Below are 57,671 nucleotides of genomic sequence, written 5' to 3'. Positions count from 1 at the left end.
GTCAGTGCCCCGAAACCTAAAAAAAGTGACGCAGACTCCGAAAACCCAAAGAAGCCAAAGAAGCCAAAGCCAGACATTCTGGCAGAGTTTGCGCAGTGTGTAGCGCAGTCTATCCATGGTCCGGATTTCACAATGATGGTCGCCTCCGGTATCAACCGATATGCGCCATCCGCTAGCGTGTCTTCCAATGCAACCTGGGGTGTGCGTATTGGCACAAAGCAGGGAGATCCAATCTCCTTCCACATCACAGATGAAAGCCAACCAGAAATATACGCACCGCTTCCAGTCAGTAACACGCTGATCTCTCGCAGTGCCTCGGTTTATCCCTATGCCGGACTGGATGATTTTGACGCAAGTACAGGAAAATTCACAGGTACTTCGGTTCAAAGCACCTTCTCAAATGTTGAGATGGACGTCTGGCTGAAACAGTACTTTGAATTTTTTGACGCGCTGCTGTCTCCCAAATACTCCTCCTCAATCCTGTTCATCGACAAACTCGCAGCCAATAAACCGAAAAGCATCTCCTGCACTGGTGAGAGCTCTGCAGTCGTCAGCGGCTTTATGGAGGCATTGACGGAGCAAAAGAAAAGCCTTGCGCAGATCACGGCACGCATGCTGGCACCCATCTATCAGGATGGCACCAGTACACGGCTAACCTCCGCACAAGAGACCTTCAAACAAACGCTGCTCAATGAACTTTCCAATCTCTACACAACACAGGCTGTCCTTTCGTTCGGAGCGGACATCACCGCCAACATTCCGCTAACAGGCGATGAAGAAACTCCGCAGCTTTACGGCAACATCAACCTGAACAGCGTGGCAGACTGCCCACCGGATGCACAGGAAGACGCGCAGGAGCCAACATCCGCTAAATCTCTTTCGAGCCTCTTCTCGCTCACGTCTGCCAAACTGAAATTGCAAGATGGCGCAGAGCAACCGCTCACCTTCCTGATTCAGGCCTCAGAAAAGCTGGGAGAGACAACGGAATGCCTCTCTCTGGATCTGAGCTACAAAGTCACGTCTCTCGAACATCAGATCAGCCCGGTTCAGGGCATAGCCGACTACAAAGCCTCAAGCTGGCTCTCTCCGATCCAGGCGGAAGGCACTCCGGTTCTTGAAAAGCTGCTTGGGTCTTTCAAAGTGCCCATCCTGCTGCGCAGTTTCCCGGAAACACCGCGCATGGTCTCTCAAGCTGGCCCTGCCTATGACACGAAGGCTAAGAAGCTCTCCCAGATCACCAAATGGAACTATGAATACACTTACGGCCTGAACTTCCATTACCTTCAGGACAAAGCTCATGGGCAAATCCAGTTCAACCTCAAAGACAAACCGCAAGGTGAACTCACCGATTTCATGGATGCCTTTGCCGAACTCGCGCAGTTCATCACCATCCAGAACAACCTCACCGCCACGTTGGATCAGTACCTTCCAATCATAAACGCTGGTAATCAGTCAGCCGATGCCATCGAAAAAGCGGCTCAGGCTCTGACGGTGATCATCAAGGTCAACGAAGACATAATCTGCAAAGCAAACGCCAGCAGCAGCCTTGCGATGCTTGCAGCAACTTCACAAAAAGAGGGCAGCGAAACAATCAGTTTTAGCATTCTGGAGGAAAATCAGGACTATAGCACTCCAGCGGAGCAAACATCACAGCGCTGGGTCGTCAAACTGATACTGGAAGATTGCAACCCTCCCGCAGGACTAACCGGAGACCCTGTGGTCGAAATTCCGGATTGGACAAGCCATCTGGACAGCAGTGCGTGTGTTGAGGGTAAGCAGACCTACACCTACTATTACACCCAGAAAACGAAGAGCAAGCAAACCTATCTGACACAGGATATTGCGCAGCCCTTGAGTGATCGTCAGGTGGTCATGCCGGGCATGCAGGTGCTCGCGCGGCAGGATGCATTGGCTTCTATGTACATGATCCGCAACAGCTATATCCACGGCAAAATCACAGATGGCTTTGTATTCAGAACGCCGACGGCCACCTTTAAAAACCCGTTCCACCCAACATTGTCCAGCTTTCAGCCACTCAACATTGCATACCTCGGCAACCCCACAAATGAGCCTTATCAGCGGAGCCTGAAGGAGCATCTGGAACATCTCTTCTACATGCTGTTTCATGGTGAGTATGCTGGCGACATTACGCTGCAGCTTAATATCGGTTACAGCTATCATCTTGCGCAAGGCCTCACAGAAGAGCCAATCGATCTGCCAATCGCTCTTCTGCCGCCAACCCCCGTCACTATCCAGAACAACGGCGAACCTAAGGGCGATATCCTTGAAAACCTTGCCAACTCAATCACGGCGTGGGCACAGGCGCATAAATCATCCTGCAATGCAGCTCAGCTGAACATTGCCATGAATATCATGTCCAATCTGACGGAAAACCCCATGCCCTTGCTCAACCTGCAAAACCTCTACCTGTGCACCGATGACATCATTCCACCTCTGCCATCTTATGAAAGCGAAACAGAAGGGGTGTAAGACACTCAGATAAATCCGGGAAAGGCGTGCCGATGCGCCACCGAATGTGTCATGCTGGCAAGAGTGATGATATCAAACACAGGTCGGTTGATACGCGCTTGCAGCTGATGCGCATATGGCGGCAGATCAGTGCATTCCAAAACCACGGCACCAATATCCGGTGATCGCTCAATCATGTCATCTGCCGCAGCAAACAGCTCTTCTGTCACCTTGCCAAGGTCCATCTGCGTGCGTTCGCCGCGTAAGATCACAGCAGAAAACTCAGGGGCATCATCCAGTCCCTGAACCACAATCGGCACATGGGCAGCACCCACACCTTCCAGATGCTTGTCTGTCAAAGAGGCAGCGGACGCGGTGATGACCCCAACGGGTGCATTGGTCATGTGGTAGGCAAGGGAAACCTGTATGAGCGAGGATACAAAAACCGGAACAGAAACGGCCGCTGCGATTTCCTTTTGAAAGATCGCCAGAAATCCGCAGGACCCGGTGATTGCATGTACGCCCTGATCTTCCAGCCGTTTAGCGGCGCTGAGGATCGGCTCAAGCAACTCAGGTGAGGGATCAGCCAGCAGTTTTTGTACCGTCAATCCATGCAGGATCTCATAGGTCGTTGTAAACGGCAGGCTCGACGGGTTCTTGATGTGGCCGGGAGGCTTGGGGAAATAGCTTTCCAGTGAAAGAACGCCGATTGAAACGCCGCAAATGTTCTGGCCACCAGGATGAATGGTCATGCGAAATCCTTTAGTACCGTGTCACGTGATAGGGGGTCATATTGATGTTGGGGGTGGTGCCGGTCACTAGATCGGCAACCAATCTTCCAGTTTTTGGGGCCATCATCAGGCCGTAATGACTGTGGCCAAACGCGCCAATCAAATCCGGAAATCCGTCAATTTCGCCAATGCAAGGCAAACTGTCGGGCAAGCTGGGACGTTGGCCGGACCATGTGCTGATGTCATCCATCCGCAAGTCAGGCAACAGCTTGCTTGCAAGCTCCACCAAACCATCCAGCCGTTTCTGATTGATTGGCGCATCAAGCCCGGCAAACTCAGCCGTTCCGGCAACCCGAATGGCGCTCTCCATGGTGGAGGCGACAAACTTCATGTCCATATCCATGATGGAATGCGTGAGGGCAACACCGGGATTGCTGAAAGACACATGGTAGCCACGCTCAGCCTCCATCGGTACCTTGACCCCAAGTGGTTTCAGCAGCTTGGCAGACCAGACGCCCATGGAAAGCACCAGTTTCGGTGCAAAATGCGCGCCTGTCTCCGTCACATATCTCCAGCCGCCGCCGTCTCTTGGTGTGATGGAGTGCACCTCTGCTTGCTCAATGGTTCCGCCCATCTGGCGTAGCTTGTCGGCAAGCACTTCACCGATTTTACCGGGAGAGACAGCCCGTGCCTGTCCCTTGATGAGAACGGCGGCCTCAAACTCATGGGTTAAAGCAGGTTCCAGATCTCGTAAGGCCGCAGCTCCAATCTCTTCAATCTCAGCCCCCACAGCACGGCGCATGGCATAATCCGGGCCATCCAGATCAATCTGGGAGGCATCCCGAAATGCATGCACATACCAGCTGTCTTGCAGTAGTCCTTCGTGCCCTGTGCCTGAAAGGTGATGGCGGTAAAGCTCAATGCAGTCATGATTGAGAGCATGCATGGCATCGCCAATCGGCTGAATGCGCTCCTGTCGTCCCTCATAGAGAAACCGCAGGCCCCATGTGGCCACGCGAGGCAGGTAACTGGGCTTGATCGTCACCGGACCTTGCGGATCCATCAGCCAGCCGGGCACCTTCTTCCAAAGACCCGGCATGGACTGCGGCACCACAGACCACGGTGAGATAATCCCCGCATTGCCAGTAGAGGTGGCCTGACCGGGAGCATCCCGGTCAACCATGTGCACGCGCAAGCCTTTCTCAGCCAGAGACAGAGCACAGCAAATGCCAACCAACCCCGCACCAAGCACAGTGACATCAGGTACTACAGCTTCTGTCATTGTGTCGCCGCCTGCAAGTTGCGTTGGCTGGAAACCTGCTGGAACAAGACAGGCGCGATGATGAGAATTGCGGCCAGATCAGACCCCAGACTTGGAGCAACCAGCATCAATCCGCCAATAGCCATCAGCACACGCCACAGACCGTTGAGCGGAGCCATGAAGTAACCGGAAACGGCTGTTGCAATAGCAAACACACCCAGCGCACAGGTCAGCGTGACCTGCAAGAAGGAGACGAGGGTGAAGTATTCCGGCAAAACAATCAGCATGGTTGGCGCATAGACGAACACCATCGGCACCATGAGTTTGCCAAGCCCTAAGGTAAAGGCACTCACACCAGTCCTGAACGGGTTCGCCCCTGCAATGCCCGCCGCAGCATAGGCCGAGGCGCAAACCGGCGGCGTAATCTCGGAGATAACACCATAATAAAGCACGAACATATGCGTTGCTAAAGCGGGCACACCCAGTTGTGCCAGCGCCGGTTGAGCCACCGCGACAAGCATGATGTAAAGCGCTGTTGTTGGTAGACCAGCCCCCATCAAAATACAGGCAATAGCGATCAGAACCAGAGACAGGAACTGCTGAATGGAGGTTTGCCCGAACACTTCCAAAGAGGTCCAGTCAAGCAGCGGAGCTAATGAGGCTGCCATATCCGCAGCGCCATTGGTGACCATAAAGCCAAGACGGAAGCCAACACCGGTCGTGTTGATCACACCGACCACGATGCCAACAGCAGCAGAGGCAGCGCCCACGGCCAGTGCGTATTGCACGCCCACATGGCAGCTGTCGAACAGGTCTTTAAAGCTTTGGCGTTCATTGCGATGCAAACAGCCCAGCAAGGTCAGCGCGCCAAGCACCCCGGCCATCGTTGGCGAAAATCCTTCGCCGGAATATGGCGAGGCCTTCCAGAAAATGAAACCCAGCAACGCAAGAGGCACAGCCAGAGACAGCGGCTTATCGATGGCACAAAAGCCAACAACAACACAAAGCGAAATGCCAATAAACGCAGCCATGTTAGGCGAGTAGCCAGAAAACAGCACTACGAGCAGTCCGATGAGTGGCAGCACGGTAAACCAGCCCTCACGCCAAACCTGCACAAACTGCGGGATCTGGTCCTTAGGGTAGGCTTCCAGCCCAAGGCGTTTTGCGGTGAAATGCACGATGGACATGACGCCGATATAGTGCATCAGAGCAGGCACAATCGCTGCAATCACGATGGTGGTGTAAGGCACTTCCAGATATTCAGCCATCAGGAAGCTCGCAGCCCCCATGATTGGCGGTGTTATCTGACCGCCCGCACTGGCCGCAGCTTCAACACCGCCCGCAAAGTGACCTGGATATCCAAGCTTCTTCATATTGGGAATGGTCAGCGAACCGGTGGAAACCGTGTTGGCGATGGAAGAGCCGGAGATAGTGCCGAAGAAAGCGGAGGAGACAACGGAAACCTTCGCAGGTCCGCCCGTATAACGTCCGGCTAGGATCATCGCATTATCAACGAAGAACTGCCCAAGTCCCATGCGCTGCGCCACAACACCAAACAGCACGAAGTGAAACACAACAGTTGAAACGACCCAGAGCGTAACGCCAAAAATGCCTTCAAACGGGAAGTACATGTTGTTGACGAACTGCCGCCAGTCCACGCCCGGATGCTTCAGGATTTGGATCGGAATATATGGCCCCAAAAGCGCATAGCCGATGAAGACCAGAATGATCAGCGGCAGCACGATACCAATGGTCCGGCGCGCGATCTCCAGCACTGTTAAAATGATGATAGTGCCGAAGAAGATATCCGGTCCGGCTGGGTTGCCTTGTCGCAAAGCCTGCTCAGAAACCTGAATGCCAAAAAGGTCAAATCCACGCCAGCTGAACCACAGATACAGCGACCCCATCATCGCCAGGATCATGATCACCCAGTCAAGCAGCGGCACATTACCAAAGCTCAGGAACTTACCGGGCGTATTGGCCAAGGCACGATCAGATTTGAGGAAGGGGAACGCCAGAAAAATGAAGAAATACAACCCGGCCAGATGGATGCCCATGTGAACATAATCAACCGGCGTGCCAAATCCGGCGGTCCAGAAGTGATAGAGCGCATAGGCAATGGTCGCCCAATAAACCACTTTTGTCAGGATTGGCCCGTTGTCACGGGTATGGAGAGCGGAGTCATACTTTTTCTCCAGCTCTTCCAGAGCCTTGTTATCAAGGTGCGATTGTAGGGGCATGGAACCCTCCCGGGTCTGGGGTGCGTCATGCGGTGGTAGGAGCGTGTTGGACGATCTCTTCTCAACACCAACAGCTGCGCAAGCAAAAGCATGCGGCAAGGCTGAACCACCGGTGGCGACAAAAGACAGCGGAAGAAAACTCCCGCTGCCGTTTTAAGTCAGACTGTGATTAATCGAGCAGGCCAACTTCTTTGTAGTAACGCTCAGCACCCGGGTGCAGCGGCACGCCAATTCCATCAATGCCATCAAGCGCACTCTTCATGGTGATGACCTTGCCTTTCGGATGTCCGTTATCCAGTAGTTTACGGGCGGTCTTGGACCAAAGCGCCTTGGTGATCTCGTAGACCAGTTCCTCATCAATATTAGCATTGGTCACAAACATGCCGCTCACTGCCACCGTGTTGGTGTCATGCGTTACGCCCGGATAAGTGCCAGCAGGGATGTTGGAAGGTATGTAGTAGGGAACAGTCTTGTTCGCCTGAGCAACTTCAGTCTCAGTGAAGGAATAAAGATCCATGCCCTTGGTGTTATCCAGCTGGATCATGGCAGCAACCGGGGTTCCCGCAGCATAAAAGTAAGCATCCAACTGACCATCAGCTGTCCGCTCCGCGCTTTGAGAGTTGTTGAGTTCAGCTTCATCAATATTGTCACGATTGACGCCGTGGTCACCAAGAATGAGCTCAACAGCAATCTGCGTTCCAGAACCTGCCTGCGCAATTCCAACTCGTTTGCCCTTCAGGTCCGCAAGGCTGTACAGCTCACCACCCTTTGGCAGTACAAGATGCAAGTCCTCAGGGTAAAGGTTTGCAATCACACGAAGGTCTGGTTTGGCATTGCCCTCATACTTGCCAGAGCCGTGATAGGCAAAATGAAGTGTCGCAGCACCGGTCAGGCCCGCTTCCATCTGGCCCGCCTGAATGGCGTTCACATTGTGCGCAGACGCGTTGGTTGACTGCGCGATCGCCACCAGATTTGGAACACCGCAGTTGCCGCCCTGATCACACGGACGAGAGCCTGGTGGGTTGGAAATTGCGTTGGCAATGATCCCGCCAATCGGGAAGTAGGTTCCGCCAGCACCACCTGTACCAATGCGGAAAAACTTGATGTCCTGCGCAACCGCTGCACCACTGATCATCGTGCAAGCAAGCGCAATCCCGGCGCATTTACTGAATAATCCCATGAGTATCCCCCCTCTATAAATTCAGATAAGCCCAATTCAAGGTGATAGGTATTTATAATTATTGGCCTCATGGTGGTTAGCCTTATTCATAAAAGCAAATTCGAAATATTATGGTTATGATAGATTTTGTTTATATATTGAGGTGCCCATGAACCTGCAGCAACTGGCGGTTTTCCGCGAAATTATGAAAACCGGATCGGTCAGCCGCGCTGCACGAAACCTGCATCGCACCCAGCCCGCCGTCAGCGCATCGCTCAAAGCACTGGAAGATGATTTGGGAATGCCGCTCTTTCTGCGTGAAGGCCGCCGACTGATTCCTGTCCCAGAATCCCATTATTTGCTCTCGGAGGCCTCAGGCATTCTGGATCGTTTGAAGACGGTTGAGCAGAACCTCAGCAACATGCGCGATCAGGTGCAAGGCTCGTTGAGTATCGTTGCCATGCCCGGTCCATCCTCCTATCTGCTGCCCGAGTTCATCAGCAACTTCATCGAGGACAAACCGCAGGTGAAGGTCACTCTGGCAACCCGCAGCTCACCGCAAATCCTCAACCTGATCGCCGCACAAAGCTTTGACATCGGCTTTTGTGATGCAGCTGTAGGTACGGAGCAGGATGTCTTGTCTCACAACACCACAATCCCATGCACCTGCCTGTGCGCTGTCCCGAAAACATCAGCACTGGCAAACAAGAAGGTGATCCACGCGAAGGATCTGGACGGTGTGCCCATGGGTGTGCTCCAGCCCAGTCACTCCACCTTTGAGGCTACCAAAGCCGCGTTCCAATCCAGTGATGCGCATTTTGATATCCGCATCGATACTCAATACTTCCTGCCGCTGTTCCATTTTGTCGAAGCCGGGCAGATCTGCGCAGTTGTCGATGCTTTGAGTGCGGTCAGCTATCAGCGCAGCCGCGGGGATGCCTCCAAAATCGTGTTCCTGCCCTTCGAACCGACAGTGCCCTTCGGCTACTCCATCCTCGTGCCGCACCAGCGTCCACTGTCCCGATTGGCAAGCTCATTCGTCTCCTCCTGGCAAAACTGGGTGGAACAAACCATCAATCAGTCAATCAGATAGCAAAGAGCAGCTACAGTTAGCGCTCCAACAAGGACCACGCAGGCAAACCGATCTACTTTGCCATCAAACACTCATATCGGCTGGAAGGGCGTAATGAACGAGGTTTGCCAGAAAGAAAACGAGACTGCAGAACGGGTCTATCACCAGCCTGTCTCTCCCTGGGCACTGGAAAATCTGCCCGGTGATCCCATGATGTGGATCCTGATCGTCAGCGAAATCCTCGTGTTTGGCGGAGCGCTGTGGGCCTTCGCCGGCAATGAGCTGCTCAATCCTGAGATCTACCGTGAGGCACGCACGCACCTCAATGTGCCTCTTGCCACGTTAAACACAATCATCCTGCTCACCTCAGGCTTGTTTGCTGCCATCGCGGTGCGCTTTGCCAAAATCAAAGAGATTGTGAAGACAAGATTGGCATTGCTGGGGGCAGGAAGTCTCGGCGTCGTGTTCATCGCGCTCAAGATTTTCGAGTACAAGGAAAAGCTTGCCCTTGGCCTCAATGTTGAGACCAACACATTCTATACGCTTTACTATCTGGTCACTGGGTTCCATTTGGCCCACGTGATCTTTGGCCTGATCATACTCGGCATCATTGCCCTGTGGCCCACCGAGGACAACATGGAATCGGGCACAGCCTTCTGGCATATGGTTGATCTGATCTGGGTGATCATTTTCCCCATTTTCTATCTCATGGGGCAGGGGCTATAATCATGGACACCAACAAAACGACCTCTAAGAGCATCCAGATGAACGATCTGCTCAAAGCCTGGGTGGTTCTGGTCGCGCTTACACTGCTCGGCTACGGCCTCAGCCTGTTCAGCAGCGAATTGCTTATCTATGTGGGCCCGCTGATCATCGCTGCGCTAATCCTGTTTAAGGCGCGGATCATCCTGACCCGATACCTTGGCCTGACCAGATGCCCTGCATGGCTCTCCATGCTCACCTCTATGATTTTCACTTTAACAATGATTTGTGCAGCCCTGCTCACCTACGGCTCAGCAGCGCTTACGCAATAAAGACCTGAACAAGACACCAAAAAGCAGAACCCCCTCACAAGGCCTGAAGCGCTGTGAGGGGTTTCCATTAAAGCATATCCCTGATGTGTGGGCCCCTACTATGGGAAAGGGATATACGTTTTTGAGGGATCAGCTCGGCAGGAACTCTCGGCCCCAACCGGTGCCAGCAATCCGCCGTTCAATCATGTCGTCCACCTGCTCATCGCTGTATCCAACACCGGCAAGCACTTCGCGTGTGGAATTGCCGTAAGCCTCAGTGCTAGGCAAGGCGCGGATAGCGGCTTCCTCTGGACGGATGGAATAATGGTCGATCAGCGTCACGCGGTGCCCACTTGGATGATCCTCATAAGTGGAGAACGCGTAACTGCCACGATCAATACCAACCGCACCATCAGCTGTACGGGTGTACGTGTCGCGCAGATGCTCGATGCCCAGAGGCTGAGCCGCTGCAATATCCGCTGCTCTCAACTTCTCACACCAGCTTTCTGCAGTGTCCTGTTCAAAGGCAACACGCAGGAACTCAGCAGTGTCATTGGCTTCTTCCACACCGCTCAAACCTTCAACCTGTGCAAGGTCAATAAGCTCGTGGTCTTCTGCATCCATAAAGATCCACCCATCAGAGGCTTTATAGAAGTGTGAGAGCGCGTGGTTGCCAAGGGCATCACGTCCGGATGCTTCATCAAACGGGGCACGGCCTTCATAATCAAACGCAAACTTGATCTGCGCCAGATTGGTCACCGCTGACAGCGAGGTCCGCGCACGGGAGGTCTCTCCGGTTTTGTGCTTGTGATAAAGCGACAACGCCATACCAAGACCAGCAGCAAAGCCACAGTTTACGTCAAGCGTACCAAGGTGCGCATGCTCTTCCGGTGTATCAACGCCGCCAAATCGGCTCATGATGCCGCTGTTGGCCTGAATGATGTCATCATAACCAATGTAGTTGGTCTTCGGTCCCGGCTTTGGTCCGCCAAGACAGTCCAGACGGCAGAACAGAACGCCTGGATTGATTGCCTGCAAACTGTCATGGTCAAGGCCTAGCGGCTTCATCTGACGGTCAGGGGCATTGATCACCACAAGGTCAACGGACTTCACCAGACGCTCAAAAGCCTCACGACCTTCGCCCGTAGTAATGTCCACCAGCGCACTTTTCTTGCCGATGTTGGTCTGGAACGTAAACAGCGTACCAATCAGCGGATCGTAAAGCGGCTTCACTGGATCCAGCTTGATCACCTCAGCGCCAAACCGACCAAGGAAGGCAGTGGAATGCGGACCCGCAATCACGTTGGTCAGATCCAGAATACGCAGATCATTGAGCCAGCCGTCTTTGTCTGCCGTTGGAGCTGTTGGGGCAGGCAAAGAGCCCGTGTCGCCAACGGCTTTAAGAGTTGCCAAAGCCTCTTCAAAGGTTACGTTCTCGCGGGGTTTCGGAGTGAGCAGGTAGTCTACAATCTCCTCAAACCACACGACAGGACCGGGCTGTTTCATCAGGCCGTATTCTGGGTCGTTCACTTCGACAATCAGACCGGACGTGTTGCAGTGCTCGCTGTTCACCCATTCCTGTGTGGTGCGATGTGGTGCGCCCGGAATCTGGCCTTCACCAAAGATAACGCCCCACTCATCAGAGGTTTTAGTGAGGAACACCTTCTTCATTTTCACGGAAATGATATCAGCCCACTTTTTCGGAAGCGGATAAACACCAATGGACGTTTCCCCGTCCCACTCAGCAATTGGCAGGTGCAGGTTGTTTACCTCCGGCAGACCTTCAGCAAGCAACTCCTCGTAAATACCGAGAGCCTGCAAGCAGCGGCGGGCGTGATTGCGGTGAGACGGGCAGACCGCATAGAAATAACGGCCATCTGCACACTCATAGGTCCGGTAGAACGGATCGAGGTATTCCTGCAGATCTTCATAGGAAAGATCCATCTCGATATCATTTTCACGGCGATGGGTAATCTCGTGCTCGCGCATCGTCATGTAGCGCTCTGGCATGCCTTCAATCACGACAGAATTGTAGGAGAGGCCTTCCATAAGAGCAGCTGCAATCGGCACTTCAATCGTATCACCACGGCCTGTCTTCTCACGGGCAAGCAGCGCCATCACAACAGAGCTGGCCGCCATTGTTGTGGCATAAGAAGAGCCCAGTGGAAGCGGTGAGAAGCTTGGGTTCAGACCCATAAGAACACGGTTAAAGCCCATGTCGGTAAACGCGCCTGATGTGGCGGCCACGATAGCTTCCGTTGCTTTCCATTCACGGCGCAGCTCATCATTGCTGGCAAATCCTGGGACTGAAAGTGTAACCAGCTCAGGGCGTTCAGCACGTAGCGCAGCAAAATCGACACCAAGGTCTTTCATCTTGCCAGGGCGGAAGCTTTCAAGCACCACGTCGGCTGCTGCAATCAGGTCAAACGCCTTTTGCAAGCCAGCTTCTGACTTCAGATCAAGCCGGATGCATTTCTTGTTCCGATTTAAAATCGCATTTGCCGGGTGATCCCACTGAGGCCCTTGAGGCGGATCGACGTGAATAACAGTTGCGCCCATATCCGCAAGGATCATAGCAACAGCTGGACCTGCAATCTGCTGACCGAAGTCAACAACTCTGACACCTTCAAGGGGAAGTCTTTTTTCCATGCAACATCATCCTCAGAAACCGCCCATCGGCAGTTCTCAGTTTATTCCAGACATAATTATGTCTTTGATTTCAGGTTGTTATGGGTGAAATGCTTCGCAGCAACGGTTCACTTCATTGGAAAAACAATAGGCAGGCACCTACGTAGAAACCAGCAATTTAAATTTCGGTGCAGGCATAAAAATTTTTGTAGCTCGTCTAATTCTGAACTGTTTGATTTTGCCTTTGCCAGACTGGTGGAAGCTGAAATTTCTTCCACCAAACCTGTTTTATGCCGTCTGTGCAGCGGGGGCAGTGTCCTGCCCAAAAGGGAGATTACCCCTCATGTATTACGTTCAACAGCCAGTTTCTGAAGGTGACAGCATGCGGGTGCTCAAGGCTTGTGTTGGAGTAAACCAGATAAAACGCTTCTTCCGTCGGAACGCGATTTTCCAGTGGAGCAACCAGCTGGCCGGACTTCAGTGCATTTTCCACAAGACTTGTTCTGCCCAAAGCAACGCCTTCTCCTAAAGCTGCCATTTCCAAAGCCGTGACAAGCGTATCAAACTGATAACTCTGCCTCAGTTCCACGTCACTGTGCTTGGTCTGCTTCAGCCAGTATCCCCAGCCTTCCTGATAGCCAATCACATGCAAAACACTATGATTTGCAAGGTCTTTAGGCGATTCAAGCGGTCCGTTTTCTTCCAGATAGCAAGGACTGCAAACCGGAAATAGCTCGTCTCGTGTCAGTCGGTCACATTGAACTGACGGCCATTTTCCCCGCCCGTAGCGCACTTCCAGATCGCAGTCACCGGAGGTTTCTTTGTTGTCCAACCAGATGTTGGAGGTGACACGCAGGTTGATCTTTGGGTGCAGCTTGCGAAACTCTTTCATACACGGGGCAAGCCAGCGCATGAAGAACACCATGTTGATCTTCACAGTCAGCAGATTGTTCTGCCCCTGACCGAAGATTTCCTCCGTTGCCGCCTTCAGGCGCTCCACGGATTCGTGGACTGCCGGCAAATACGCCGCCCCCGCATCTGTCAGCTCCAGGCCACGCGGCAATCGTTTAAACAGCACAGATCCCAACTGACACTCCAGGCCCTTAATCTGGTGACTGATCGCTGCCTGCGTAAGGTTGAGCTCTGTTGATGCATGCGTAAAGCTGAGATGACGCGCCGACGCTTCAAATGCCCTGAGCCAATTGAGCGGGGGTAAATTCTTCTTCATTAACTTCTCCCATTCGTATGGGTAGAATTTCATACTCTACGTAAAACTATTCATAAATATTTTTATACCATTGGGTCTTTTTTTGTTGATTGATAACAATTTAACCCTCCGGCAAAAATTCAACCTTCAATCAGGACAGCAAAAATAAAGCTTGAGGGGGACAAATGTATAATAACAGCAATACTGAAAGAAGGACGGGGGAGGGCCTGTTTACAGGTGTAAATCCTGTTATGGCTGTCGGGTCTACAGTACTCGTCATTGCGTTTGTTTTATTTACTGTAATGGTTCCTGAAACTGCTGGCTCACTTTACAATTCAGCCAAAGGTTTCATCGCAAATAATCTATCTTGGTACTATATTGGTCTGGTCAGTTTTTTCCTGTTTCTGGCTTTCGCGATGACCATGAGCCGTTACGGCAATATTCGCTTGGGCAAAGATGACGAAAAGCCGGAATACAGCTTCTTTTCCTGGTTCTCGATGCTCTTTGGGGCCGGCATCGGTATCGGGATTCTGTTCTGGAGTATCGCAGAGCCGATCTACCACTTCCAAAGTAATCCGTTTATCGCAGAAGGGCAGGAAAGCTCCGTAGAAGCCGCCCAAATTGCAATGCGGATCAGTATTTTCCATTGGGGTTTGCATGGTTGGGCACTGTTTGCACTCTCCGGTCTGGGACTAGCCTATTTCCACTATCGCAAGGGCCTGCCGCTGTCCGTTCGTTCAGGGCTCTATCCGATTTTTGGTGATAAGATTTATGGTCCAATCGGCCACGCTGCCGATCTGCTTGCAGTTTTCGGTACAGTCTTCGGTATTGCGACATCTCTTGGGTTGGGAGCCCAGCAGATGAATACCGGCCTGAACTACCTGTTCGGCTTTGAAGTCAGCATCACCAACAAGATCATCATCATTGCGGTCATTTCCGTACTGGCAACCATGTCCGTCCTGAGCGGCGTGAACAAGGGCATCAAAATCCTGAGTGAATTCAACATGCACCTCACCATGGTGATGCTTGTGTTCTTCCTCATTTTTGGCCCGACCGTTTACATTCTCGGGTCTTTCGCAACCAATCTGGGCGACTACCTGACCAACGCAATTCCGCTTGGCTTCTGGGTCGAAACTGATCCGAGCAACAGCTGGCAGGGTGGTTGGACCATCTTCTACTGGGGCTGGTGGATCGCATGGGCGCCATTTGTTGGCATCTTCATCGCACGCATCTCCAGAGGTCGTACAGTTAAAGAATTCCTGCTCGGCGTATTGCTGGCACCAACACTGCTCTCCACATTCTGGATCACCACCTTCGGCAACACCGCAATGTTCCTTGAACTGTTCGGCGCTGGCGGCGTGACGGAAGCGGTGAATGCGGACATCACCTCGGCTCTTTACACAACCATCGAACTGATGGATCTGGGCTCCACGCTCACCATCCTCGGCGCGGCGATGTGTACAGTTTTGCTGGTGACGTACTTTGTAACCTCTGCGGATTCCGCGACGCTCGTTATCTGCACCATCTTGTCCATGGGCGACGAGAACCCGGCCAACCGCTACCGCATCTTCTGGGGCCTTTCCATTGGCGCCGTGTCTGCGGTGCTGTTGTTCGCCGGTGGCTTGCGAGCCTTGCAAACAGCCTCGATCGTGGCGGCTCTGCCGTATTCCTTCGTGCTGATCCTGACCACGTGGGGATTGCTTAAATCACTCCACCTCGAGGTCTCAGAAATCATCTCCACCATAGATGACGAAGAGCATCCTTATTCAGCTGGCAATGCAGCCCCTGCTGCAGCTCCAGCCGAGTAAGGCGCTCTCACCCCGAACCATCTGGGATGTTCCCGGCATCCCAGATGGTGACAATAACCAAAGGTTCATTCTCATGACATCTCAGATCATTCTGCCGCGCATCATGCAAGTTGGTGCGGGAGCCGCCCTTCAATTGCCTGCAGTTCTGGCAAAAATCGGCTGCAAAAAGCCTCTCATCGTCACAGATCCCATGATGGTTCAGCTGGGATATTCCGAATCTATGCAGGAAAGCCTGAAGGCCGAGGGCATTGAAAGCGAAGTTTTTGCAGATACCTTGCCTGAACCAACCGTCGCCTCCATCCTTCCGGGTGTGGAAAAGGCGCGGGAAGACAGCTATGACTGCATCGTAGCGCTTGGCGGCGGCAGCCCGATCGACAGCGCAAAAGCCATTGCGATTCTGGCAAAGTTTGGTGGGGAAATGCGCGACTACCGCTTCCCACGAGACGTCACAGAGCAGGGCCTGCCGGTTATTGCGGTTCCAACAACTGCTGGCACCGGCACAGAAGTCACTCGTTTCACCATCATCACGGATGAAGAGCGCGGCGAAAAGATGCTGTGTGTCGGCATCGGCTTCATGCCTGTTGCCGCCCTGGTGGACTACAAACTCACCATGAGCCTGCCAGCACGCATCACCGCGGACACCGGCATTGATGCCATGACCCATGCGCTCGAAGCCTATGTCAGCAAAAAGGCAAATCCATACAGCGACAGTCAGGCACTGGCTGCCCTGAAGCTGATCGGCCCGAACCTGCGTGAAGTCTACCACACAGGCAACAACGAAAAAGCACGTGAAGAGATGATGCTCGGCTCAACCCTTGCAGGCGTTGCGTTCTCTAGCGCATCCGTGGCTCTGGTGCACGGCATGAGTCGCCCAATTGGCGCGTTCTTCCACGTGCCGCATGGCCTTTCCAACGCAATGCTTCTTCCAGATGTGACAGCCTTCTCAATTCCAGCTGCACCACAGCGTTATGCTGAAGCTGCACGTGCATTGGGTTTTGCATCCCAGCAGGATGATGATGCCATGGCCAACCGCAAGCTCCTGATTGAGCTGCGTGCGCTCAACGATGAACTCTCCGTGCCAACACCAGAAGAATTCGGTATTGATCGCAAGGAGTTCATGGATCGCTGCGAAACCATGGCAGAGCAGGCGCTTGCCTCAGGTTCTCCGGGCAACAACCCGGTCACGCCAACCATTGCTGAGATGATGGAAATCTATCAGGGCTTGTGGGATGCCCGCGGCTCCGACAGCGAGTCTGTTGCAGCTGAATAAACTGAAATTCCTACGCTCCCGAGAGGCCAGCTCACGTCCAATGCCGTGAGCTGGCTTTTTTATTGCGGCTCTGGCGAATTAAGCGCCAATCTCCAACACAAACCGGGCGCTAAAGTCACCTTCCCACCACATCGGAAAGTTGGTGCCCCACTTGTTGTTGTAGATGTTGAACCGAAGCCCCTGATCATAAGCAGGTGCTTTGTGCTGGAACGGCATAAACGGCAAATCAGCAGGGGCCACGAGCGGAGAATCCAGCGGAACAATGCGGATTGCCTGATCTGCTTGTGCTCTCGCCCCAAAGATCGCCTGCAACTGACCTCCGCTCATATCCGGCAGGTCATGGGCCTCCACCCAATATCCGGTCTTGTCGAACTGCCAGCGTGCCGCACCATCTGGCGCAAACCGCAGAAACCCAGCCTCGGGCATCCGATTGGCAATCTTACCATAAAGCCGCAGCGTGATCTCCAGCTTGTCGTTTGACCCATTCAGTGCCAGCTGAATGTTGGAGGTCGCGCCGGGAATATCCGAGGCCATCACATAGGAAAGAACGACGTGATCGTCGGCAACCGCAAGCCCTTCAAACTTCGGGCAATGGCTTTTTGACGTCGCAGTCCCTGCCTTATCCAGTCCCGGCTTGATGTGATCCAGAATGGCCCATTCTTCTTCGTGGGTCAGATAGGCATCCATATGCGCTTTGACATCGCTGGCATCATAGGTTTCATGGGCAAACGAAAGCAGATTGTCATCCAGCCCAAACAGGTCTTTCCCATCTGGTGTTGTAAGCCGCTTGATAGCACCGGTGTCACTATCAATCTCCATGGACCAACCACCAAACCCGGCCTCATCGATAATCTCAAACGGACCAGCATGCGGAAGAGGGCAGCACAGTTCTTTCAGCGCTGCCCTGGCAATCTTCTGATCACCCTTATCAAGCGCAGCAACGGCATCCTTACAATAAGCCCGCTGTTCAGCCCAGGACGCTTCAGCATACTGAAAACGCGGATCGTTTTGGCGTGCAGCGTCAAAATCCCCGCGATCCCACGCCTGTTCATTGCGTAGATAGGTTTTGATATCTACCCCGCACGTATGCTCAGCCACCATGGAAAGCTTGCGACCAAAGGAAAGCCGCTCCGGCGTGATTTTGTCGTCAGCAAAACGATCATAAACCCGCTGCAATGCCCGGTACTGTGCTGACTTTACAGGATCAGTCGCGCTGCCATGGATCCAGCTGTCGCCGATTTCCTGCGTTACAACGGGGAAGCTTTCCCGGTGAGGCCACAGCACCTCGGCAAACTCATCCAGCGTCGCTGCCTTGATCTGATAATCCGGATACTGCCGCTCCATCGCACGGTATACATTCACCGTCTGTCCGATGTTCTGCGGCCCGATATTGTCTTCCGTATGCGCAAAGCTCAGGCCATCAGAAACACCCGGAATAAACTGGGTCGCACCATAGGAGTTTTGATAGAGCACCAGAACCTCCTCACCGGAAGGGGCCTGCCAGCGGAACACATCCGGCAGTTTTGGTGTCGGAGAGGCGGTGTTGACCCCCAGATGCAAAAACTTGATGCCAGCTTTCGCCATCAGCGGCACAATACCAAGCGTATGTCCGGGAACATCCGTCATCTTTGCGGCAATAGTTTTCACCCCAAACCGCTCATCCAGTTCTTTGGAGTAGGAAAGGCCGGCCTCAAACAGGGCTGGTGACATCAGCTCAGAATGTGTCGTGAACGGCAATCCGTGCCAGCGGATCAAACCCTTCTCAATCGCAGCTTCCAGTCGCTTTGCTTCAGTAGCTGACGCCTCGTTCAGATAGTCCCAGATCAGCCATGCGCCCGTGGTCCAGCGAAATTTCGGGTCCTGCGGGTTTTCAAAATAGAAATGCTCCGCCGTATCAAGCGCTTGCGGCAAAAAATAGGAGTGATAACGCTGCCGGACCTTCTCCGCATGATCAGTGAAACCGATATCCAGATGGGTTTTGAAAATCAGGTGAATAGTATTTGGGGACATATTTCTTTGCTTCTTATGAGCCAACAGTACCGCGCACAATCAGGCGGGTCTGCAGTGTCTCGGTCATGGCTGGGGCATTGGGGTCTTTAAGGCGCCGCAAGATAAGCCGTACGAGAGCCCGGACACGATCTTCCAGATCAATTTTTACAGTGGTGAGGTTGTAGCTCAGCCATCCGGACTGAGCGATGTCATCAAAGCCAACCACTTTCACATTCTCAGGAACCCGCAGGCCCAGCTGAAAGCGCAGCGCATCAATCACACCAAATGCACCGACATCATTTGCAGAGAAGATGCCATCAACGCCTTCGCCAACCTTGAACAGGTCCAGCGTGGAGGCGAGGGCGGTCTCATAGGTATAGTCGCCCTGCAACACCAGCGGCTCTGGCAAGCCACGCTCTTTCATGATGCATTTGAACGCGCGCTCACGCTCTGTATTTGCAAGGGATGTGGTCGTACCACCAAGATAGGCAAAGTTCTTGCAGCCATAAGCCTGCATCAAAGCAACAGCCTGATCAATCCCGGTCTTCTGATCCACAATCAAGCGATCAAAGACGGATGTGGAGCCCGGCTGGTTTGGCAAACTGCCATCCTCCGAATAACTCACGTAAATCGGCACGGCACGGCCCAGCGAGTGGGTCAGTGTGTCAGGTGAAACGTTCTCGGCAAAAGCGATGATGCTGTCCAGGTTGAAGCCCTTCATATAGGTCAGCAACCGCTCATCCATGCTCTGGTCAGTGCGGGTCTTGAAGAGCAGCGTGGCAAACCCTTCCCCTTGCAGAGCAGTGGTCAGCGCGTCGATTTCCTGCGATTCCCATGGGCTGCACACATCCGGTACGATCACCCCCACCAGATGGGATCGGCGTGTCACCAGCGCGCGGCCCGCCATGTCTGGCGTGTAACCCAACTCCTTCGCGATCTTGAGAATCAGATCACGCTTTTCCTTCTTCAAAGAGGCATGTGGATTGAAAGCGCGTGAAACAGCGACTCGCGATACGCCTGCAAGTTTGGCAACTGTATCTGCCGTCGCGCGTTCGGGGCGTTTCGCCTCTTGGATGTTTGGATGCTCTGACACTCAAAACCACTCAATTTGTGAAAACGTGTTCACTATTAATGCCGTATATAACCCTAGGATGTCAATCGAACATTCTTTATGCACGACGAAAATATGACAGTTTTGTGCCGTTTCTGTAAAATATTTGCTGGCGTAATATTTTAGAATCCTCTTGATTTTCTCTTGAGTGTTGACGAATAATGAAAACGTGTTCATTTTAAATTCACTGATCGATTTCTCAAGATTAGTGACAAGGCACACCAACACAGGATGCCCTGGGGGGATAATTTAGATGAGTAAATTGCGTAGTTATGCATTGGGTCTTGCAGCTGCCACAGCATTGGCCGGGCCAGCAATGGCAACGGACGTCACCATCACTTGCCGTTGTGTGGAAGGCGGCGTGAACAGTGCAGCTGCTGTCTGGCTGAAAACAAGCGTCATTCCTGGTTTTGAAACCATGATGAAAGCCACAGGCAAAGACGTAAATGTGATTTTTAAAGAGTTTGCCGGAAAAGACGAGCAGCTGACACAGCAGCTTGCATTGGACTTTTCAACCGGCGCAGGCGCGGACGTATCATCGTTCGACGGCTTCCTTATTCCAAACTTCGTAGACGCAGGTCTGCTGAAGCCATTGGAAGAGGTTGCTGGCGCAGAGGTGAACCAGTGGGAAGGCTGGTCTCACATTTCTGATGGCTCCAAAGAGCTGATGTCCTACGGCGGCAAGGCCTACGGTATCGCGCTTGGCACAGACAGCCGCATGATCTTTGTGCGCAAAGACATCTTCGCACAGGCAGGCATTGACGCTGACACATGGCAGCCAACATCCTGGAAAGACGTTCTGGATGCAGCGCGCACCATCAAAAAAGCAATGCCTAAATCCGCTCCGCTTCAGCTAAATGCGGGCGTTTCCATGGGCGAAGCAACCACCATGCAGGGCTACTGGATGGCCATTCTCGGCACCGGCGAAGGCATGCTGGACGAGAACGGCAAGTGGATCGTTTCCTCACAAGGCATTCTCGATACACTGAACCTTTATAAGACCATCTACGTTGATGAAAAGCTTGGCGACAAACGCGCACAGCTGTTGGGTGATGGCCGTAACCGGACTTTCGCAAACTTCCGTGATGGCAAAACAGCCATGCTGGTTGAAGGCGACTGGTTCTACCGCTCAGTCACCAAGCCGGGCGCTGAATTTGAAGTCAAAGACCGTAACGTCAACATGACCTGGAAGAAGATGCCAGCTCAGGAGCCAGGCAAAGGTTTCCGTGGTCAGGACTTCGTGACCATGTCCGGTGGTACGGGTTTTGTGATCAATCCAAACTCCAAAGCTCCAAAAGAGTCCTGGGCGCTGTTGTCCTACATGAACTCCAAAGAGCAGCTGGATGCATTCCAGGCGATCAATCCGCGCGTTCGTATTCGTGATGATGTCTGGATTCCAAACTCTGACTTCCTGACAGAGACCTCTCAGACGCTTCTGCCACTGACCACAGCCCGTCCAAACAACGCCTACTACAACAAAGTATCTGTTGCAGTACAGCGTATGACAGAGGCAGTTGTCTCCGGCGAACAGACACCAGAACAGGCCATGGCGCAGTACAAGTCTGACGTCACCGCCATTGTTGGTGAAGAAAACACCGTAAGCAAATAAGGCTTACCCCAACTCCGGGGCAGGGCGCGCTCCTGTTGCGCGCCCTTATCCTCTCCCTGATCTTTCGATCCAGTAATCTCCCTTCTTGGGAAGGTGTATTTTGAAGAACTTCTCTTTGTTGTCTGTGCGCGCGGGAACGCTGTTTTTCTCGCCCGCTGCGGCTCTTGTCGGCGCATTTGTGATCGTCCCCTTCTTCTGGGTGATCTTTGTCTCCTTCACCAACAGAACTCTGCTTGGTAAAACAGCTCTCAACCCCGAGTTTGTCGGGTTTGATAATTACGTCGCCTTGTTCAACATGGAAACGTTCTTCACACGAGGCCAGTTTGGGTTCTCGCTCATTCTTACAATTCAGTTTGTGCTGCTCTCCGCTCTTATCGGGCAGGCACTGCTGGGCATGATCCTCGCATGGTTGCTGCAATCAACACCCAAATACGTGAAGGTCTTCTCTGAATCTGCCGTCATCGTGGCATGGATTCTGCCAGAAGTCGTGATCGGTTTCGCCTGGTTTGCCTTCCTTGATTACGACAACGGCACTTTGAATATGCTGACAACAGCACTCGGGCTGGAGCCGGGAGACTGGTTGCTGGACAATCCGTTCTGGGTGATCGTGTTCTTCAACACCTGGCGCGGTGCAGCGTTCTCCATGATGCTGTTCAACTCCGCGTTTGCCTCTCTTCCGCCAAGCTACTTTCAGGCCGCTGATGTTGCTGGCGCGACGTCTTTCCAAAAATTCAAAGACATCGCCTTGCCGCTTATCAAAGGGCACGTGGTGACAGATCTGATCCTCATCACCATGTGGACGTTCAACGTGTTTACCCCGTTCCTGCTGACGCAAGGCGGCCCGTCTTACCGCACTGAGCTGCTGTCCATCTACACGTATCGCGTCGCCTTTAAAGACTTTGAATTTGGCAAAGGGGCCGCCGTTGGTGTGGTCATCATGTTGATCAACCTTGCCTTTGCGCTGTTCTATCTGCGCATCGCAAAACAGAAACATAAGGGAGCGGAATAATGACCCTCTCATTCCAGCAAATTCTGTCCCGTATCAGCTTCTCTGTTCTTGCAGCCCTGATCGGCATCTGCTTTGCCTTGCCTCTGATCTGGTTTCTGTTTGCGCCCTTCAACGCGCGGGCAGAACTCGGACTGGAAATTCCAAGCCCGTTTACGCTGAAGAACTTCTTCACCGTATTTGAAAACACCTTCGCAATGCGCGGATTGCTGAACTCGTTCATCCAAAGCATTGGCGGTGTGGTTCTTGTTGGGTTTGCTGCAACCTTGGCAGCCTATGCTCTGTCACGCTCGGACATTCCCGGCAAAAAAAGCATCACATATCTGCTGCTGCTGTTCTCCTCCGTGGTGTCTGGCAGTGCGGCGATGGTTCCAATCTTCCTGATCGTCTCCAAGCTTGGCCTCATCGACACCCATATCGCTGTAATCCTCGTCTTCGCTGGCGGTCTGCTGCCAACAGCCATGTTCATCCTGCGCGACTTTATCGACGGCATTCCCAAGTCCTATGAGGAAAGCGCCATGGTCGCCGGAGCGTCCTCCATGCAGGCCTTCCGGGATGTGGCACTGCCAGTCATCCGTCCGGGGATCGTGGTCGTGGTGGTCTGGGCCTTCGTCAACATCTGGGGCAGCTTCCTGATCCCGTTCATTCTGCTGCGCTCTGACGAGTTGATGCCTGCCTCTGTGGCCATCTACTCCTTCTATTCAGAAGCTGGAACGCCAATCGTCACGCTGCTTGCAGCCTATGCGCTGATCTACTCGTTCCCTGTCATCTCTCTCTATCTGTTCGTAAACTGGAAGTTTGGTTTCCGGTTCTTCGGCGGCATTAAAGCATAATCGGAAGAACAAAAATGGCTTCTATCTCCTTTCAAAACGTCACCAAGTCTTTCGGCGATTTTAATGCAGTCTCCAATGCCAGCTTTGAGATCAACGACGGCGAGTTCATCTGTCTGTTGGGCCCGTCTGGCTGCGGAAAAACCACCAGTTTGCGCATGATCGCCGGGCTGGAAACGCCAACCAGTGGCCGCATTTACATCGGCGATAAAGATGTAACCGGCCTGCATCCGCGTGATCGCAAAATCTCCATGGTGTTTCAGGATTATGCACTCTATCCGCACATGAACATCAGCCAGAACATCTCTTATCCGTTAAAAGTACGCGGTGAGAATGAAGCCACCCGCGGCGAGCGGGCGCAGGAAGTCGCTGATGTTCTGAAGATCGGCCATTTGCTGGACCGTTTGCCAGCGCAGATCTCTGGCGGCCAGCAACAGCGCACGTCACTTGCCCGTGCACTGGTAAACCCCAGTCAGGTCTACTTGTTTGATGAGCCGCTCTCCAATCTGGATGCCAAGCTGCGTCTGGAAGCGCGCGGCTTTCTGCACCACTTGCAACACAGCATGGGCATGACCTCGGTTTACGTCACCCACGATCAGGCCGAAGCCATGGCGCTCGCCACCCGTGTTGCGGTCATGGATCAGGGTCGGATCGTTCAGTTCGCAACCCCAATGGAAATCTACCGCAAACCAGCCACCACCTTCGTAGCAAACTTTGTCGGCAACCCGCCCATGAACCTGTTGCCAGTGGAAGCGATGGTGGAAGACAACAGCCTGAAGGTGAAAGCTGATGGTCTGGAAGTTGTGGCCTTGCCGATGCATAAGTCCTTTGCAGAAGCCGTTGCCATCAACCCCAACATCACGCTGGGGGTCCGCCCGGAACATCTGCGTGCAACAGCTGAAGAAGAAAACGTGGTGCGCGGAAAACTGTTTGCCAATGAAAACATGGGCGCCGAGAAGCTCGTCACCATCGAGCGTCCGGATGCTGCCCGCTTCACAGCCCGCATCTTCACAGATGACGACATCATCCTGTCAGAAGATGTAGCTCTCGGCTTTTCCAGTCAGCATATCTCCTTGTTTGATGCAGACGGAAACAGATTGGCATTGGACAATGAGTGACACTCTGGACCACCTCAATTTGCAGCACCACACCACGAAGGCGGATCAGCTCAAAGATCCGTACTTCTATCTGGAATTTGAGGTGCCGGAAGGAACGACACGCTTTGACGTGTTGCTGAACTACCCCAAGGCCAAGGATTGTATCATCGATCTTGGATGCCTTGATCCCGAGATCACGCCGTTTCCGGCAATCTCGGGGTTTCGTGGCTGGAGCGGGGGCGCCCGCGACAGCTTCTTCATCGCGCTGGATGATGCCACTCCGGGCTATGTCCACGGACAGATCAAACCGGGCACATGGCAGATAATTCTGGGCCTTTATAAAGTGCCGGAAAATGGGGCGGATGTTGACCTCACCATCTCCTTCGATCAGGCCCCAAGAAAGCTTACGCCGCAGCCCGTGACACCCAATCCGGTGCGTCACGGAGCAGGGTGGTACAAGGGAGATCTGCACTGCCACACCTTCCACTCCGATGCGCGCGGTGCACCGGAGTTACTCCACGCCGCTGCAAAACAGGCAGGGCTGGATTTTCTGGCAATCGCGGACCACAACACCACCACCCAGCGCAGATATTTCCACCCGCATTCTTCACAGGATCTGGTCTTCGTAAGGGGCATGGAAGTCACAACCGCAGTCGGTCACGCCAATGTCTTCGGCATTGATGACTGGCTCGACTTCCGCATGACTAGGCCAGACCACGCCCACATCGTTGCCAAAGCGGCTCATGAGCGCGGCGGCCTGTTCTCCATCAATCACGACAAACCGCCGATTGACTGGACCTACGAGCTGCCAGAGACCGACTGTATGGAGGTCTGGCAATCCGCATGGCTCATGTACAACTGGGTGTCACTGGCACGCTACCAGAAACGCCTCAGTGAGGGGCATCAGATTTCGCTGATCGGTGGCAGCGACTACCATCAACCCGACCAACTGTTACCGGAAGGCCCGCTTGTGCTGGCTCGCCCGACGACAGTGCTCTGGCTGGATGAACTCAGCGAGCAAGCTGTTCTGAACGCCATGAAAGCAGGGCTCGGGTATGTGACCGAAGGGCCAGACGGCCCGCACCTGTCGCTCACCTCCGGTTTGGCGCGCATGGGGGATGAAGTGTCGGCAGGAAACACAGGTTTCTCCGTCCACGTCAAAGGCGCCAAAGGGGATGTGTTGCGCTGGGTGGATGCATCCGGCTTACGGAAAGAAGATGTTCTCATCAATGATGAACAGCAGATCTCCTTCAACCAGCCAGCTACAGGATTCCTGCGAACTGAGATCGTTGCGCGTGAAAACCACACCGGGCTGCTTGAAGAATTTTTAGGGGCGTTCAAAGGCAAAAAGCTTCCTTTGGGGCTCACTGAAGCAGACATACTGAAACAGCCCATTATCCGGGCTCTTTCCAATCCAATATACATAGTAACGGAATAGGACAGCACGGCATGTTGATCGGGAATGCACCGTGTTCATGGGGCGTCTGTTATCCAACAGGCAACGCATACACGCCAGAGGAGTATCTGGCAGAGGTCGCAAGCGCAGGCTACAAGGGGACTGAGCTTGGCCCTCTCGGCTACCTGCCAAGGGACACAGAGGCGCTCAAAGCCATGCTGATAAGGCACGATCTCACCCTGATCGGCGCAACCCACGTGCACACGTTCTCCCAGCCGGAAACCAGCGCCCGGTTTCATGAAGACATGCAAGCACAAGGTCAACTCCTGTCATCCCTTGGCGCTAAGCATCTGGTGGTGATGGATGAAAGCAACGTCTACCCATCAAACCAGCTCGGTGTGATGACACAGGCTGCACGCGCGCAAATGTATGAGGACCTCACAAAGGCCCATGCAATGCTTGCTGAAGTCTACGGTGTTGCGCTGAGTTTTCACCCCCACATCGGCACATGCGTTGAGCTGGAAGACCAGATCGACGATCTGCTGCAAAACACGCCGCTCAATCTGTGTCTTGATACAGGCCACCATGCGTTCTGGGGTCAGGACCCACTGGCGTATATGCAGCGCAAATGGGACCGCATCGACTACATGCATCTGAAAAACGTTGATCCAGCTGTACGCACGCGCGTTCTGTCTGGCGAACTCAGCGTTCCTGCGTCTCTGGCTGCAGGGGTCATGTGCCCACTTGCAGACGGAGCCGTTGATATTGCGGCGGTTATGGACGTCCTGCAGGCAAGGGACTTCCGGGGACCGGTTGTTGTTGAGCAGGATATTGCTGAAAACGCAAGTGAAACACCGCTGGAACTCGCCCGCCGCAACTTCTCCTTTATTGCAAAACTCGCTTAAGTCTGAGGAAGAACAATGTCACTGTCCGTCGGAATTATCGGCTTGGGCGAAGTCGCTCAGTTGATGCACCTGCCACTTCTTGCAGATGATGCCCGCTTTACCATCTCGGCCATCAGCGATGTCTCTAACGAACTTATGGAGTACATCGGCGACCGCTACGGTGTTGCAAAGCGGTATGCTGCAGCCTCAGACCTGATTGCGGACCGCTCGCTGGATGCAATCTTCATTCTGACACCGGATCACTTGCACGCAGATCTCCTGTCAGAGGCGATGAAAGCTGGCAGGCATGTCTTCATCGAAAAGCCGGTCTGCCTCAACAAACACCAGATCCCGCCATTGCTGGAAGAGCAAAAAAGCAGCAACAGCGTGGTGTTTGTCGGCTACATGCGCAGATATTCCCGCAGCTTCCTCGCTCTGAAGGACCGCATGCCGGATCTGGCAAACATCCGCCATGTCCGCATCCGTGATATCATCCGCGAAGCGCCATACTTCACCCGCCAGACCCGCCCCGTTGTCCGCGGTAGCGATGTCCCGCAGGAGATCATCACAAAAGGCCAGCAGCGCACCACAGCCATGCTTCGTGAGATCATGGGGGAGAACGCCAGCGAAGATCAGTTGCGCGCCTATCAGGTCCTGACCGGGCTGTCCTCACACAGCTTCTCCGCCATGCGTGATCTGCTCGGCATGCCAAAGGCGGTGAGCTACGCCAAGCAGCATGGTGGGGAAACGGTGATGGTCCTGTTTGATTATGGTCACTTCACCGCGCTGTACGAAGCTGTCATCTCTGACATTGCTGAATTCGATGCAGGCATCGAAGTTTTGACCCAGACGGAGCGGTACCATGTGACCTATGATACGCCGTACATTCGTAATCTACCGACACAACTTAGTATCACTCGTTCAACCGATGAACAGACCACCAAAGAGGTGATTGGTCCGTCCTATGAAGACCCGTTCCGGATTGAGTTGGACGCCTTCTATAAAGCTATAGTGGATGGAGAGTTTTACGAAACAACGCTAACCGACGCAGCAAACGACTTAGCCTTGTTTGCCGATGTTGGAGCAAAGTTTACAGATGTAAGCTGAAGGTTATTCTAGTTAAATCAGTGTATTAACAGGCATTCCTGAATCTCTTTCTCAAGAATGCCTGTGAGCTTTCAAACCGTTACAATCACATTTCAACGCAAACCAACGCAAGGCCAATTTCCGTTGTGTGCATTGCGTAATAACCATCGCATTTTGTGTATTTAAATCTTGCCTCAAATACAAATCCAGGCTGGATCTAAACTTACCTTAACTTAACCAAGTATCGGCAACGCAATATTCAGCGAAAGACTTGATTTTTCCCATATCCGAAGAGCGACAACGCATAATTATGCGCAGCGCGATTAAAGTGTGAAACAGCAGTTTCCCGAACTTCGGAGTTTCCAAATGCCTGAGAATAGCCTTCCTCCAGAGCACGAAAACTGGGCGCATGCAGTCTTAAAGACGATGAAGGTCAGGTTTGATCTGCCTGATGATGATGATCAGGTGCCGAACAGCGAAAATGGGCAAGGTAGCGAAACAGTCTCTGTTTCTCAGGCAGAACAACCCCCGCAAGACAAAGCCGAAGAACAGCAGGCTGTTCTGGATCTGGCAGAACGCAAGCGTATTCATCAAAAGGAATTATCTAAAGTAAGCAGGAACTTAAGGTCTCTTGCTAAAGCAGTACATATAGCTGGCAAGCGAACTGATGTTTTTATTGAAGACGTCACTCAAAGGGTGTTTGAAGATGCCAAGCAGTTGGCTGAAGCCAATGTAAAGCAAGCCAACGACATCATGAACAAGCCAGATAAAAAAGGCTTTGTTGACCTTGGTAAACTGCAGGCCTTCATGGACCGTGGAGAAGAATATCTCCGCGTGATGCAGTCCAACTTCAAGGAAGGCCAGGACATCACTCTCGATAGCATGAGGGGGATAGCAGCTGAAGCCAAGAAGAAACTGGATGATGTCCATAAGCAACGCGCCAGTATTGACACCTGGAACATTGATCTGTCTCGCTTTGACGGGGCTTACGAACAGGCTGCAGAAAACATTAGGGATCTGAACACGGCATTGAACAGCAACAGCATCTCTGTTGCCAAGCAAAGTCTACAAGCCGCATCTATCAATCTTGCGGTGTTGAAAGACCTGCTGAAGAAAACGCAAAAACACGCTGCAAACGCGAAAAAAGATATCGAGAACCGGGTTCAATCAACCGAAACAGCAGCTGCTGATCTGAGTACACGTAAATCCGAAATAGAGCATAATCCCAAAGACCTGGTAGAATTCGAGAAGCTTCATGAGGCGGTCGTAACTAACTGCAAGCAAGCAACATCTCTGGTCGCCGCAGGCAACGGCATTGAGGCCGAAAAAGCGGCAGAGAGCGCTGAAAACGGCTTCATCGAAATGCAGCAAGTTATGTTGCAAAGCATTGCGTCTTCTGAAGGGACACCTGAAGAGGACGATGATGACGAGAACGAAGTAAAACTGCTTGCTGGTGATGCGATTGAGCTGACAAAGAAGGCAGATGAGCTGGCCTCTCAGGAAGGGTTGGTGAGTGAGTACAACGGACTTTTGCCCGTCTTCAGGAAGGCGGATAAGTCTGCGCGTAGCGCCATTGCAGAGGCGCAATCTGACCTATTGAAAGGTGAAGTGCTGTCCGCAGAAGATAAGCTTGAAAAGGTCAAGCTTGACCTCACAGAGATGCACGAGATTGCCGTGGAGGCACAATCAGCTCTTGAGATTGCACAGGATCAGATCGCTTTACTGCAAAAACAAGCCGATATTTTGCTCTCCCGTCGCTCTGAATTTGTGAAATTTGCAGAGGTAGAGGAGAGAAAAGTCATTTACCTCAAAAGGTTCGATACTATTGCGGGCGAAGTTGAGTTCAACCTTAATCGCGCTGAAACAGCGGTGAAAAATGAAAACCTGAGCGAGGCCAATCAGGTCACCGCCAACGCTCAGACCTCCATTACAAACCTGCAAAACCATGTCGACAAATTGCAGTACTTCCAGGGGATCAGAACAGCCGCCACTCAGGAGGAAAATACCGAGCTCTTCATGCAGACATTGGACAGACTGCGAGAAAATATTGCCGAGTTCAATGATCGCAGCGATGTCTTCAAAGACAAAGAAGAAGAGGCAATTTTCGATAATCTATACGATAGAGCTGTCGAGTACTCTGATCAGGCGGAAAATCTCTTCAAACGTAAGAAATACGAAGACGCCGACGATGCAATCGATAACACCCAGATTGCTCTCAGCGGACTCGAAATCGCCTTGGAACGCGGCGCAAAAACAGCAGCCAAAGTTGCAGGCCTGAAGATTGAAGTGCAAGAGGCCTGGGGCAGAATTCAAGCCTATGAAAACGTTGCGAATGGCATTGTAAATGATGAACTTCGTGGGGAATTTCTCAGTTTTAGGATGATCGCCCAAGGATACGCCAAAGAAGCCTTCGATTACATCAGCCAAGGCCGCATCACAGACGCCAGAGGCGCGCTGGCAGACCTGAAGCAATCTATGGTCAATCTGGACGCTTTTGTCGCCAATCCGCCAAAACCAAAGCAACCGGAAAGCTATCAGGCAAGTACGGAAACAGCTGAAGTGGAAGAGGAAGCTCTAACTGTAGAGCAACTGGCGGAAAAAGAAGAGCAGGAAGAAATTGCACTATTCGTCAGAGAGTTAAAGCAGCTTCGCGTTGAGGTCGAACAGCTGAAAAACGCTATCAAAGAGGGGAATAAAGTTTGGGAACGTTTCTGTGAAGGAGACTACCTCAACCGGTTCCAGAACTCATTCCAACTGGCAAACGCCTCAATCGATGAAGCGATGGATTGGCTTACAGGCGCTGACCAAATGATGACACCTGGCCCACGGATGAAAGTCAATCAGGATCTATTCATCACGAGCATACGAGAGCCAATCACAGAGGCCAAAAAAGCCTACCGTGACATGGAAAATGCATTTGATGTCAGCAAGCAAATCGTGATGTCGCAGCTCAACGGCATCTCTGAAGGAGCCAAATACTACCTTGCCGCATTCGAAGATATTTACAAAGTACGTGAAAACTTGGGTGGCTGGGCGATTGATCTGTCCGCATTAGATGATGCCTATCTGACAGCAATGGACAACATTGCGGAACTCAAAATATCCTTAGAAAAACAAGATCTTGCAGCATCTCGAGAGGCTTTGGATCTGGCTGAAACACACCGGCAGAGCATGAGACAGGCGAGTGAGGCAGCGGAAAAAGCAGCACTAGACGAAGAACTTAAGGTCTTCACGTCATTTTCTGACTTGCTGACTGACTACATTAAACTGTCCGAACTTGTAGACACGGTTGCCAAATTTCCAGAGATTTTGAAAGTTTTTGAAAATGCAGATGCCACTGCGAGAGCTGGTCTGGATAAAGCTCATGAACTGGCAAAATCTGGAGAGGGAAAGGCCGCAGTACTGCAGTTTTCAGAAATCGAGAAAGCTATGGACGTCATGCTCGATGCTCTCGGTGACGCAGGTGTTGCAGCTGTGAGAGCAGAACTCGACGCACAAGCCCAGTACGATGCCGACATCACTGCCTTCAGAATTAAAAAAGACAATATTTATTCTGATGTTAGCAAACTACAAGACATTGTAATAGCTTCATACGATGAATGGTGGCCGTCCTGTCGTGACACCTATTTTGAAGGGACTTTCATTGAGGAATTTGATAAGGCACGATTGAATCTTACTGCTGCAACTGACTTAAATAACTCACAAGAGGACGGAGACCGTAAAGCCATCATTGCGGGCATGGAATCCGGGTTACAAGAGGCACTGGATGCCTTCAACGCGATGGACAATTTCCGCAAGCTCAGTGAGAACTTCACAGAGTCTCAGATGAGAGGATTGAGTCAACGGGCCGAAGGCTTCGAAAAGATTATCGACAACGTAAATGTGAGCCTTGATCAATATGCAGATTGGGGGTTGGATTTTACCGATTTCGAAACAAACTACAATAAAGCCAAAGGGTTGGTTGAGCAATTGAGGGAAGCCATTCAGAGAAAAAATTATCTGGACGGATTAGATCTCAATCATCAGCTTACCGATGCCGTGAAGGTGGTTGAAGCCGAGAAACAGCGTTATGCGAGCCTATTTGAAGAGGCAAAGGCGAGTTTCATAGAAGGCTTTGAAGTCTATCGGCAGCGCATTGCAGACGTTGTAAAACGTCGACCAGAACTCGAAAAAATCAAACATCTTACAACGGCTTTTGATGATGCTGAACGCTCAGCTCTCCAGGCGATAGATCGAGGCATTGCCTTGATTAAAAAAGGAGACCGCTTCGGTCCTGACAAGGAAAGTGAATACATACTCAGCCAGGAAGATCGCATGCTTGAACTGCTCCAGGAGGCAGTGCCACTTGCGAAAGATCCAGAAAAGCTCGCTGCCACGATAAAGGAGAGCCAGCAAAAACTTGCCGAGTTCGAGGCTCTGAAGAAAGACATTCAGGATGGCATGGACCGGGAAGTCTTTGAAGCAATGCAGGTGCGTGGTGCTGAACATGCAGCAGAGGCACAAAAGCTGATGGAGCAGGAAAACTTCGAAAAGGCCGAGTTTGAGCTATTTGCTCTGCGCGTTGTTAATGAAGCTCTGCAATCAAGACACGATTCCGGTGTAGCCATAGCAGATAAAATTCCTGAGCTGGAACAGGAAGTTGAGGATGTAACAACAGACCTTGCTGATCTTAATAAACTGAGCAACACGATCCAAAATGCCGACGACGCAGTAAACTACGGCAAGTATCACACCATCGGTATCCGAACGGCCTTTGAAGCAAAAGACTTTCTCCTCAAAGGCGAGATCAGACGTGCTCAGGCAGCGTTAAATACACTCCAGTACTACCTTGATAAAATGGAGGAACTTCTCGACAAACAGGGTACGAAAGGTCCTAAGCGCAGATCTGGTTCAGTGCAATCTAAATCAGAGGATCAACCTGAAGAAACACTCAAGCCATCAGAAGAGCTGGAGTTGGAACGTGAGGACAGCTTCGGCCCAACTGATGATGAAGAGCAAAAAGCCAACCTTCAAGATGCAATCGCGTCCACTGACCAGCTTCTGGAAACAGCCAAGGCAAATGTCAAAGACCTGTTGGATGCATCAGAAGCAGAGTATTACGGGATGATCCTCCAGAAAGCCGAAGAGCACGCCGCCGCCGCAAAAGACCACCTCGCGAATGCCAGATTAGACGACGGCGATGAAAGCATCGAATACCTCAAGGTTGCCTTGGACACTCTACATGATGCGCACCGCGTAGGTCTCGCAACCTCGCAACTTGCGCCAGGCTATGAAAAAGAGATCGATGAAATTGGCCAAAAACTCATCCTGCTCAATCTGAAACGCAACACGATTAGCGAAGCGAAGGCTCAGGCTGAGTTTGATAAGGTCCGCAACGAAGCGAGCGCATCAGTTTATCAGGTCGCACGCTTGCTCAACGACAAAAACATCCGCAAAGTTAAATACGAAATGGACACCCTGCGTGAAAAAGTCGGCAATCTGGAAAAAATTCTGAACAGCCACACCAGCAGACGCGCAAAACTGAAGAATCTGCTGAAGCGCAAGAAGTAGAATGTGTTTGCGAGCGATGAGGAGCACTCTAGTCCAGATAACAACACGCACTGCAAGTCTGAGTGGATCGACCTAGGTTACTGCCTTAGTGATTATCAGGTGGCAATACTCTTGCTTCGCTTATCAGGCAGTCGAGATCAGGAGAGGTCAGGCTTTGCAGAAAGGCTTCGAGGTCTTGTTTTTCAACTCCTGTGAGACCAAGCGGGCGGATGCGTGGGTCTTGACCACTCAGTTGTGATCCGCCTTGGTCGTAGAACTCAATAACCTGCGAAATCGTACTGAGATGGCCGTCGTGCATATAAGGCGGCGTTACTGTGAGGTTGCGCAGTGAAGGCGTGCGAAATCTCCATCTGTCAACTGGGTCCTCTGTTACCTCATAGCGTCCTAGATCGGCTTCGCGTTCAGCGCTGACAGATCGGATTTTTGAAAACTCCATCTGATGCACCACTCCGGGGGCAACTTGCACAGGAATGTTTGTCGGGGGATTTTGGCGCTTCTCTTCAAGCATCTGACCATATCCGGTGTCATGGAAAAGCTCATCCGTAAAGAGGGCGTAGTCATCTTTGATCAGATGGCAAGCACTGCAACCTGCTTTGCCGGTGAAAACCTGAAAACCACGCTTAACATCGGCACTAACAGCAGTATCATCACCACCAAAGTACCATTGATCAAATGGACTGTTCCCCGCAAGGACTGACCTCTGATACGCGCCAAGGGCCATCCCAATCCTGTCGAGAGACGCCTGAGCCTCGAAGGCATCCTCGAACATCTGCGCATAGTCCGCAAGCTCCCTCAAAAGAGCAACAACATGCCCTGCAGACGGATTTGCCATTTCATTTAGTGCAGTTAACGGACCGATAAACTGTGTCTCCAATGCATGATCCCGGCCATCGTGGAACAGGACATTCAGGTGGCCAACATTCAAAATGCTTGGTGAGTTTCGCTTAAGACTGCGCCCTTCAACTCCAATGGCTGTGCTCAGTTCCCAGTTGGTGAACCCTTGTTCTGGAACGTGGCACATGGCGCAAGACATTGTGCGATTGATCGACAAACGCCGATCGAAAAACAACTTCCGGCCCAACTCAATCTTCGCGACACTCGGCGGGTTGTCATGTGGATGGGGGACGGGCGGAAGTCCAAGCGGGGTAGAAAGGCTCCGCTTCAAAGCCACTGCAGACCAGTTTTCCGGGTCTGTTATGCAATGTGATTGTGCTTGTGCGTCATCTGCCCAACACATGAGACTGCCAATCAGGCATGTAAGAAACCACTGGCGCATTATGGCCTGCTTTCTTCCAGTAGAAGCGTCTCCACATCAGTGATCAGGAGCCTCGGGTCGATGGTTCCAAGTCCATAAACGTTGCGTACAACGCCTTCGCGATCAATCAGATACATTCGTAAAAGATGATTGATGACCTCCTGATCATTCGACCGATCAATGACTTGGCCAAAACCATCCAGAATAGGCTGCAGATCTGCCATGCCTGAACTCGTAAGCACGTGCCATTTCAGCTTTTGATCGGCATTCGCATCGATTTGAAGGGGGTATGAAAAGGAGTTGATGGCCTCAACCGTATCGCGGGCAGGGTCAAAGCTGATAGTGATCAGCTGAACGTCTTCTCGCAGTCTGGGCAGCTTTTCGCTGGCATCGTGAATTTCAAAGAGCGTCGACATGGCGATAGGACACCCATTCTCATCACCGCACATCAGATAGACAAAGCTCACCAGATTGATCTTGCCTCTGGTCAGCGCTGCAAGTGAATGTGTATTTCCATTTACATCCAGAACCTGTCCATCTGGCGCCGTCCTAAACCGGTTCAGTGTGTAAGAGCCCGGCTTGGGAGGATCAAACTGAAACTCTTCATGAGGGGTAAAGGCATCTGCAAATGGGCGAGTGGGAGCAGCTTGTCCGGCCATTAAGGTATACCAGAGTGCTGGAAGTGTTGCTGCAACACCACTGAAGACGAGGAGCTTTTTCAATACACGCATGCATCAGACCTAATGAGTTGGAAAAGCATGGGGCAACACGCGTGCTGCCCCAAAACGAGTTTGATCTAGCTGGTGTACAGCTCAGAACTGCCAAAACGCATGATGTGCGCACGGCCAAGGCCGAGCTTGTAAAAATCGATATCAAAGTCCTCAATCAGCTCTTTCCCATCCCAGGTGTATGCGCGCAGATATTGCACATCATCGTCACCCTTCTTGTCCCAGTTTGCCAGCAAGGAAGAGCTGAAGTAGACCCGTTTCCCATCCCAGCTCTGGCTGACCATGTTGACCTGACTGTCGATGGTTTTCTCATAAATTTGAAAGGGGTTATGCGGATCGGAAATATCAAAGAGCCGCGTCTTGCCATCCATGAAGCTGTTGACCCACAGTGTCTGATCATCAGCAGCTATGGAGATATCGACGGGAAGAGGAATGTCCGCTGGATTTCCGATGTCCGCTACATCTTTGGCCTGCCATTCTCCGCTGTCGTCCTCATAAATCAACCACAGTTTGGAGGTGAGAGCGGTCGTAGAGAATGCATAGTTCGCATTCGGCCCCCATGGGAAGCGGATCTCCAGGGGAGCGCCCGGCACGTTGAAGACCTTACGCGGCTGACGAGTATGCAGATCCCATTGAACGATCGTATTGCCAAACCGCTTCATCGCGTCGGTATCTTGCAGCATCTGGCCAAAATCCATCATGTAGTTTGACCAGCCAGTAAAGGAGGAGGTCAACATGATGTTCTTGCGAATGAGCGCGCGAATGTCATAACCATAACCGTCCGCAACAGCATCCCCTACAGCAATGGCGCCTTGCATATCACTGGTGGTTGGCATCCAATAAGTCGCCACGTAGTCGCCGGCATCGTTGTATTCAACCAGTGCCGTACGCCCACCGTGATCATCATCATTGGAAAGCCCGGTGATCATCATGCTGCCGGGAAGGGCAAAGAATGTGTGTGGCCCAACAACGCCCCCTGAATCCTTGACAAAAGTCTCGATGGTTTTGTGCAGGGATGGTTTTGATGGATCGGTGTGTACGTCGAAGATGAAGATGCGATTGGTATCCAGACCACCAGTCCAGAAATAGCGACGATCTGCTGAAAAACCACCATGATGCGCTTCATTCCGTCCGCCGACAGAAAGACTGTTTATCACCTGACCTCGCATGGGCGAATCCGGTCGCAGATCAATGGTAACAAGCTTATCTTGCTCATCGCCCATTCCCTCAACGCCGAGTGTCCAGACATAAACGAATTCTTCCTGCCCGGTAATCTTGGGCATATAAGGTGACTGACAGGTTTCATCAGCAAAAGCTCTAAACGGTCCGGCAGCCGCTGCAGCAGCAACAACCAGTGCACCAAATTCTCTTCTATTCATAAGATCCTCCCATAGAAATTAATTAATGAGTATTTCGAGTTGCCTCCAACTCGCCGGAGAGAGCCTCCAAATTTGCCCTCTCGGCATCAACAATTGAGCAGTGCTGAATGGCAGCTGCGGCGCGTATGTTTTCTTCTTTGAGTACAGGTAAAATATGCGTGTGAAGTCGCGGCTTTATGCGGTTTTGGGGGCCAACAACACCCATGCTGAAGAGTGCTCCAAGTCGATCAACCATAATGGGCACGGCAATGCTGGTGACACCGTCATCAATCTCGCCATCACAAAGCGCAAAGCCATCGCGCCGCACGTTCTCCAGCTCAGCAGCGATATCAGAACTGTCAATGAGAGTGGCTTGCGTAAATTGCACGCGTTCGGTTCGCAGCAGTTCATCTCGCAGTTCGGGCAATATGAAAGCAGCAATGGCTTTGGCGGAGGAGCAAGCATGAACAGGCCGGGTCCCGAGGCCGGGGTAAATATAAGATATGGATGGATCATTGGGAGTCTCAACATGGATAAGGTCCACACGGCCACCACGATACCGTGCCAAAAAAGCCGTCTCACCAAGTTCAATCACCAGCCGGTGGATCATAGCAGAGACAGCTTTGATCACATGTGACTCTGATTTTCCTGTGAGGGCAATTTTGATAAACCGGATACCCAGAACATACCGTTTGCCGTCCTCAATCTCATCCAGAAAGCCGCAGTGAAGCAGAGACGACAGATTCCGATAGATCGTTGCTCTGGGAAGTTTGGTCATCTGCGCAAGATCGTTCGCACTGACCGGCTTGGCGGCTCCAGCAACAGATTCCAGTAGCTGTATCAAACGTTCCTGCATGAGATTCTCACAATATGGACGTTTGAAGCGTATTCTGAGAAAAGTTTATCCGACAATCCGTGAAATTTGACAGGGATAAGGCGCCTTTTTGTAGCTTACGTATTACGAATATGCGTCATTGAACGTCCGCTAGGTTTGCAGACATCAATCAAACGCCTCGTTGCAGCAAAAGAAATAGCAGGTTAACGTTGCCCCTCACTCTTGGATGGAGGAGCCGTCTCTATGTCGTTTCACTCAGCAATAAAGTCGAGAATTGCAGAATACATTACAAGTGAAACCAGAGTGCAGCGAAAACGGGCCTCCTACGAAAAACAACGAAGCCGGCGAGGTGAGGCGCATGAAGTACACTATTTTCATCATGCTGCGGATCCATACGCTCACCCAACACTTCAAATACTTGGCGACTTTCAGCAGCACTATGCAGTCGCCCTGAAGATCCATTTGATCTCCGGCCCGCCTGATTGGGCCGTACCTGAAAGGACAGCGTTGGAAGCATATGCTTCAGTGGATGCGGCCTTCCTTGCCAAACATTACGGCCTGACAGGCAGGCCTTTTGAAGCCCCAGATGAAGCTCAAATCAGTCAAGCTGAAACGCTAATGGCAGAGGAACTCGCCAACGATGCATGCGTGAGTAAGCTGCTGGAAATAAGCACTAAATTGTGGTCTGGAGAAAAACTCCAATCTTCAGTGGAGGGCGACAAGGTTGATCAAGCCAAAACCTGCGGTGATGCGCTCCTTGCAAAGTACGGTCACTATCTTGGTGCGACCTTTTATTATGGCGGTGAATGGTATTGGGGCATCGACCGGCTACACTATCTCCAGGATCGCCTGCATGAACTTGGACTTGGGCCTTCAGCCTTCAAGTTGGCGCCAGCTGTAGCGCAAAGGCGACATTCTCATAGACCGCCAGCACATATGGAGGTCGATTTTTTCCTTTCGTTCCGGAGTCCGTACTCGTATCTGGCATTTGATCGCACATGTGCCCTGGCTGATCGACAGGGGGTAAAGCTGAACATTCGGCCCGTCTTACCCATGGTCATGCGCGGCTTGCCAGTACCGCCTATGAAGCGGAAGTACATTTTGGCCGATGCCGCGCGTGAAGCCCGCTTGCATGCCATTCCATTTGGCCGGATTTGCGACCCACTGGGAACAGCAATCGAGCGAGGTTATTCACTGCTCGAGTTTGCTGAGAAGAATGGCAGGCTTAGAAAGTTTTGCAGCGCCTTTATGACTGGTGTATGGGCGAAAGGTGTTGATGCAAGCACAGATAAAGGCTTGTCACGCATCCTCGCAGATGCTGGTCTGGATTGGCAGCAGGCACGTCTGGACGTCGACAATGAAGATTGGCGTGCTAGAACAGAGCAAAACCGCAAGGAACTTACAGAACTCGGGCTTTGGGGCGTGCCCAGCTTTCGAGTTGGAGCCACAGGTATATGGGGGCAAGACCGCCTTTGGGCGGTAGAGGACGCCATATGCGATGCCACTCTAACTGTCGAAAACTAGATGACGTTCCCATCATGTGTACTTTGAAAGGTAAAACTTGGTGGAACTGCCAAGGCAGCCACGGGATACGGAAGGATCCCATGGCTTGATCAATCAGGCTCGTTTAGGCGTTACCAAGGAATGCCTGAAACGTATTAACGCGTTCTGCATGCTCACGTGGGTTAGCAGAATGCTTGACGAGTTTTGTAAGCAACCCGGTACAGGTCTGACAACGCGCACGCAGGGCATTGTCTTCCTCAGTGATCTCATAACCGTCGAGTTTTTCGTTTTCTTCCAGTGAAGAGACCGCATGAGCTGTGCGGGCAATGGCTTGTGCCAGTACTTTATCCAAAATCACTTGTGCTCGTCCTTCAAACTCATCCTTCTCGGTGAGGTTAGAAAGGTGAGGGCACATGAAGGTGATGTCCTCTGCAATAGCACTCTTCATCGTAAAGGAAACGTGCTTGAGCGCCTTTGAGACAACCGGAGGCATGCGGCCAACCGAGATGTCATAGCCCGCCATCAGCAGCGAATTCGGCAGGTTTTCAGAGTATTGCATCAATGCCAGATAGAAAAAGCCGGAGCACTGGAACAGATCAATCGCGGCTCCCTGTGCCACTTCGCTCTTATCAGTCTCGCGATCCAGCAATCCAGCCAGTTCGCATAACGCAGTAAAACGCTCTTCCATACGTTTTTGGGCATCCTCTAAGCCATTCGCAAAAGCTTTAGGTGATCCACTGGCCGTTGGAAACAGAGGACTGGAAGTGTCAAAGAGATCAGCCAGTTTTCTGGCCGCATTTTCGATTTGTTCAGACAAGGTGCATCCCCTGATCATAAGAGCCGAGCATTCAGCTTCCTACATCACAAATAAACCGGGATGCAATGCGTAGCAGGTCAGAGTGGCAAGAGATCACATAGTAACGCACTGATAAATCGTGGCTCAGGAAAATGGGCGGACTTGAAGCGATATCGCAGTGTTTCTGGAGAGTTGAGAGTACCCTCCATGGTCAGTCCTGCTAGACCATGGAGGGTGGAACTTACTTGGCTATCCTGGCTAATCGATCACTTATAATAGCCATATCCATAAGACGCCTGGTGTTTGTTGAGTTTGGCTTTGCTCACATCGAAATTGTTCAAAATGACTCCGAGCGTCTTTCCTGGAGTTTGATCCAGGAGGTCTTTTGCCTGCTCAACTAAACCGCCGTCCGTATGGTTCCATGAGGCAACCAGCACGGTTGCGTCAACGACATGAGAGAGTACACGGCTGTCAATCAGTGGTAATGTTGGAGGACTATCGATGATAACCAGATCAAAAGACTTACTGGCTCCATCCAGCAGTGTTTTCATTGCTTTGGAAGAGAGCAGTTCGGCTGTCTCCCAGAGTTCTCTGTGACTTGGAGCAGGCAAATAATAAAGGTTTGAGCCTTCTTCATGTTTGGTAGCTTCAGCAAAGGTCACTTTTCCTGTCAGGACATCTGCAAGGCTCTTTTCTTTCAGATCTCCCGGCGCATCTGCCGAGATCTGACGACGCATATCGGCATCAATAAACAGCACCCGCTCTCCAGCCTTCGCAGTGTAGTGAGCCAGATTGCGTGAAATGGTGGATTTACCTTCTCCTGGAATGGCCGAGGTAATCAGCAGTGTCTTGATCGGGTTGTCCAGACGCGAGAATTTGACCCGTGATCGCAATTCGCGAATGGATTCCGCGTAATGGCTCAGTGGGTTTGCCGATGCAAACTGGGTGATCACATTATTTAATGCATCGTTGTTTTTAACGCCTCGTGCGGAACTTGCATGTTTACTCGCAAAAAATCCAAGGAATGATTTCAGTTTCGAGGTAGGTGCACAGCCATCAATCAAAGGCACCTGAGAGAAGAGGGGGAGGCTAATCCGCTTTTCAACATCCTCTTTTGATTTCAGCGTATTGTCGAACTGCTCAATGAGAAGAGCAAGTGCGGTGCCAATGATCAAACCCAGAACAGCAGAGACGAGAAGGAACAACTTCTTGTTAGGAAAGCTTGCGTTGTTTGGAATCTCTGCAGGACTCAATATACGGCTGCTGACAGAGTTCATTTTCTCAAATTCTTGAGTTTCTTTCAAACGAGCAAGGAAGGATTCATAGAGGGTTCTGTTTGCTGCTGCCTCTCGTACCAACTCACGCAAATACACCTGAGCATGGTTTTCTGTGTTGGTGACATCACGCAGTTCTTCAAGGCTGCCTGCTATGGAAGCCTCACGTCGTTGTGCGACGGCCAGCTCATTTTGTGCTGTGTCCACAATGCGTTGCAGTTCTTTCTCGATTTGCGCCCGAAGATCAGTCAACTGCGAGCGAACACTCACAACAGCCGGGTGTTTGTGGCTGTATTTTACGGTAAGAGCTGCTTCCTTACGTTCCACTTCAGAAGCTTTAGCGCGCAGCTGGGTAATCACAGCTGATTGGGCTGCGTCGGCAAAAGAAGACGTAGAACCGCCGCGAACAAGCACTTTCTCAATCTGATCTACCCTTGCCTGAGATTCAGCTGTTTTAGTGCGCGCAAACACGAGTTGCTGGTTCAGCGTCGCGACTTGTTTTTCGTTGATCGTTCCGCTACCTGCGAGTTGCAGGTTGAACTCATTCCGGAACTGTTCAACAGCTTGCTCAGAGCTGCGGACCTTAACGCCAAGTTCGGCCAACCGGATGCTCAACCACTCGCTTGCCTGGCGAATTGAATCAAATTTGGTTGCCAGCTTGTCAGCCAGATATGCCTCAGCAAACCCATCTGCCAACTGAGCTGCCATCTCTGGAGTACCTGCCTGATAGGAGAGGTCAACAACAGTTGTGTTACGGTTCAAAGTAACATGAAGTCCGTCGAGAACCCGCTGCTCAAGACTGGTTGTTGCAGGAGGTTCCCCGGTAATTTTTGCAAACAATTCCGCCAGATAAGAAGGAACTTGTCGAAACTCTGGTGAGTTTTCCAGGTCGTGATCATTGATAACGCGCTTTGCAACGCCATTTGACCCGATGATTTCAATCTGGCTTTGCAATAGTTTGTTATCAGAGCCAAACCCGCTGAGAATAGCTTTCACATCAACGACATTTTCCGCGCGTGTCTCGATATAAACAGAAGTCACGGCCGTGTATTTAGGCGCAGCAAAAAATGCAAGAGTGACGCCAAGGATGGTGACAACGCCTGTGACACCGAGGATCAGCGACCAATAGTTGCGCAAATACTGAAAAACCAGTCGAAGATTGATTGTGTCTTCTGGTGTGGCATTCGATGCTAGGGAATTTTGCATGGATCTCAATACTCTACTCTTGCGTTGATCCCTATCAGATGCCGGCTGTAGCTGCTTGCAGCTTCAGTAGACTTGAGCCTCTCAAAGTCATAGTAGGCACCGAACTTCAGGTTGCGGTTGATGAGATGTTTTGTTTCCAGTCTCGCACGCAGCGTATCGTCGCGGCGGCTGGTGCCTGCGAAGTCCTCGCGTTTGAAAGAGAAAATTGGTGAAATGACAAAGTTCCGTCGGAGTTCGTAATCCATTGAAACTTTTGCGGTTGAGGTGAGTTTGCTGACATATCCGTCCAGTGAGCTCTCTTCCACCGCTTGGCGCCCGTCGAAGTTTACGACCAGGAGCGGAGAGGGCATCCATTGAACATCAACATTGAAAGAATAGGTTGAAATGTCTCCGCGGCTGCCCAGATCATAATCCTGTCTGAGATACCCGATACCAGCAGCGCCGTGCAGATTGCCGCGTTTATCCAGCTCTAGTCCCGTCAGAAACTCAAACCCATTTGAGTCCCGATTTTCTGCACCGGTCGCCTTCCAGTCGCGCACATCAAATTCCGCGCTAACAAAAGCGCTGAACCCCGGCGAAAAGGCATAATTGATTTTGCCTAGCAGATTATATCGTGTGCCATCGCGTGCGTCTTGATCAATGGTGCCGCCATCCTTGACCTCAACGTCATGGTAGTTGTAATGATTTACAGAACCGCCGCCAATGAACCTCAGGCGATTGAAGACCTTTGAAACCCGGGCAGACGCGGAGTAAGCATCACGTCTTACGCCGTGTTTTGCGTCTGAAGCGCCATCCGCATCACCCAACCCATATTGTTTGGATTCAATGCTTGTGCCGAGGTCCAGTGCAAAGTCTTTAAGGACTTCAAGCTGTGCTCCAGCTGAAGCGCGTCCTGACAACGTAGAGGCATCTGAATTGGAAAATACCTGCTTACGTTGCCCGGACAAGCCAAAGTGAATGCGATGACGTGACATGTCTGAGTTGATCGCAAGCGCTGGAGCAAAGACGCCCACCATGCTGCTTTCTTGATGATCTCTCGTTTTATAAAGATTGCTATCGAAAGAGAGCCCAGAGGTTAGGGATGGCATGAAAACCCAGTTTGCATGCCGAATACCTTGAGCATTGTATTCCGGGTGAGAGCGCAGGCTATATCCGCCCCCGTTTTGCAAGAGAGCGCTGGAAAGATCTGAAGCCGTCGCAGCATCAACAGCTGAGACGGCCATGCAGGCTGCAAGAGTGAACTTCACGCCATTCATGTAAGCACCAAGGAAAGCAGATATATCTTTACGCTACACATTTGATTGGAACTCATTTTCCGCTGCTGTTTTTTGTTCTGTGACGTGCCTAAATCGACGAGAGAGGCTCGTGCTAGCTCGATGCGTTTATGTCGTGTCTAATGAGATGAAAGTGACGTTCTGTGCGCCTGCATGTTCTGGGCGTTGCTTGAACGATTTTGACCTCACCACCGAGGAAAAGAGCGGAACATAACCCACTCTTTTCACTCGCAAAGTTCAGTCCTTCTGCGACACTGAAAGTTGGCTGCCCTGAAATTCTGGCATGGTTGCGTGCCCGGCAGCGCTAATGCCTTCTCTACGCAGAACGATGATCATGGTCATAAAGATGATTTTCATATCGAGCCAAAAACTCTTGTTCTCGACGTACCAGACATCCAGCTCGAATCTGGAATCCCAATCGATGCTGTTGCGTCCGTTGATCTGTGCCCAGCCAGTAATGCCTGGTTTCACAAAATGACGCATCATTTGACGCTTCGAATAGTGCTTCAAAAAGCCAGCATGTTGAGGACGAGGCCCAACAACAGACATTTCGCCCTTCAAAACATTCAGGAAACCTGGAAGCTCATCAATGCTTGTTGCACGCAAGATACGACCGAATAAAGTTAGTCGCTGATCGTCCGGAAGAAGTTTGCCAGATGCATCACGTTCCTCGGTCATGCTCCGGAACTTGTAAATTTGGAAGACTTCGCCATTTAGTCCGGCACGATCTTGCTTGAAAATGATTGGGCTGCCCAGTCTGGTGCGTACCAAGATAGCTACTAAGATCATGATGGGTGATACAATCAGCAAGATAGCAAAACTAAAGACTACATCGAATATTCTAATCATGGTGCACTTCTAACTACTGTCGCTCACGGAAAGAAATACTTCATCCCGTCATGGTCTCAATTTGAGCAAGCCCCCAACACCCTCAGAAGAGCTACCTCACGAACTGTTTGCGATACAGCATGTCAGTCTTGCTTTGCTTATATCCCCTGCAAAGCTCAACCACCTGCTGAATGACGCAACAGAAAACCAGATCTACGCATCGCATTAGTTAGAGTTTTCGTAGAATTCTTACCAATGCTATTCTGATTTCAATTGGGGTAGGTATTTGATTCCAAGTAATAAAGTCAATATGATAAATATAGATTGTCACATAACTTAATTTATAAATATACATATAATAGTTTAGCTATTTTAATCTGCGATTATTCGAGAATTTTAACTAATATATACTTTAACGGCATTGAAGTATGTTTCATAAAATTCCCATAAAATGCCGCCCAGTTGTATCCTACGTATTTTTTGGCGGAAAACATACGTTTTTGCGCTTCAATAATATGGGAATTAGATTGCCCATGCACGACTACTGGTTTTGAAAAATTCAATCTATCCTCTCAGTTTTTCAGAATATTCGTGAGATATGTTAAGAGAAAAACGCTGTGTTATAGTAGATAATTTAGTATAATTAGAATGAAATGGTAATGGTAATTTATTAAGTTAGATTTCAATTTGCGTAATCCTCACAATACTTCACAAAATCATTTTATTGAATTGACTTAATCGCTTCTTGTAAAATATTTACGTCCTAGGTTGCTTTGGGTGTCAAGTGTTCACTGGGAATGTTCAGTAAAAATTTAAACTTACAGCAATCGTGCTCAGGCTCTGCAGTGCAGGCCAGCATGGATCAGAAATCAACTTGTATTTGGGTTGCTCAATCACTCTGAGGGGGCAGCAGTAAGTGCAGGTGGGTTTGTTGTTATACCTAGTTTACTTGATTGAACAAGACAAATGAGAATACTTCTTGTTGCCAACAGCAGCTTTAAACTAATCAACTTCCGGCGTACTTTGATTGAGCAGTTACTGCGAGAAGGGCATGAGCTGATTGCAGCGGCCCCTCGCGATGACTACACGCCAGATTTCAAGAAAATGGGTGTGACATACATAGAGCTCCCTATGGATGCCACTGGAACCTCGGTTGTCGCTGAACTAAAGCTGCTCCTGCGGATTTTCGGCATTACACGACGGTATCGACCCGATGCTGCACTGGGCTTTACAATTAAGCCCAACATTTACGGAGCTCTGTCTGCGCGCCTGCTCGGTGTTCCGTTTATCCCGAATATTACAGGAATGGGCAGTGTCTTTGATCGTGATGATCTGTTCGCCCGTCTGATCAAAGGGCTCTATCGATCTGCATTTCGCAGATGCCCACGGGTTTTCCTTCAAAACCCTGAGGATCTTGCCTTCTTTATCAAAACAGGCCTGATTTCAAAAGATCAAGCCTGCCTTTTGCCTGGGTCAGGCGTTGATCTTACAAATTTCCATTCAACGGCTCTTCCGGGCACCAGTCATCGCCGAACTTTTACACTCGTCGCGCGGATGTTGCGCGAGAAGGGGGTTATGGAGTTTGTCGAGGCAGCTCGTTCTCTGTCTCCCAACTTTCCGGATGCCCGCTTCGTCTTATTGGGTCCGTCAGGCTCCGGAAAGGCCGGTGCATTAAGTGAAGACGATATGAAAAGACTGACAGCCGATGGGGTCGTTGAATACCTGGGCTCAGTAAAAGATGTTCGTCCGGTTGTCGCTGACGCGGATTGTGTTGTGCTTCCTTCCTACTACCGGGAAGGCACACCAAGATCGCTGCTTGAAGCCGCTGCTATGGGCCGTCCCATCATCACAACGACCATTCCCGGATGCAAGGACGTGGTTGACGAAGGCCAGAATGGCTTCCTCTGTGAGCCAAGAAGCACGCAATCAATTGAAACTGCAATGCGGCAGTTTCTTATGATGAGTGAGACCGAAATAAATGAGATGGGTCAAGCCTCACGCAAAAAGGCTGAACAGACCTTTGATGAGAGAATAGTAGTTGACCACTACACCTCTATTTTGCAGGCAACGGCCTAGGTCAAAACCTCAGTACTGTAAGCGTTTCAGAAGGCCTTTAAAGTCCATACCAGATCAACTTTGGTACGTAAAATCATCGGTTTACTCTTTCTTGTCCGGCATTGGTTCGCAACCACGCCAGCCGCAGGATGAAAGAGAGTTGAGACAGAAGAAAAGGGAATTGGTGTGAAGCAAAAACTGCTCAATGGCTTAACAGGTCTCATTATCCTTGGCCTTCTGCAGGGCTGCGCTTCGGGCGAGTTCGCAGAACACAACACGCAAAGCCAGATGGCATCTGGCCGTGTCTTTTCACAGCCTGAGGTGTATCGGCTTGGTCCAAGTGACAAACTGCGTGTCATGGTGTTTGGAGAGCCTGATCTTTCAGGTGAGTTTGTTGTCGATGATCAGGGAAAACTCGATCTACCTCTCATCGGTGATATTCCAGCTGGCAACAGCAGCGTAAAAGAGCTGGAATCCCGCATCATCACTGCACTCAAAGACGGCTATTTGAAAGAACCGCGCGTGAGCCTGGAAGTTATAAGCTCACGCCCGTTCTTCATTCAGGGAGAAGTCGCACGGCCAGGAGAGTACTCCTATAAGAACGGACTGACCCTTCAGGACGCCATTGCTGTTGCTGGTGGATATTCTTATCGCGCGAATACATCAAACATCTTCATTCGGCCTGTTGGCAGCAATTATGAAGTGCCGGTGAACCTGACAGGTGCACGTCTATATCTGCGCCCTGGTGATAGCATCCGTATTCCAGAGAGATATTTCTAAGCCCGTGCAAACCAAAATGAAAACCATGCGACTGGCTCCTAAGCCAAGACGGTTCAGGTGTTCTGAAAAGGAACCACTGCTATGATCGCTCGCCTGCTCAGACATCAGGCTGGCATCAAGGTGCTGGCCCTCAAAGGCACTGAGGCCTTGGCAGGTGCTGCCATGACAATTTATCTGGCACGAATACTTGGACCTTCAGCTTTTGGTGTCTTTGCGTTCGGGCTCGCAACAATAATGTTGCTGGCAATCCCGATTAAAAACGGTGCATCCACGTTGATCACCAAGCACGTGGCCATTGCCCGAGAACGCAGCGGAGCAGAGCAGGCAGGACCTCTCCTGGCAACAGGACTGCGCTTGTCGCTTCTTTATGCAGGCGTGCCAATGGTGTGCCTTTGGACAGCTGTTGCACTAAGTGAAAACATCAATGCCTTTGTTGTAAGTGTAGCACTCTTCTCTCTAGCTCTGCCGTTCCTGTGCCTCACAGGCTTGATGGAGGGGGTTCTGCGCGGCTGCTTCCGGCCTAATGCAGCAATCCTTGTCGGAACCGTACTTGTGCCACTGCTCGTCCTGGCAACTGCATTTTTATTGACAGAGCAAATGCAGGCACAAGGCTGGAGGTTTGCTGTTGCAGTCTACATCGCAGCCGCAATCGCGATCACAGTAGTGAGCCTGGTACTTTCCCGCCCATATCTTGGCAACCTGCTACCGGTCCCAAAAGAAGACCGTATGGGTGGCCGTGAATGGCTACACCTCGTCGCTCCCTTTGCAATTGTGACTGGACTTCTGATCTTCAATCGGCAGATCGACACGATACTTCTGGGTGTGCTTGCCGGAGAAAAAGAAGCTGGAATCTACCGCATCGCCGCTCAGGCATCAGTGCTTGTCACATTCGGCGTGCAAGCCATTGGTCATCTTTACGCGCCCTATCTTGCGACAGCAGACAGATCGGCAGCTCCCTCGAAAATCTCAGGATACCTTCGCAAAAGTGTTCTCTTCTCAATCGCCTTTGGCCTGTTTGCTCTCGTGGCACTCGCAGTCTGGGGAGACGAAATTATCACCTTGTTAGCAGGGCCAGAATATCTGGCAGCCTATCCGGTGATGCTCATCCTTTGCGCTGCTAATCTGGCTGTGGCCGCAAACGGAGCAACTATGCAAGCGCTTTATATGCAAGGACACCAGAAGCGCACAGCATGGATCTTCTTTGCATCGGGTGTTTTCTCCGTTGCTGCAAACGTGACGTTGATCCCGTACCTGGGCATCAACGGTGCAGCGATTGCATCCTCTGCAGCCATTCTTTCATGGTCACTGGGCCTTCGCTGGTTAGCTTGCGGAGTGTGGCGACTTTCTTATCTAACACTCTCACCTCGTGACCAGGAGTGACAGCTCATGAAGCTACAAAACTTCCTTCCAACCGGACATTTCTGGGATAACGCACTTTCTGTCTTAAACGCACGGAAACGCTTGGGATATTTCCCGAACCCGCGGAAACCACGCAGTTTTAACGAGCATATCCTTGCACAAAAATGGGATTTTCGGGGGGATCTTGCACTCGCAAGTCGGGTGACCGACAAGGCCGAAGTCAAAAAATGGCTCGCTGAGATTGGTATGGAGCATTTGATTGTACCAACGCTCGGCGTATTTAAAAATACTTGGGATATTGAAGCGTTTCATTTCGAAGGTGAGCTTATTGCCAAGTCCACCCATGGCAGTGGTGAAGCTTTAATCAGGACTGCCCAGAACGGTCGAGCCTTCTCTATGGAAGACTTGGAGATTTTCCGTAGTTGGTTCTCAGAGGATTATTACAAGCGCAGCCGTGAACCTAACTACAAAGGACTTAGCAAACGGATTATCGTAGAGCCTTTACTACGTGATGAAACAGGCAACCCACCTAAGGACTTCAAGTTCTTTTGTGCAGATGGGGAGCCTTTTGCTGTTCAGGTCGATCATGGCCGGTACACCCATCACACGCGCCAACTGTATGATACGAGTTGGCAGCTTCTCCCTTACTCAATGTGCTATGAGCGCAATCCGATCCCAATGCGCAAGCCAGCCTTACTTGATCATGCCCTTGAGGCAGCACGTCAGCTGTCAAAAGGCTTCGGATTTGTCCGCGTCGATTTCTATTTCATGCCAGCAGGTCTCAAACTCGGTGAGATGACGTTCTTCCCTGGAAATGGCGCTGAGCGTTTTTCTCCAGCAGAAGGAGATGCTCAGTTGGGAAGGCAAATCAGGAAAGTCAGCTTTACTGCTGACCAGACAGCCGGAATGCAAAAGCGAAAGGCATAAGACCTATGTGGCCATACGTCATCATAAGTGGGGTTGTGTATTCAGGTAGTATGTTGTCCGTTTTTGACAGACGCACATCTGTCGTAAGCTGGGCTTTGCTGGCGTCCTTTGCGATTGCCTTGAGCGTTTTTATAGGTTTTCGTTTTGAGGTTGGAAAAGACTGGATACAGTACAACTACATCTTCAAATTGATAACTGAACTACCTTTTATGCAAGCAATGGCCTTTACAGATGCCGGTTACGGTTTTTTGAATTGGCTCTCCCATCAGATGGGGTTGGGCATCACTGGTGTCTTTTTCTTTTGCGCAGTAGTTCTGGTTGTTGGACTAGTAATGTTCGCTGCTCTAACGCCTTATCCTTGGGTAGCAGTTGCAGTTGCGATGCCGCACATCGTGACGATCATGGCAATGGATCACGTGCGTCAAACCACTGCGCTCGGATTCATATTGATTGGACTTGCATTTCTGGCGCGAGATCGTGTGTGGACATTCGTAGTCTGCATTTTGATGGGAGCATTATTTCATCGAACCGCGATTATGTGCCTGATATTTTGGCTCGTACTCGCGCAAAAAAATCGAATCTTGCTATATCCAGCGATATTGGCCATCTGTGCGCTCCTAGTGGAGTTCTTGTTGGCAGATCGTATCGGTGTCTACGTTTTGCGTTATGTTGAAACGTCTGCCGGATCTCGAGGCGCGCTGATAAGGTTACTATTTAACGCTTTGCCTGCGGCTGGTTTCCTACTTATCAGAAAAAACGTGAAACTTCCCCAAAAGTTCGACAAGGTTATGAACTTGATGGCATGGATTGCCGTATTTTCACTTCTACTATTGCCGATGCTTCCCTCAGCTGTAATCGTTGATAGGATCGGAAAATACTTCCTCCCAGTCCAAATTCTGTTCTACCCAATAATCATCTCTCAAATACGCGGATACGCTTTGCGTTTCACTGCAGCAGCTCTTATTTGCGCCTATCTGTTTCTGACGCAGTTCTATTGGCTCTACACAAGTGAACTGGCAGATTTTTGGGTGCCTTATAAAATGGCTCAATTCTGAGTGTGCCTAACTACATAAATACGGTTGGTACTTATCTTTTGTCGTCAAGCGACTGACAGATAAATGGAAACTGACCGTATCACAATGGCATCCCGAAGTTTAAAACAGCCTTGTGAAGAGCGACACAGATCTATCCGAGATGGTTGGTCTGACAAAAAATAGGCCTTCAATAAGCACGCCATAACAGCACCGAATACCGATATAATTCATTTGTATTTGCCATGAGCTTACGCGCTTGCGATTTTGGCGAGAGAAGAGGGCAAAGGGCCTGTAAGAACTTGGACCCGCGTTCGCGTTCACATCGCAAACTGTTACAGATGCCTTCCAACCTGGTTGGCTAATCCTTCAAGTTTTTGATTGCGTTGGAAAAAGCGGCCTGCCGATTGATCTGAGCGGGCCGGGATGCTTAGTCTGGTTTTGTGCGCGCATCTGACTACAAGTGTGGAGACTTATATTTTGGACACGATCCAGTTCAAATTGACTGCTGAACAAATTGGTCATCTGACAGATGTTCGGCAAACACTGCATAAAGCGCCGGAAGCTTCTGGTGAAGAAGAGCAAACTGGTCGCTTTATTGTCGGGCAACTCGAGCGGATTGGGGCTGATCATATTGTTTCCGGGCTTGGCGGTTTTGGGGTGATTGCTGAGTATCGTGGCGCTGCAGATGGGCCAACTGTGATGATCCGGTGTGAGCTGGATGGGTTGCCGATTGAGGAGATCTCTGAGGTTCCTTATCGCTCACAAATCCCGGACCGTGGCCACCTGTGTGGGCATGACGGGCACATGACGATGGTTCTTGGCGTAGCACATTTGCTGTCCGCACGACGCCCGAAGCAAGGGCGTGTCGTGTTGATGTTCCAGCCAGCTGAAGAGACTGGAGCAGGGGCGGCGGCTGTGATTGAAGATCCGAACTTCGCAGAGTTCCGACCCGATTTCGCCTTCTCACTGCATAACTTACCGGGACGCCCCATGGGAGAAGTCAGCATCTGCCGGGAGTATGCCAATTGCGCATCTCGCGGAATGCAGATCAACCTGCGCGGAAAGAGTTCTCATGCAGCTGCACCGGAAGATGGTTTTTCTCCGGCCTCGGCAATCTCTGTGTTGATGGAGCAGCTCGCGAAGCTGGGTGTCGGCGGGGAAATGAATGATCAATTCACACTCAGCACACTAACACATGCCCGTTTAGGGGAGCCAACGTTTGGGATTGCACCCGGGTTTGGAGAGCTGCGTGTCACATTGCGGTCCATCAGTGATGCATTGATGGAAGATATGATTGACCGGGCACAAGAAGCTGTAACGCAGGCAACTCCTGATCTGGATGTTGCCATCACATGGCATGATATTTTCCTTGCTTGTGTCAATCACCCAGAAAGCCGTGACCAGATTATTCAGGCAGCGAAGCGGATCGGCACCCCATTGAAGGAACTGGATTATCCGATGCGGTGGTCAGAAGATTTTGGCCGATTTGGATTGGATGGCGCAAAGTCTGCCATGTTCTTTTTGGGCTCTGGAGAAGCGCAGCCTCAGCTCCACAATCCTGACTATGACTTCCCGGATGAGCTGATCCCGATCGGAGCAGACCTGTTCGTTACGATCATTGATCAGCTTTTGGGTCTTGCTGATTAAAGCTCACCGACGAGCTTGTAGTCCCATCTCTCCCAGAGATGGGGCATTCGTTTTACCCCCAGTGGTCAGGCCTAATTCAGATAACTTCTGTCTTCCAAAGGCACTTTTTTGATTTCATCCCGCAAGATTTCAATAAACGCTGCCTCCGCTGCATTGTGCCGGGTCTTTGAGTTCGTAATGAGTGCAATGTCGTAGACCGGCAGGTCTGCAAAGTCGGTAATGCGCCATAAGCGCTTCGCCTCGACATAAGGCCGGGCCACATGGACCGGAAATGGGCCGACGCCGACGCCAATCTCGATCAATCGGCGCAACTCTTCCAAATGATAGGACCGGCCAACAGGGGAATGCTCAATGCCCAGCTTGTTGCGTGCCATGGCAAACTCACTCATTTCTCCGCCGGGTTCATCAGTGGGGAAAGTCACATAGGGCTCGTGGGCAAGCTCTTCCTTGCGAATATCATCACGCCCAAACAGCGGGCTGAGGCGACCACAATAAAGCGCAAATCTCTCACGGTAGATAACCTCATAGGTCAGGCCAGGTTGACGAGCCGTGGTGAGGCCTATTCCGCAAGACGCCGTTTTGCGCTTCACCTGCGTCACCACATCACCACTTGTTGCAACCTTGATTGAGAGCGTCGCCTTTGGGTGCGTCCTGTGAAAACGAACAAAAGCTGCATCAATCACAGGCGACTCGGCATGGGTTGCTGTTGCGATGGAAACGTGTCCGGTCACGTCCTCGCGCACGTCTTTCAGGACTGCTGCAATGCGCGACACACCGCTATAAATCTCAAGACATTCCTCATAGAGAAGCTGCCCGGCTTTGGTCAGTGAGAACTCACCTGCATTACGGTCTATCAGCATGCAATCAAACTGATTTTCCAACCGTTTCAAGGCATTGGTAATGGCTGGCTGTGTCAGCAAAAGTCGCTTTGCTGCTTTGGTAACCCCTTTCTCTTCAACAATGATGAGAAAGGTATAAAGCAAGTTCCAATCGAGGTTTCGACAGAAGCGTTCAAGAGAGGTTCGATTCATATGATATTACTCAAATTTATATCTACATTAAATATATGAACTTGCTTAATGCGTCTACTCTTGGTCCTATGAATTTATGCGTAGGTTGTTAGTTGCAGCAAAAAGGGGTAGCGCACACAACCAGCACTCGGCATACGCAAAAAACGATTTTCCGGAGGAGAGACACTTGACCAATTTCACAAAATTAGCAGTTGCAACTGCGCTGACAATCGGCCTGACAAGCGGCGTTTCTGCTGCAACCACCTTGAAGCTTGCCGGTGTTGTGCCAGTTGAGCACTACGGCAACACACTGCTGGAGCAAATCAAGACTGATATTGAAGCTGCCAATGTTGATTTGAAAGTAACTGTGTTCCCGGCAGGCCAGCTCGGTGCGGGCGAAGAACTGTTTGAAGCTGCTGCACGTGGAAACGTAGATCTGGTGCATTCCGTGGTGTATGCGCACAGTGATCCGGTTCTGGAAATCAACTCTCTGCCATACCTTGTGAGCAGCTGGGATGAAGCCGAAAAAGTCTATCTGAACAAGGGCTCTGCCTTCAATAAAATCTTTGCTGAGCGTCTTGACGGCTTGGGTCTCAAGCTTCTGGCGAACGCACCAGAAGGGTTCATCGGTGTTGTAGCAAATGATGTGCCTGACAATGCAGGCAACACAGGCGACAAAGGCATGAACATTCGTGTCTGGAGCTCTCAGGTCATCAAAGCGACCGTTGAATCAATCGGGTTTAAAGCCACCACAATGAACTGGGGCGAAGTCTTTCCTGCCATTCAGGCGGGTACGGTTGATGGAGCGATCTGCTGTACTGCACAGTTGGCTTACAGCGCATTTGCAACCTCTGATGTTGGCAAGGCCTTCATCCCATACAACGCTGTAGTCGAAAACACCACCTACTACGCCTCCAGCCGCACGTGGGACAAACTCTCCCAAGAGCAGCAGTCAGCTGTCCAGTCAGCTTTTGACAAAGCCGCACGTGATTATGCCGCCTGGGGCCGAAACAACGAGGCACAATACGTCACAAAGCTTCAGGAAAGCGGTTATCAGGTTGTGACAATATCTGATGAGGACCGTGCTGCTATCGCTGAGAAAGTGCGTGCGGACGTATGGCCACAAATCTCTGAAATCGTTGGCAAAGACACCATCGATGCTCTGATGGCAGATAAATAAGCACAAAGATACTTATGCGCACGGGTGGTCTGTTGCTGCCCGTTCCTTTTCCTGAAGTTAAGCCAGAACTATGAGCATTCATGTCTGAACTCTCACAACACCTCTCACCAGGCTGGTCTCGATTTGTCGACCGCCTGGTAACGATCAAATCCTGGTTGCTTGCCATCGGCTGCATCATCATGGCTGGCACGTTCTTCCTCGTGGTGATCTTTCGCTATGGATTTGGCTCAGACCTGTTTGCCTATGAAGAGTGGCTGCTGATTATCTGTTTCTGGATGTATTTCGCAGGCGCTGCAATGGGAACCTACGATGGCTCTCATGTGAATGCAGACTTGCTGACCTATGTGATCAAGGATCCACGCAAAGCACATGTACGGGCCGTCGTTATTGGTTCGATTGAGTTCATCATTGCGATGGCACTGGTTTACTGGTCCACACTCATGATCATTGATGAGATCGACAGCTATCCCCGGTGGCGTGCAACAATTGCCCTTCGAATTCCGTTCTTTGTCCCACGCCTTGCCATGCTGGTCGGCTTTGCAACCATGGCCTTCTACAGCCTGCTGCATCTGATCGTGCTCGTCAAAACCGGCCCAGCCAAATCTGCTGCACAACCAAGTATGCAACAGCAAGATGATGTGTCGCTTCCACCGGTCATGCCAGAGACAACAAAAACAAAAGAGCCAGCACTATGATTATTCTGGGAAGCCTTATTCTTATCTGTCTCATGCTGGTGATTGGCGTCAGCGTCCCGATGTCCTTTGGCGCTGTCCTGCTATTTATCGCGCTCTTTGGCGGGCACGACGTCAGCGGCTTTATGCCAACAGGGCACTGGAAGGTAAGCTCACTGGTCCTGCTTGCGATCCCATTGTTCATCCTGGCTGGCGCAATTATGGAGCGAGGCCGGATAGCAGCACCTTTGGTGTCCCTTGCTGAGCTTATGGTGGGCAACGTCCGTGGTGGGTTAAGTGCAGCTGCGGTTGTTGCAAGTGGCATCTTCGGAGCGATCTCCGGCTCAGCAGCTGCAACGCTGACCTGCATCGGCTCCATCATGATGCCGCATCTGCGCAAAGCCAACTATCCAGAAGGCATGGCAGCGGCGCTGATCGTGAGCGCTAGTCCCTTGGGTCTGCTCATTCCGCCAAGCTCCTCACAAATTCTCTATGCCTGGACCACACAGCAATCCGTGCTCAAGTGCTTTCTGGCAACCGTTATTCCAGGGGTCATTCTCATCGGTTTCCTCTGCATCGTGAACTTCGTGATGCTACGGAATGTAAAGGACCTGAAGACCGAACGTGTGGGAGGCAAGTTCGCGTTTGAGCTGCGCACCAGAAGCTTCAAAGCTATGCCTGCGCTCTTGATGCCTGTGATCATTCTGGGTGGCATCTATGGTGGTGTTATGACGCCAACAGAAGCAGCTGGTGTCGCTGTGATCTACGCAATTCCGATCGGCTTCTTTATCTATCGCGGTCTTGATAGGGAGAACTTTTTTCCAACACTGCGCTATGCCGGCACAACCATCGGTGTTGTCATGATGATGGTGCTTATGGTGCTCATTGTCAGCCAGTTTCTGGTGTTTGAGAATATTCCGGCAATGGCAAAGGATCTGATTTACTCAGTTTCTGATAACCCGATCATTATCTTGCTGATGGTCAATCTGGTCATGATCCTCATTGGCATGCTGATGGATGATATCTCCGGCTTGCTGTTGTCCGCGCCGCTCTTGCTGCCAATCGTGCAAAGTGTTGGCATGGAACCGGTTCACTTTGCAGCGGTGCTTGGCGTCAATCTGGGCATGGCAAACATCACGCCTCCAACAGCACCATTGCTTTATCTTGGGGCTCGTGTGACGGACGCCCCGGTCAACAAGATGATGAAGCCGACGCTGATAATGATTGCATTCGCATGGCTGCCAACGCTGGTAATCACGACCTTTATTCCGCAGGTTGCGCTTTGGTTGCCAGAACTGGTGTTCGGCTGATCAGAGTTTAGCCTCAGCTCACTCTAATGAGCTGAGGCAGCTCTCTACTGTTACTTTCACATCGGCATATATGAAGATGGCAACACCAATGTATTCATCTTGGTGCGAGATTTCGTGCACCCAAATTGAAGCGAATTTAAAGATTGCGCTCGGGCTTTTGCCCGACAAAACCAAGTTTTGTGCCGTTGTCAAAGCGGATGCCTATGGACACGGTATCGCGAACGTCATGCCAATCATCCAGCGCAACAACGTTCGTTACGTCGGCATCACGTCAAACGCAGAAGCGCAGGCTGTTTGCGACACCGGTTATAAAGGTAACTTGCTCCGGTTGCGGGCAACAACGCGCGATGAGGCTGAAGCTGCTTTGCCTTTTCAGGTTCAGGAGCAAGTGGGCAGTCTTGAGGGAGCATTGGAACTTGCCAGTGTCCGCAGGAATGACAGTACACCTGCAAACTACCATCTCTCGTTAAATGCAGGGGGAATGTCTCGGGATGGCTTGGAGCTTTCCTCCCTAAAAGGCAAAGAGGTATGCCAGCGTATCGTAGATTTGCTGGGACCGCACATCATAGGCGTGAGCACTCATTTTCCCTCAAACCTACCTGAGGAACTTGAGGCGAGCATCGCGCGCTATCATAAGGATGTGGATTGGGTCGTCACCAATACGTCTTTGCTGCGTGAGAACCTGCTGGTCCATGCCGGCAGTACGCTGACACTCGTCTCCTCATGCAACCCTTACGCAGACATGATGCGCTGTGGTGCGGTGATGTACGGCATTGTAAAGCCAGAGCTTGGCTTTAAGACCACCATGACATTAAAGGCGAGAATAATAAGCCTTGGAGAATTCCCCGCTGGCAGCACGATTGGTTATGACCGTGCGACGGTGCTAAATGAAGACAAGCGGCTTGCGACTGTATCACTGGGATACGCCAATGGATATCTGCGACGCTTTGCAGGACTAAGCAGTGTGCTTGTTCAGGGCAGAAAACAGCCCGTTTTGGGGAAAATTTCCATGAACACCATTGTCGTGGATGTGTCAGATCTCACCAGCGTTGCATTGGGAGAGGAAGTAGTTGTGTTTGGTAGCCAGCAATCTGCTGAAATCACAACTCAAATGGCAGAGGCATCCTCAGGCACCATCATGGCTGATCTTTATACAGATTGGGGTCAACGCAATCCGCGCGTCGTAAAACACACTCAGGATTTATCGAAGAAAGAAACGTTGCTC

The 57,671-nt window shown here is 51.3% G+C and carries 42 protein-coding genes (1 of these 42 running past the window's edge); 25 read left to right on the top strand and 17 right to left on the bottom strand.

Annotation, left to right across the window (positions count from 1 at the left end):
* Positions 1-2,490, top strand: partial view of a LysM peptidoglycan-binding domain-containing protein gene (locus PsW74_RS07355; protein WP_063288570.1) — the 3' portion only. It extends 9,348 nt beyond the left edge of the window; only the last 2,490 of its 11,838 coding nucleotides appear in the window; its start codon lies beyond the left edge, outside the window; the stop codon is at positions 2,488-2,490.
* Positions 2,491-2,495: 5 nt separating this feature from the next.
* Here the strand turns inward: PsW74_RS07355 and PsW74_RS07350 are convergent, their stop codons facing one another.
* From PsW74_RS07350 to PsW74_RS07335, 4 genes are all read right to left on the bottom strand, one after another.
* Entirely contained in the window at positions 2,496-3,221 is a 726-nt protein-coding gene (locus PsW74_RS07350; protein ID WP_063288571.1) for an aspartate/glutamate racemase family protein, read from the bottom strand.
* A gap of 10 nt (positions 3,222-3,231) precedes the next feature.
* Positions 3,232-4,482, bottom strand: a complete 1,251-nt coding sequence (locus tag PsW74_RS07345) for an FAD-dependent oxidoreductase (protein ID WP_063288572.1) — start codon at positions 4,480-4,482, stop codon at positions 3,232-3,234.
* Positions 4,479-6,701, bottom strand: coding sequence for a TRAP transporter fused permease subunit (locus PsW74_RS07340; RefSeq protein ID WP_063288573.1), 2,223 nt, complete (start codon positions 6,699-6,701; stop codon positions 4,479-4,481). The genes PsW74_RS07345 and PsW74_RS07340 overlap by 4 nt, the downstream gene beginning before the upstream one ends.
* Before the next feature lie 169 nt (positions 6,702-6,870).
* Positions 6,871-7,881 (bottom strand): TAXI family TRAP transporter solute-binding subunit, encoded by a 1,011-nt coding sequence (locus tag PsW74_RS07335; RefSeq protein WP_063288574.1) that lies wholly within the window; start codon positions 7,879-7,881, stop codon positions 6,871-6,873.
* Positions 7,882-8,029: 148 nt separating this feature from the next.
* Between PsW74_RS07335 and PsW74_RS07330 the strand changes: the two genes are divergently transcribed.
* From PsW74_RS07330 to PsW74_RS07320, 3 genes are all read left to right on the top strand, one after another.
* Positions 8,030-8,953 carry a LysR family transcriptional regulator gene (locus PsW74_RS07330; RefSeq protein ID WP_063288575.1) on the top strand — a complete coding sequence of 308 codons (924 nt, stop codon included), beginning with the start codon at positions 8,030-8,032 and terminating at the stop codon, positions 8,951-8,953.
* A gap of 93 nt (positions 8,954-9,046) precedes the next feature.
* Positions 9,047-9,658 (top strand): cytochrome c oxidase subunit 3, encoded by a 612-nt coding sequence (locus tag PsW74_RS07325; RefSeq protein WP_063288576.1) that lies wholly within the window; start codon positions 9,047-9,049, stop codon positions 9,656-9,658.
* A gap of 2 nt (positions 9,659-9,660) precedes the next feature.
* A complete protein-coding gene (locus PsW74_RS07320) occupies positions 9,661-9,966 on the top strand; it encodes a hypothetical protein (protein ID WP_063288577.1) in 306 nt (101 codons plus the stop codon).
* A gap of 129 nt (positions 9,967-10,095) precedes the next feature.
* Here the strand turns inward: PsW74_RS07320 and PsW74_RS07315 are convergent, their stop codons facing one another.
* Together PsW74_RS07315 and gcvA are read right to left on the bottom strand one after the other, a co-directional pair.
* On the bottom strand, positions 10,096-12,594 hold the full coding sequence (locus PsW74_RS07315; protein WP_063288578.1) for a CoA transferase: 2,499 nt from the start codon (positions 12,592-12,594) through the stop codon (positions 10,096-10,098).
* A gap of 313 nt (positions 12,595-12,907) precedes the next feature.
* Positions 12,908-13,801, bottom strand: a complete 894-nt coding sequence (gcvA, locus tag PsW74_RS07310) for a transcriptional regulator GcvA (protein ID WP_063288579.1) — start codon at positions 13,799-13,801, stop codon at positions 12,908-12,910.
* 164 nt (positions 13,802-13,965) lie between these two features.
* Between gcvA and PsW74_RS07305 the strand changes: the two genes are divergently transcribed.
* The gene (locus PsW74_RS07305; RefSeq protein ID WP_208980913.1) at positions 13,966-15,588 is read left to right on the top strand and encodes a BCCT family transporter; all 1,623 of its coding nucleotides are present in this window, start codon (positions 13,966-13,968) and stop codon (positions 15,586-15,588) included.
* 73 nt (positions 15,589-15,661) lie between these two features.
* Entirely contained in the window at positions 15,662-16,858 is a 1,197-nt protein-coding gene (locus tag PsW74_RS07300; protein WP_063288878.1) for an iron-containing alcohol dehydrogenase, read from the top strand.
* A 78-nt stretch (positions 16,859-16,936) separates the two neighbouring features.
* Here the strand turns inward: PsW74_RS07300 and PsW74_RS07295 are convergent, their stop codons facing one another.
* Positions 16,937-18,868, bottom strand: a complete 1,932-nt coding sequence (locus PsW74_RS07295; protein WP_063288580.1) for a DUF5054 domain-containing protein — start codon at positions 18,866-18,868, stop codon at positions 16,937-16,939.
* A 13-nt stretch (positions 18,869-18,881) separates the two neighbouring features.
* A complete protein-coding gene (locus PsW74_RS07290; RefSeq protein ID WP_063288581.1) occupies positions 18,882-19,940 on the bottom strand; it encodes a LacI family DNA-binding transcriptional regulator in 1,059 nt (352 codons plus the stop codon).
* Between the two features lie 271 nt (positions 19,941-20,211).
* On the opposite strand from PsW74_RS07290, the gene PsW74_RS07280 reads away from it, so the two are divergent.
* The 8 genes from PsW74_RS07280 to PsW74_RS07245 all read left to right on the top strand — a co-directional run bounded on the left by PsW74_RS07280 (position 20,212) and on the right by PsW74_RS07245 (position 33,416).
* Positions 20,212-21,567: an extracellular solute-binding protein gene (locus PsW74_RS07280; protein ID WP_063288583.1), complete on the top strand. Its 1,356-nt coding sequence runs from the start codon at positions 20,212-20,214 to the stop codon at positions 21,565-21,567.
* Positions 21,568-21,667: 100 nt separating this feature from the next.
* A complete protein-coding gene (locus tag PsW74_RS07275; protein WP_057465211.1) occupies positions 21,668-22,576 on the top strand; it encodes a sugar ABC transporter permease in 909 nt (302 codons plus the stop codon).
* Positions 22,576-23,406, top strand: coding sequence for a carbohydrate ABC transporter permease (locus tag PsW74_RS07270; protein ID WP_063288584.1), 831 nt, complete (start codon positions 22,576-22,578; stop codon positions 23,404-23,406). Before PsW74_RS07275 ends, PsW74_RS07270 begins: the two co-directional genes overlap by 1 nt.
* A 14-nt stretch (positions 23,407-23,420) precedes the next feature.
* Positions 23,421-24,521 (top strand): ABC transporter ATP-binding protein, encoded by a 1,101-nt coding sequence (locus tag PsW74_RS07265; RefSeq protein ID WP_063288585.1) that lies wholly within the window; start codon positions 23,421-23,423, stop codon positions 24,519-24,521.
* Positions 24,514-25,938, top strand: coding sequence for a CehA/McbA family metallohydrolase (locus PsW74_RS07260; protein ID WP_063288586.1), 1,425 nt, complete (start codon positions 24,514-24,516; stop codon positions 25,936-25,938). Before PsW74_RS07265 ends, PsW74_RS07260 begins: the two co-directional genes overlap by 8 nt.
* An 11-nt stretch (positions 25,939-25,949) precedes the next feature.
* Entirely contained in the window at positions 25,950-26,801 is an 852-nt protein-coding gene (locus PsW74_RS07255; RefSeq protein WP_082830503.1) for a sugar phosphate isomerase/epimerase, read from the top strand.
* A 15-nt stretch (positions 26,802-26,816) separates the two neighbouring features.
* Positions 26,817-27,887 (top strand): Gfo/Idh/MocA family oxidoreductase, encoded by a 1,071-nt coding sequence (locus PsW74_RS07250; RefSeq protein ID WP_063288587.1) that lies wholly within the window; start codon positions 26,817-26,819, stop codon positions 27,885-27,887.
* A gap of 345 nt (positions 27,888-28,232) precedes the next feature.
* Entirely contained in the window at positions 28,233-33,416 is a 5,184-nt protein-coding gene (locus tag PsW74_RS07245) for a hypothetical protein (RefSeq protein WP_063288588.1), read from the top strand.
* A gap of 85 nt (positions 33,417-33,501) precedes the next feature.
* Here the strand turns inward: PsW74_RS07245 and PsW74_RS07240 are convergent, their stop codons facing one another.
* From PsW74_RS07240 to PsW74_RS07225, 4 genes are all read right to left on the bottom strand, one after another.
* Positions 33,502-34,692 carry a cytochrome c peroxidase gene (locus PsW74_RS07240; RefSeq protein WP_063288589.1) on the bottom strand — a complete coding sequence of 397 codons (1,191 nt, stop codon included), beginning with the start codon at positions 34,690-34,692 and terminating at the stop codon, positions 33,502-33,504.
* A complete protein-coding gene (locus tag PsW74_RS07235; RefSeq protein WP_063288590.1) occupies positions 34,692-35,402 on the bottom strand; it encodes an SCO family protein in 711 nt (236 codons plus the stop codon). The genes PsW74_RS07240 and PsW74_RS07235 overlap by 1 nt, the downstream gene beginning before the upstream one ends.
* Before the next feature lie 65 nt (positions 35,403-35,467).
* The gene (locus PsW74_RS07230; protein ID WP_063288591.1) at positions 35,468-36,778 is read right to left on the bottom strand and encodes a selenium-binding protein SBP56-related protein; all 1,311 of its coding nucleotides are present in this window, start codon (positions 36,776-36,778) and stop codon (positions 35,468-35,470) included.
* Positions 36,779-36,800: 22 nt separating this feature from the next.
* Positions 36,801-37,613, bottom strand: a complete 813-nt coding sequence (locus PsW74_RS07225; RefSeq protein WP_063288592.1) for an IclR family transcriptional regulator — start codon at positions 37,611-37,613, stop codon at positions 36,801-36,803.
* A 222-nt stretch (positions 37,614-37,835) separates the two neighbouring features.
* Here PsW74_RS07225 and PsW74_RS07220 point away from each other — a divergent pair, with 222 nt between their 5' ends.
* Entirely contained in the window at positions 37,836-39,116 is a 1,281-nt protein-coding gene (locus PsW74_RS07220) for a DsbA family protein (RefSeq protein ID WP_063288593.1), read from the top strand.
* Between the two features lie 103 nt (positions 39,117-39,219).
* Here PsW74_RS07220 and PsW74_RS07215 read toward each other — a convergent pair whose 3' ends face one another.
* From PsW74_RS07215 to PsW74_RS07200, 4 genes are all read right to left on the bottom strand, one after another.
* On the bottom strand, positions 39,220-39,912 hold the full coding sequence (locus PsW74_RS07215) for a hypothetical protein (RefSeq protein WP_208987882.1): 693 nt from the start codon (positions 39,910-39,912) through the stop codon (positions 39,220-39,222).
* A gap of 245 nt (positions 39,913-40,157) precedes the next feature.
* Positions 40,158-42,371 (bottom strand): polysaccharide biosynthesis tyrosine autokinase, encoded by a 2,214-nt coding sequence (locus PsW74_RS07210; protein ID WP_063288595.1) that lies wholly within the window; start codon positions 42,369-42,371, stop codon positions 40,158-40,160.
* 5 nt (positions 42,372-42,376) lie between these two features.
* On the bottom strand, positions 42,377-43,627 hold the full coding sequence (locus tag PsW74_RS07205; protein WP_063288596.1) for an outer membrane beta-barrel protein: 1,251 nt from the start codon (positions 43,625-43,627) through the stop codon (positions 42,377-42,379).
* Positions 43,628-43,882: 255 nt separating this feature from the next.
* A complete protein-coding gene (locus PsW74_RS07200; protein ID WP_063288597.1) occupies positions 43,883-44,494 on the bottom strand; it encodes a sugar transferase in 612 nt (203 codons plus the stop codon).
* Positions 44,495-45,439: 945 nt separating this feature from the next.
* Between PsW74_RS07200 and PsW74_RS07195 the strand changes: the two genes are divergently transcribed.
* The 6 genes from PsW74_RS07195 to PsW74_RS07170 all read left to right on the top strand — a co-directional run bounded on the left by PsW74_RS07195 (position 45,440) and on the right by PsW74_RS07170 (position 52,275).
* Positions 45,440-46,549 carry a glycosyltransferase family 4 protein gene (locus PsW74_RS07195; RefSeq protein ID WP_082830502.1) on the top strand — a complete coding sequence of 370 codons (1,110 nt, stop codon included), beginning with the start codon at positions 45,440-45,442 and terminating at the stop codon, positions 46,547-46,549.
* Between the two features lie 165 nt (positions 46,550-46,714).
* Positions 46,715-47,308: a polysaccharide biosynthesis/export family protein gene (locus tag PsW74_RS07190; protein WP_208987881.1), complete on the top strand. Its 594-nt coding sequence runs from the start codon at positions 46,715-46,717 to the stop codon at positions 47,306-47,308.
* A gap of 81 nt (positions 47,309-47,389) precedes the next feature.
* Entirely contained in the window at positions 47,390-48,688 is a 1,299-nt protein-coding gene (locus tag PsW74_RS07185) for an oligosaccharide flippase family protein (RefSeq protein WP_063288599.1), read from the top strand.
* A gap of 6 nt (positions 48,689-48,694) precedes the next feature.
* Positions 48,695-49,594: an ATP-grasp fold amidoligase family protein gene (locus tag PsW74_RS07180; protein WP_063288600.1), complete on the top strand. Its 900-nt coding sequence runs from the start codon at positions 48,695-48,697 to the stop codon at positions 49,592-49,594.
* 50 nt (positions 49,595-49,644) lie between these two features.
* The gene (locus tag PsW74_RS07175) at positions 49,645-50,649 is read left to right on the top strand and encodes an EpsG family protein (protein WP_208987880.1); all 1,005 of its coding nucleotides are present in this window, start codon (positions 49,645-49,647) and stop codon (positions 50,647-50,649) included.
* Between the two features lie 456 nt (positions 50,650-51,105).
* The gene (locus PsW74_RS07170; protein ID WP_244271754.1) at positions 51,106-52,275 is read left to right on the top strand and encodes an amidohydrolase; all 1,170 of its coding nucleotides are present in this window, start codon (positions 51,106-51,108) and stop codon (positions 52,273-52,275) included.
* A gap of 71 nt (positions 52,276-52,346) precedes the next feature.
* Here the strand turns inward: PsW74_RS07170 and PsW74_RS07165 are convergent, their stop codons facing one another.
* Entirely contained in the window at positions 52,347-53,306 is a 960-nt protein-coding gene (locus tag PsW74_RS07165) for a LysR family transcriptional regulator (RefSeq protein WP_057465186.1), read from the bottom strand.
* A 166-nt stretch (positions 53,307-53,472) separates the two neighbouring features.
* Between PsW74_RS07165 and dctP the strand changes: the two genes are divergently transcribed.
* The 4 genes from dctP to alr all read left to right on the top strand — a co-directional run.
* Positions 53,473-54,465, top strand: coding sequence for a TRAP transporter substrate-binding protein DctP (gene dctP / locus PsW74_RS07160; RefSeq protein WP_063288602.1), 993 nt, complete (start codon positions 53,473-53,475; stop codon positions 54,463-54,465).
* A gap of 80 nt (positions 54,466-54,545) precedes the next feature.
* Entirely contained in the window at positions 54,546-55,160 is a 615-nt protein-coding gene (locus PsW74_RS07155; RefSeq protein WP_063288603.1) for a TRAP transporter small permease subunit, read from the top strand.
* Positions 55,157-56,446, top strand: coding sequence for a TRAP transporter large permease (locus tag PsW74_RS07150; protein WP_057465183.1), 1,290 nt, complete (start codon positions 55,157-55,159; stop codon positions 56,444-56,446). The genes PsW74_RS07155 and PsW74_RS07150 overlap by 4 nt, the downstream gene beginning before the upstream one ends.
* 88 nt (positions 56,447-56,534) lie before the next feature.
* Positions 56,535-57,671 (top strand): alanine racemase (gene alr / locus PsW74_RS07145; protein WP_208987879.1); only part of this gene is annotated, 1,137 nt, incomplete at its 3' end.

It is taken from the genome of Pseudovibrio sp. W74, from assembly GCF_001623085.1.
GTDB lineage: Bacteria > Pseudomonadota > Alphaproteobacteria > Rhizobiales > Stappiaceae > Pseudovibrio.
The sequence above is the reverse complement of the archived record's forward strand: the minus strand, read 5'-3'. Positions and strand labels throughout refer to the sequence as shown.

Bases quoted from the DNA above. Each gene is read 5' to 3' on its own strand.
- PsW74_RS07265 (WP_063288585.1), top strand. From the start codon at position 23,421: ATGGCTTCTATCTCCTTTCAAAACGTCACCAAGTCTTTCGGCGATTTT.
- PsW74_RS07350 (WP_063288571.1), bottom strand. From the start codon at position 3,221: ATGACCATTCATCCTGGTGGCCAGAACATTTGCGGCGTTTCAATCGGC.
- PsW74_RS07220 (WP_063288593.1), top strand. From the start codon at position 37,836: ATGTCGTTTCACTCAGCAATAAAGTCGAGAATTGCAGAATACATTACA.
- PsW74_RS07175 (WP_208987880.1), top strand. From the start codon at position 49,645: ATGTTGTCCGTTTTTGACAGACGCACATCTGTCGTAAGCTGGGCTTTG.
- gcvA (WP_063288579.1), bottom strand. From the start codon at position 13,801: ATGAAGAAGAATTTACCCCCGCTCAATTGGCTCAGGGCATTTGAAGCG.
- PsW74_RS07245 (WP_063288588.1), top strand. From the start codon at position 28,233: ATGCCTGAGAATAGCCTTCCTCCAGAGCACGAAAACTGGGCGCATGCA.
- PsW74_RS07235 (WP_063288590.1), bottom strand. From the start codon at position 35,402: ATGCGTGTATTGAAAAAGCTCCTCGTCTTCAGTGGTGTTGCAGCAACA.
- PsW74_RS07150 (WP_057465183.1), top strand. From the start codon at position 55,157: ATGATTATTCTGGGAAGCCTTATTCTTATCTGTCTCATGCTGGTGATT.
- PsW74_RS07165 (WP_057465186.1), bottom strand. From the start codon at position 53,306: ATGAATCGAACCTCTCTTGAACGCTTCTGTCGAAACCTCGATTGGAAC.
- PsW74_RS07335 (WP_063288574.1), bottom strand. From the start codon at position 7,881: ATGGGATTATTCAGTAAATGCGCCGGGATTGCGCTTGCTTGCACGATG.
- PsW74_RS07305 (WP_208980913.1), top strand. From the start codon at position 13,966: ATGTATAATAACAGCAATACTGAAAGAAGGACGGGGGAGGGCCTGTTT.
- PsW74_RS07295 (WP_063288580.1), bottom strand. From the start codon at position 18,868: ATGTCCCCAAATACTATTCACCTGATTTTCAAAACCCATCTGGATATC.
- PsW74_RS07320 (WP_063288577.1), top strand. From the start codon at position 9,661: ATGGACACCAACAAAACGACCTCTAAGAGCATCCAGATGAACGATCTG.
- PsW74_RS07250 (WP_063288587.1), top strand. From the start codon at position 26,817: ATGTCACTGTCCGTCGGAATTATCGGCTTGGGCGAAGTCGCTCAGTTG.
- PsW74_RS07315 (WP_063288578.1), bottom strand. From the start codon at position 12,594: ATGGAAAAAAGACTTCCCCTTGAAGGTGTCAGAGTTGTTGACTTCGGT.
- PsW74_RS07210 (WP_063288595.1), bottom strand. From the start codon at position 42,371: ATGCAAAATTCCCTAGCATCGAATGCCACACCAGAAGACACAATCAAT.
- PsW74_RS07230 (WP_063288591.1), bottom strand. From the start codon at position 36,778: ATGAATAGAAGAGAATTTGGTGCACTGGTTGTTGCTGCTGCAGCGGCT.
- PsW74_RS07205 (WP_063288596.1), bottom strand. From the start codon at position 43,627: ATGAATGGCGTGAAGTTCACTCTTGCAGCCTGCATGGCCGTCTCAGCT.
- PsW74_RS07325 (WP_063288576.1), top strand. From the start codon at position 9,047: ATGAACGAGGTTTGCCAGAAAGAAAACGAGACTGCAGAACGGGTCTAT.
- PsW74_RS07340 (WP_063288573.1), bottom strand. From the start codon at position 6,701: ATGCCCCTACAATCGCACCTTGATAACAAGGCTCTGGAAGAGCTGGAG.
- PsW74_RS07280 (WP_063288583.1), top strand. From the start codon at position 20,212: ATGAGTAAATTGCGTAGTTATGCATTGGGTCTTGCAGCTGCCACAGCA.
- PsW74_RS07345 (WP_063288572.1), bottom strand. From the start codon at position 4,482: ATGACAGAAGCTGTAGTACCTGATGTCACTGTGCTTGGTGCGGGGTTG.
- PsW74_RS07255 (WP_082830503.1), top strand. From the start codon at position 25,950: ATGTTGATCGGGAATGCACCGTGTTCATGGGGCGTCTGTTATCCAACA.
- PsW74_RS07180 (WP_063288600.1), top strand. From the start codon at position 48,695: ATGAAGCTACAAAACTTCCTTCCAACCGGACATTTCTGGGATAACGCA.
- PsW74_RS07330 (WP_063288575.1), top strand. From the start codon at position 8,030: ATGAACCTGCAGCAACTGGCGGTTTTCCGCGAAATTATGAAAACCGGA.
- PsW74_RS07185 (WP_063288599.1), top strand. From the start codon at position 47,390: ATGATCGCTCGCCTGCTCAGACATCAGGCTGGCATCAAGGTGCTGGCC.
- PsW74_RS07240 (WP_063288589.1), bottom strand. From the start codon at position 34,692: ATGCGCCAGTGGTTTCTTACATGCCTGATTGGCAGTCTCATGTGTTGG.
- PsW74_RS07260 (WP_063288586.1), top strand. From the start codon at position 24,514: ATGAGTGACACTCTGGACCACCTCAATTTGCAGCACCACACCACGAAG.
- PsW74_RS07200 (WP_063288597.1), bottom strand. From the start codon at position 44,494: ATGATTAGAATATTCGATGTAGTCTTTAGTTTTGCTATCTTGCTGATT.
- PsW74_RS07300 (WP_063288878.1), top strand. From the start codon at position 15,662: ATGACATCTCAGATCATTCTGCCGCGCATCATGCAAGTTGGTGCGGGA.
- PsW74_RS07270 (WP_063288584.1), top strand. From the start codon at position 22,576: ATGACCCTCTCATTCCAGCAAATTCTGTCCCGTATCAGCTTCTCTGTT.
- PsW74_RS07225 (WP_063288592.1), bottom strand. From the start codon at position 37,613: ATGCAGGAACGTTTGATACAGCTACTGGAATCTGTTGCTGGAGCCGCC.
- PsW74_RS07155 (WP_063288603.1), top strand. From the start codon at position 54,546: ATGTCTGAACTCTCACAACACCTCTCACCAGGCTGGTCTCGATTTGTC.
- PsW74_RS07195 (WP_082830502.1), top strand. From the start codon at position 45,440: ATGAGAATACTTCTTGTTGCCAACAGCAGCTTTAAACTAATCAACTTC.